This is a genomic window from Pirellulales bacterium (assembly GCA_036499395.1).
Classification (GTDB): Bacteria; Planctomycetota; Planctomycetia; order Pirellulales; family JACPPG01; genus JACPPG01.
Window position 1 is genome coordinate 1 of the sequence record DASYDW010000001.1, and the last position, 57,671, is coordinate 57,671.

Annotated in this window: 46 protein-coding genes; 21 read left to right on the forward strand and 25 right to left on the reverse strand. The window is 60.0% G+C overall.

The annotated features are described in order from the left end of the window. Positions 1–625, forward strand: a 625-nt coding sequence (locus tag VGN12_00005) for a hypothetical protein (GenBank protein HEY4307804.1), incomplete at its 5' end; no start/stop codon positions are given. Positions 626–952: 327 nt separating this feature from the next. Then, positions 953–1,855, forward strand: a complete 903-nt coding sequence (locus VGN12_00010; protein HEY4307805.1) for a DUF4097 family beta strand repeat-containing protein — start codon at positions 953–955, stop codon at positions 1,853–1,855. A 31-nt stretch (positions 1,856–1,886) separates the two neighbouring features. Here the strand turns inward: VGN12_00010 and VGN12_00015 are convergent, their stop codons facing one another. Continuing rightward, positions 1,887–4,280, reverse strand: coding sequence for a redoxin domain-containing protein (locus VGN12_00015; protein ID HEY4307806.1), 2,394 nt, complete (start codon positions 4,278–4,280; stop codon positions 1,887–1,889). 292 nt (positions 4,281–4,572) lie between these two features. On the opposite strand from VGN12_00015, the gene VGN12_00020 reads away from it, so the two are divergent. Both VGN12_00020 and VGN12_00025 read left to right on the forward strand, forming a co-directional pair. Further along, on the forward strand, positions 4,573–5,793 hold the full coding sequence (locus VGN12_00020) for a lactate racemase domain-containing protein (protein ID HEY4307807.1): 1,221 nt from the start codon (positions 4,573–4,575) through the stop codon (positions 5,791–5,793). 28 nt (positions 5,794–5,821) lie between these two features. Continuing rightward, entirely contained in the window at positions 5,822–6,871 is a 1,050-nt protein-coding gene (locus VGN12_00025) for a glycine cleavage T C-terminal barrel domain-containing protein (GenBank protein ID HEY4307808.1), read from the forward strand. Positions 6,872–6,910: 39 nt separating this feature from the next. Here VGN12_00025 and VGN12_00030 read toward each other — a convergent pair whose 3' ends face one another. From VGN12_00030 to VGN12_00045, 4 genes are all read right to left on the reverse strand, one after another. Further along, entirely contained in the window at positions 6,911–8,437 is a 1,527-nt protein-coding gene (locus VGN12_00030) for a M56 family metallopeptidase (protein ID HEY4307809.1), read from the reverse strand. Further along, entirely contained in the window at positions 8,434–8,817 is a 384-nt protein-coding gene (locus tag VGN12_00035; GenBank protein HEY4307810.1) for a BlaI/MecI/CopY family transcriptional regulator, read from the reverse strand. The genes VGN12_00030 and VGN12_00035 overlap by 4 nt, the downstream gene beginning before the upstream one ends. An 82-nt stretch (positions 8,818–8,899) precedes the next feature. After that, entirely contained in the window at positions 8,900–9,385 is a 486-nt protein-coding gene (locus tag VGN12_00040) for a hypothetical protein (GenBank protein HEY4307811.1), read from the reverse strand. Positions 9,386–9,448: 63 nt separating this feature from the next. Further along, positions 9,449–10,474, reverse strand: a complete 1,026-nt coding sequence (locus tag VGN12_00045) for a site-2 protease family protein (protein HEY4307812.1) — start codon at positions 10,472–10,474, stop codon at positions 9,449–9,451. A 162-nt stretch (positions 10,475–10,636) separates the two neighbouring features. On the opposite strand from VGN12_00045, the gene VGN12_00050 reads away from it, so the two are divergent. Then, positions 10,637–11,116: an NUDIX hydrolase gene (locus VGN12_00050; protein ID HEY4307813.1), complete on the forward strand. Its 480-nt coding sequence runs from the start codon at positions 10,637–10,639 to the stop codon at positions 11,114–11,116. A gap of 49 nt (positions 11,117–11,165) precedes the next feature. On the opposite strand, the gene VGN12_00055 is transcribed toward VGN12_00050, so the two are convergent. The 4 genes from VGN12_00055 to VGN12_00070 all read right to left on the reverse strand — a co-directional run bounded on the left by VGN12_00055 (position 11,166) and on the right by VGN12_00070 (position 16,021). Then, complete coding sequence (locus VGN12_00055; protein ID HEY4307814.1) at positions 11,166–11,345, reverse strand: Flp family type IVb pilin; 180 nt, start codon at positions 11,343–11,345, stop codon at positions 11,166–11,168. A 147-nt stretch (positions 11,346–11,492) separates the two neighbouring features. After that, complete coding sequence (locus VGN12_00060) at positions 11,493–13,856, reverse strand: protein kinase (protein HEY4307815.1); 2,364 nt, start codon at positions 13,854–13,856, stop codon at positions 11,493–11,495. A 133-nt stretch (positions 13,857–13,989) separates the two neighbouring features. Then, entirely contained in the window at positions 13,990–14,994 is a 1,005-nt protein-coding gene (locus VGN12_00065) for a sugar nucleotide-binding protein (protein ID HEY4307816.1), read from the reverse strand. Positions 14,995–15,061: 67 nt separating this feature from the next. Beyond that, positions 15,062–16,021, reverse strand: coding sequence for a fumarylacetoacetate hydrolase family protein (locus tag VGN12_00070; protein ID HEY4307817.1), 960 nt, complete (start codon positions 16,019–16,021; stop codon positions 15,062–15,064). Between the two features lie 291 nt (positions 16,022–16,312). Here VGN12_00070 and VGN12_00075 point away from each other — a divergent pair, with 291 nt between their 5' ends. Continuing rightward, a complete protein-coding gene (locus VGN12_00075; protein ID HEY4307818.1) occupies positions 16,313–17,611 on the forward strand; it encodes a sulfatase in 1,299 nt (432 codons plus the stop codon). A gap of 93 nt (positions 17,612–17,704) precedes the next feature. On the opposite strand, the gene ppdK is transcribed toward VGN12_00075, so the two are convergent. Then, the gene (gene ppdK, locus VGN12_00080) at positions 17,705–20,428 is read right to left on the reverse strand and encodes a pyruvate, phosphate dikinase (GenBank protein ID HEY4307819.1); all 2,724 of its coding nucleotides are present in this window, start codon (positions 20,426–20,428) and stop codon (positions 17,705–17,707) included. A 649-nt stretch (positions 20,429–21,077) separates the two neighbouring features. Between ppdK and VGN12_00085 the strand changes: the two genes are divergently transcribed. Then, positions 21,078–21,845 (forward strand): hypothetical protein, encoded by a 768-nt coding sequence (locus VGN12_00085; protein ID HEY4307820.1) that lies wholly within the window; start codon positions 21,078–21,080, stop codon positions 21,843–21,845. Between the two features lie 117 nt (positions 21,846–21,962). Here VGN12_00085 and VGN12_00090 read toward each other — a convergent pair whose 3' ends face one another. Further along, a complete protein-coding gene (locus tag VGN12_00090) occupies positions 21,963–22,853 on the reverse strand; it encodes a DUF1207 domain-containing protein (GenBank protein HEY4307821.1) in 891 nt (296 codons plus the stop codon). Between the two features lie 381 nt (positions 22,854–23,234). On the opposite strand from VGN12_00090, the gene VGN12_00095 reads away from it, so the two are divergent. From VGN12_00095 to VGN12_00105, 3 genes are all read left to right on the forward strand, one after another. Further along, on the forward strand, positions 23,235–24,674 hold the full coding sequence (locus VGN12_00095) for an FAD-linked oxidase C-terminal domain-containing protein (protein ID HEY4307822.1): 1,440 nt from the start codon (positions 23,235–23,237) through the stop codon (positions 24,672–24,674). Between the two features lie 62 nt (positions 24,675–24,736). Further along, positions 24,737–25,987, forward strand: a complete 1,251-nt coding sequence (locus tag VGN12_00100; protein ID HEY4307823.1) for an FAD-binding oxidoreductase — start codon at positions 24,737–24,739, stop codon at positions 25,985–25,987. Then, complete coding sequence (locus tag VGN12_00105; GenBank protein ID HEY4307824.1) at positions 25,981–27,357, forward strand: (Fe-S)-binding protein; 1,377 nt, start codon at positions 25,981–25,983, stop codon at positions 27,355–27,357. The genes VGN12_00100 and VGN12_00105 overlap by 7 nt, the downstream gene beginning before the upstream one ends. 24 nt (positions 27,358–27,381) lie before the next feature. Here the strand turns inward: VGN12_00105 and VGN12_00110 are convergent, their stop codons facing one another. The 8 genes from VGN12_00110 to VGN12_00145 all read right to left on the reverse strand — a co-directional run bounded on the left by VGN12_00110 (position 27,382) and on the right by VGN12_00145 (position 35,448). After that, positions 27,382–28,338 (reverse strand): serine/threonine-protein kinase, encoded by a 957-nt coding sequence (locus tag VGN12_00110; protein ID HEY4307825.1) that lies wholly within the window; start codon positions 28,336–28,338, stop codon positions 27,382–27,384. A gap of 296 nt (positions 28,339–28,634) precedes the next feature. Continuing rightward, on the reverse strand, positions 28,635–29,582 hold the full coding sequence (locus VGN12_00115) for an ABC transporter permease (GenBank protein ID HEY4307826.1): 948 nt from the start codon (positions 29,580–29,582) through the stop codon (positions 28,635–28,637). Continuing rightward, positions 29,579–31,243 (reverse strand): sugar ABC transporter ATP-binding protein, encoded by a 1,665-nt coding sequence (locus VGN12_00120; protein HEY4307827.1) that lies wholly within the window; start codon positions 31,241–31,243, stop codon positions 29,579–29,581. Before VGN12_00120 ends, VGN12_00115 begins: the two co-directional genes overlap by 4 nt. 7 nt (positions 31,244–31,250) lie before the next feature. After that, positions 31,251–32,051, reverse strand: coding sequence for a hypothetical protein (locus tag VGN12_00125; GenBank protein ID HEY4307828.1), 801 nt, complete (start codon positions 32,049–32,051; stop codon positions 31,251–31,253). A gap of 40 nt (positions 32,052–32,091) precedes the next feature. Next, positions 32,092–33,096 (reverse strand): sugar-binding protein, encoded by a 1,005-nt coding sequence (locus VGN12_00130; GenBank protein ID HEY4307829.1) that lies wholly within the window; start codon positions 33,094–33,096, stop codon positions 32,092–32,094. A gap of 50 nt (positions 33,097–33,146) precedes the next feature. Continuing rightward, positions 33,147–34,193: a ThiF family adenylyltransferase gene (locus VGN12_00135; GenBank protein HEY4307830.1), complete on the reverse strand. Its 1,047-nt coding sequence runs from the start codon at positions 34,191–34,193 to the stop codon at positions 33,147–33,149. Between the two features lie 55 nt (positions 34,194–34,248). Beyond that, positions 34,249–34,980, reverse strand: coding sequence for a creatininase family protein (locus VGN12_00140; GenBank protein ID HEY4307831.1), 732 nt, complete (start codon positions 34,978–34,980; stop codon positions 34,249–34,251). Between the two features lie 84 nt (positions 34,981–35,064). Continuing rightward, positions 35,065–35,448, reverse strand: a complete 384-nt coding sequence (locus VGN12_00145) for an STAS domain-containing protein (GenBank protein HEY4307832.1) — start codon at positions 35,446–35,448, stop codon at positions 35,065–35,067. A gap of 332 nt (positions 35,449–35,780) precedes the next feature. On the opposite strand from VGN12_00145, the gene VGN12_00150 reads away from it, so the two are divergent. Continuing rightward, complete coding sequence (locus VGN12_00150) at positions 35,781–35,960, forward strand: hypothetical protein (GenBank protein HEY4307833.1); 180 nt, start codon at positions 35,781–35,783, stop codon at positions 35,958–35,960. 52 nt (positions 35,961–36,012) lie between these two features. Here VGN12_00150 and VGN12_00155 read toward each other — a convergent pair whose 3' ends face one another. After that, entirely contained in the window at positions 36,013–36,954 is a 942-nt protein-coding gene (locus tag VGN12_00155; GenBank protein ID HEY4307834.1) for an SDR family oxidoreductase, read from the reverse strand. A 254-nt stretch (positions 36,955–37,208) separates the two neighbouring features. Between VGN12_00155 and VGN12_00160 the strand changes: the two genes are divergently transcribed. The 8 genes from VGN12_00160 (at position 37,209) to VGN12_00195 (ending at position 49,145) form a co-directional block, all read left to right on the forward strand. Then, positions 37,209–38,027, forward strand: coding sequence for a hypothetical protein (locus VGN12_00160; protein HEY4307835.1), 819 nt, complete (start codon positions 37,209–37,211; stop codon positions 38,025–38,027). A gap of 283 nt (positions 38,028–38,310) precedes the next feature. Then, on the forward strand, positions 38,311–39,276 hold the full coding sequence (locus tag VGN12_00165; GenBank protein HEY4307836.1) for a PmoA family protein: 966 nt from the start codon (positions 38,311–38,313) through the stop codon (positions 39,274–39,276). A gap of 344 nt (positions 39,277–39,620) precedes the next feature. Then, on the forward strand, positions 39,621–39,917 hold the full coding sequence (locus tag VGN12_00170; protein HEY4307837.1) for a hypothetical protein: 297 nt from the start codon (positions 39,621–39,623) through the stop codon (positions 39,915–39,917). A 178-nt stretch (positions 39,918–40,095) separates the two neighbouring features. Continuing rightward, entirely contained in the window at positions 40,096–40,299 is a 204-nt protein-coding gene (locus tag VGN12_00175) for a carbon storage regulator (GenBank protein ID HEY4307838.1), read from the forward strand. 582 nt (positions 40,300–40,881) lie between these two features. Further along, on the forward strand, positions 40,882–42,180 hold the full coding sequence (locus tag VGN12_00180; GenBank protein ID HEY4307839.1) for a DUF1501 domain-containing protein: 1,299 nt from the start codon (positions 40,882–40,884) through the stop codon (positions 42,178–42,180). Positions 42,181–42,288: 108 nt separating this feature from the next. Then, positions 42,289–44,811, forward strand: coding sequence for a PPC domain-containing protein (locus VGN12_00185; protein HEY4307840.1), 2,523 nt, complete (start codon positions 42,289–42,291; stop codon positions 44,809–44,811). Positions 44,812–44,890: 79 nt separating this feature from the next. After that, positions 44,891–47,353 carry a DUF1549 domain-containing protein gene (locus VGN12_00190; GenBank protein ID HEY4307841.1) on the forward strand — a complete coding sequence of 821 codons (2,463 nt, stop codon included), beginning with the start codon at positions 44,891–44,893 and terminating at the stop codon, positions 47,351–47,353. A 19-nt stretch (positions 47,354–47,372) separates the two neighbouring features. After that, on the forward strand, positions 47,373–49,145 hold the full coding sequence (locus VGN12_00195; GenBank protein ID HEY4307842.1) for a c-type cytochrome domain-containing protein: 1,773 nt from the start codon (positions 47,373–47,375) through the stop codon (positions 49,143–49,145). Positions 49,146–49,235: 90 nt separating this feature from the next. On the opposite strand, the gene VGN12_00200 is transcribed toward VGN12_00195, so the two are convergent. Further along, positions 49,236–49,451, reverse strand: a complete 216-nt coding sequence (locus VGN12_00200; protein HEY4307843.1) for a hypothetical protein — start codon at positions 49,449–49,451, stop codon at positions 49,236–49,238. Between the two features lie 576 nt (positions 49,452–50,027). On the opposite strand from VGN12_00200, the gene VGN12_00205 reads away from it, so the two are divergent. After that, positions 50,028–50,456, forward strand: a complete 429-nt coding sequence (locus tag VGN12_00205) for a secondary thiamine-phosphate synthase enzyme YjbQ (GenBank protein ID HEY4307844.1) — start codon at positions 50,028–50,030, stop codon at positions 50,454–50,456. Between the two features lie 58 nt (positions 50,457–50,514). On the opposite strand, the gene VGN12_00210 is transcribed toward VGN12_00205, so the two are convergent. From VGN12_00210 to VGN12_00225, 4 genes are all read right to left on the reverse strand, one after another. Beyond that, positions 50,515–51,582, reverse strand: coding sequence for a DNA polymerase III subunit (locus VGN12_00210; protein HEY4307845.1), 1,068 nt, complete (start codon positions 51,580–51,582; stop codon positions 50,515–50,517). A gap of 97 nt (positions 51,583–51,679) precedes the next feature. Beyond that, positions 51,680–52,699 carry an MBL fold metallo-hydrolase gene (locus VGN12_00215; protein HEY4307846.1) on the reverse strand — a complete coding sequence of 340 codons (1,020 nt, stop codon included), beginning with the start codon at positions 52,697–52,699 and terminating at the stop codon, positions 51,680–51,682. A 206-nt stretch (positions 52,700–52,905) separates the two neighbouring features. Beyond that, on the reverse strand, positions 52,906–54,198 hold the full coding sequence (locus VGN12_00220; protein HEY4307847.1) for a DUF1501 domain-containing protein: 1,293 nt from the start codon (positions 54,196–54,198) through the stop codon (positions 52,906–52,908). 72 nt (positions 54,199–54,270) lie between these two features. Next, positions 54,271–55,959 (reverse strand): DUF1549 and DUF1553 domain-containing protein, encoded by a 1,689-nt coding sequence (locus tag VGN12_00225; protein HEY4307848.1) that lies wholly within the window; start codon positions 55,957–55,959, stop codon positions 54,271–54,273. A 285-nt stretch (positions 55,960–56,244) separates the two neighbouring features. On the opposite strand from VGN12_00225, the gene VGN12_00230 reads away from it, so the two are divergent. Continuing rightward, positions 56,245–57,231 carry a Gfo/Idh/MocA family oxidoreductase gene (locus tag VGN12_00230; protein ID HEY4307849.1) on the forward strand — a complete coding sequence of 329 codons (987 nt, stop codon included), beginning with the start codon at positions 56,245–56,247 and terminating at the stop codon, positions 57,229–57,231. Positions 57,232–57,671 lie beyond the last annotated feature (440 nt).

A 57,671-nucleotide genomic window follows, 5' to 3' on the forward strand; every position in this document is an offset into this window, starting at 1 on the left:
TACGATCGACTGCGTGAAGTACGTCCGCGAAACGCAGACCAAGAAGTGCTCCTACACGGTCTGCCGGATGGTCAGCGAGAAGCGGGTCAAGACTTGCAACTACACGGTCTGCCACATGGTGCCCGAGCAACGCGTGAAGACCTGCACGTACAAGGTCTGCCACATGGTGCCTGAGCAACGCGTGAAGACCTGCTGCTATAAGGTCTGCCACATGGTGCCCGAGCAACGCGTGAAGACCTGCTGCTACAAGGTCTGCCACATGGTGCCCGAAGAACGCGTCAAGACCTGCAACTACACGGTCTGCAAGATGGTCCCCGAACAACGTGTCAAGACCTGCTGCTACAAGGTCTGCCACATTGTGAAGGAATGCCACTCGAAGCAGGTCGCTTACCAGTGCTGCCACATGGTTGCCGAGAAGTGCTGCAAGCAAGTCGCTTACACGGTTTGCAAGCCGGTTCACTTCACGAAGACCATCAACGTCACTCGCTGCGTGCCGAAGCAAGTGGCCTACACGGTCACCCGCTGCGTGCCTCGCGTCGTGTGCAAGCAAGTTCCGGTCACGATCTGCTGCCCGGTCCCCTGCTGCCCGACGGCGTGCGAGCCCAGCTGCGGATGCGGCGGCTAACGGCTAGAGCGTGTTCGAACCTCTCCTCTCGCCGACAGGGCTGAGGAGGGCCTGGTTTTGCAAGCATGGCGGTCCGATCCAAAGTGGGTCGGACCGCCTTTTTGTTTGCGCTCGCGGGCCTGTGCGCTGAGAAGATAGTGCCTCGAGCCCGCGAGGTAACACTTTTGCGCACCAGCTAAAAAGAAGTCGCCCTACTAGGTCAACGGGCAACGTACGGGTGTTAAAATGCCCCTGCCGTGCCGGTGTCCCAAGATTCCGCTAGCGCGAGCGAATCACCAGCCAGAGCTGTCATGTGCCCTAGCAAAATCGCCGACTGAGGGGTCCGCCATGTTCGCCTACGTCCAACACCCGCGCGGAACATACTTTCCCTACGCGAGGCTCGCCTTTTTGGCCATGCTCCTACCTTTGGCCGGGTGCATCGAAGTCGGCCGAAACCGTGCCGAAAGTGAGGAAACGCGCCAGATCCCCACCGTGGGTACGAAGAAGGTCGCCGTGAAAACCGACAATGGCCTCGTTCGGGTTCGCCCAGCCGCCGAAGGAGGCGACGCGATCGAAGTTCACGCCAAGATTCGTGCCGAAGGATCCAGCGAAGCCGACGCTCAAGAATGCCTGCAGGCGATCGAAATCACCACGCCCGTCTCAGGCTCTAACGACTCGACGCAAGAAATCGGCTGGGCATGGCGCGAACCACGCCACTCGGGGTGGCGGGCGTCAGTATCGTTCGAAATCACGATGCCGCACACGCTCGAACTCGACGTACAGACCAAGAATGGCCAGATCGACGTCGTGGGGATCACCGCGGATTGCAAACTACACACCGAAAACGGAGCCGTCCGCGCCGTCGCTGCCACAAACGAGCTGACCGCCGAGAGCAGCAACGGAGCGATCACGGTCGAATCGCCCGCCAGCGAAATACACCTGCAGAGTAACAATGGCGCCATTCGCGCCGCGCTAACCAACGATAGCGACGTCTCAGGCAGTATCAAAACGCACAACGGTGGCGTTAAGGTTAGCCTCGCCAAGTCGGCCGCGACTAACCTGGAGTGTCACACGTCCAGCGGACGCATCCGCAGTGACGTGCAACTAAGCGATGTCGATCGCAAAGGACGCTCGCGTCTCAAAGGCAAACATGCCGGTGGAGGCGAAGTCCTGGAAATCGAAACGCACAACGGCGGGATTACGCTCAAGCCGTATTCGTCGGACAACAAAGACGATGCGGATGATGACTAATCCGCCCCGGGCCAAGTATCACCGGAAATGGCTATTCAGCCAATCGCCACGCGTCGACGCCCTTATCTGTTGCGACGATCAACGCGCCCTGACCATTGATCGGCGCCACGGCCACGCCCGAAATTGCGGCGCCGACATGGAACTGGTCGAGCGGTTTGCCATCGGCTGACAAGATATGGATCGAGCCGTCCGATCCGGCCACGACCCACTGCTTTCCTTCGCTCAGAACCTGACCGCTGGTGATCATTTCCAGCGCGGCGTTTGGGTGCGCTCCGACCGGCAAATCGTAATTCCACAGCACGTCGCCATTCGGTGACAATCCAACAATCGCCTCAACGCCGACCTTGGTCGACGCAATCGCGCAGTACTCGCTTTGGCCATCACCGTTGAGATCAGCGGCAACAACCCAACGCAAAAAGCGTCCGGTCAGCGAGATCGGCGTGCCCTGCTTCCCCTCGTTATCGATCGGCACCAGCATGCCGCGTCCATCCGCCGCCAAGAGTTCGCGTTGACCATTTCCGCCGGGATTCGTGACCGCCAGGCAAAAGACGTTTTCCAGTGTACGGTCAGCCCAGCGGCGCTGCCCATCGAGCGTAACACTTTGCACGCCCACGGTGCCCCAGTAGGCGACACTCAACTCCAGTTGACCGTCGTTGTCCATGTCCGCCAGGCGAACGTCGGAAATGCCGGCGTGTTCTCCCTCGGGGAAGGCGAGCACCTTTTTGAAGTTGCTATCGAAGACAAACAACTGCTGTTGAGCGCTCGCCGAGCCGGTGAAATAACGCTGCCCCTGGCCATCAGTTGCCGTGCGTAGAAAGCTGATCGCGGCTTCCTCGGGTAGGTCCAGTTCATATCGGCCCGCCAACTGCCCCTGCCCGTCGAGCGCCACGACCGTTCGCCAGCCATCATTCACGTACAGGCGCGTCGTGCCGTCGGCCTCTTCCGCCGCCGTGATATTGCCAGGCTTGGTAGCCTCGTCCGAATGCCACAGGGCGTGCAGCTTGACGTGCCGCGGATCGCTTTGCGACGCGATTTGTGCCTTCGGAATATCGGCCGCCTCGGTCACTTCGGCATTACCCGAGGCGAGCGAAGATTCAAAAGCCTGCTGCCGGGCCTGGTGTTCGCGCAGTGCCTGTTGATACAGGCTGTCGCCCGCCAGCAGCCGATCGATCTTGCGCGGTAGTTCGGCGGCTAGTTTCGGTTGATAGCCGACGTCGATCGATTCCACCGTGCCATCCGGGCCCAGCAGAAACATGGTCGGCAAGCCCTGCACTTCGAACATGGAACGTGATTGCTGATCGATGTCGCGCAGAATCGGCATCTTCAGGCCGGCCTTGTCGAAGGCAGCCGAAAGATCATTGTTGCTGACACTGACTTCGTCCGTGCTGACGGTCACGATCGCGACCCGATCATTGTCGCGGTACTGGTCATATACCTGCTGCAGATTGGGTAATCCCTTGAAACACCAGCCGCACCAGGTCGCCCAAAAGTCGATAACCACCACCTTGCCCGACAGCGAATCACGGCCGACCGGCTTGCCGTCGAGATCGAGGAACTCGAACTTGCCGATCTTTTGACCAAGCATTTTCTGCAGCGGTTCAGGCTGCACGGCGAATCGCTTAACGAGCTTAGCTTCCGCGGGGGGCGAGAATTCGAAGGCCACGTCCGCGATTCGCTCGTTGATCCGCGCTCCCTTGAACTCGCACGCCAGCGCGACCTCGCTCACCGGGGCCTGCTCGTGCTGCGTGATCTGCTTTTTCAGGTCATCGGTCGGATAATCGAGACGGCGAAGTACGTTCTTCTGATCGATCCAGAAGACGACGTTGCCGTCCGGACGCTTGACCTCGACGCGTTGGCATTCGTCCCCATCCAGTTCACGGGCCGGCAACAACGTTGGTTCGTCGGCTCCTTCCAGGATCGGCTTGAGCGGATCGTCGAGCATCAAAAGCGCCAGTTGAATTGATTCGCCGGCCAGGCCTTGCGTGAGAACGCCGGCAAGGATTTCGTCGGTGAACAGATCCTCGCGCTTTAGCTCCGCGGGTGCCGCGACGTCGAGCACCTGCCCTGGCAAGTCCGCCACCGTGGCGCGCAATTGCTTGCCGTCGCACACGACGATCGCCTGATAACAGTGCATGCGGAGCTTGTTCGGGCGGACAAAGGTCACCGATTCGTCCGCTGATTGAGTCGTCAGGTCCGCTCCCTGCTTACGGTACGAGAGCCGGAGCTGCCCACTGTCAGCGTAACTATGCGCCTTGCGATACGTCTCGACCATCCGATCCAGCAGCTTGCGCGCCGTTGGCGGCGCCTCGATCGGTTTGCTCGTAGCGTGGTTGCAGCCCGATTGAATCGTTAGCGCCACGGCTACGCCCAACCCGGCGGCAAATGCCAATACAGCCCGAAACATGATGGGACGGCGATGTGCCATGATCGCTTCCTTGCGTGAGAGAACGATTTGTGTGCCGAAGAATGAACTTCCGCGCGGCGGGCACTTCCTGGCCTCGCCCTGCGGGAGCGATAAACGCGGCCGCACCAGAATGGCGCGACTTCGTAAACTTTTGGGAGCGGGATTATTGGGAAGTTTCGCGTTCAGGTAAAGGCAAGTCTTGCCTGCTTGCTACCCCTTTTTGCCGGGGGATGTCCCCGGTCGAGGGAACTCGATACGATTTACAGTCCTCGCCGACTGGCGAAAATCCACCCAGTTGCCACAAACAGCCCAAATGACTGCCAGCCTACGCTACGGAACGGATGACACGCTCGAGCTGAATCTGCCAGAAGGCCGGCTGATTGCCGTCTGTGGCACGCGCATCGAGAACCCTTTGACGGACGTCCGCGCAGCGACGGCGGCTTCGCTGGCCGCTCCGATCGGCTTTCCGCCTCTGGCACGGGCTGTCGTGCCTGGGGATCGAGTTGTGCTGGCGCTCGACCATGATGTTCCGCGCGGGGCCGAGATCGTGGGGGCCCTATTTGATTGCTTGGTGGAGAGCGGCGTTGCCCCGGCTGATATCACGTTACTCACCGTGCAGCCCAGCGATGCGTCGACCGAACTTCGCTCACTACTCCCGTCAGAACATCGGACCGTGGCCACGCTGGCCATTCACGATGCCGCAGCGCGCGATAGCCTAGGCTACTTGGCGGTGGGATCGGATGACGAGCCGATTTATCTGAATCGACTGCTTTGCGAAGCGGATGTCGTCGTGCCCATCGGCTGTTTGCGCTGCGAGCCGGCGATTGATTACCACGGCATGTACGGCGGACTGTTTCCCACATTTTCGGGAAAGCAAGCACAGGACAAGCTATTCGCCGCCTCGTTAACACATGCTCCGAGTGACGAGGCGCGGAACCGCGAGAAAATCCAGGAGGTGGGCTGGCTATTGGGCGTGCAATTTACGGTGCAGGTGGTGCCCGGTCCCGCCGGCGAAGTGTTGCGTGTTTTGGCCGGCATGGCAAACGACGTATTTCGCGAGGGGCAGGAGTCGTGCCAGCGTGCCTGGTCGAGTCCCGTGCCGCACACGGCGCAGCTTGTGATTGCCGCGATCGACGGACCAACATCGGAACAGACCTGGGATAATTTGGCCCGCGCGCTCAGCGGTGCCTCGCGCGTGGTTTCGGCGGGTGGGGCGATTGCGTTGTGTACTTCGCTCGCCGAAGCGCCGGGACCTACTGTGCGTGTCGCGTCGGAAGCCAAAGATTTACGTCATGCCTTGCGCACGCTCGGAAAACATCGTGACGCAGGGTCGCTGGCAGCAGTGGCCCTGGCGCAGGCGCTTGCCGAGTTGCGGGTCTACCTAATGAGCCAGTTGGACGACGCCACGGTCGAAGAGCTGGGTCTTATTCCGCTGGCAAATCCCGCCGAGCTAAAACGCCTTGCCGCGACGAATGCTTCTTGCATTTTGATTTCCCACGCACAATATGCCGTCGCAACCGTTGATGGCCAATAATGCACCGCTGGCTTGCGCGAGGTAGTACATGCACGGATCGTTGAAATCATCACTCGAGGCCGCCGGCGCGACTTACGAGGCCACCGATAACGCAACTCCGAGGAACTTTGGTGACACCGCGGCCGAGTACGCAGTATTGAGCAGTGCCGTAGGCCTGGTTGACCTCAGCGACCGCACTCAGATCGAACTGACGGGTGCCGACCGGCAGAGTTTTCTGCACAACCTGAGTACGAACGAAGTCCGTCGCCTGGCCACGGGGGCTGGCTGCGAAGCGTTCTTGTGCAATGTGCAAGGGCACACGCTGGCGCTCGTGAACATTTTTTGCGGCGCCGAAACTCTGGTTATCGAAACCGTGCCTGGCGAGGAAGCCAAGCTGCTTAAGCACTTGGACAAATACCTAATTCGCGAAAAGGTCGAGCTGCATGGTCGTAGCGAGCCATGGGCTGAATTGCTTCTGGCCGGGCCGAGAGCAGAATCGCTTCTGCAGGGGTCGGCCAACGCACTCCTCCAACGCACCTTCGACAGCGTCACGGGCCAACTCGCGAACGTGCCGGTCTCGATTCGTCGTGTAGATTTTACGCAGCCGACTGGGTTCTTGATTTCCTGCGACCGGACACTCGCGGGCGATCTTTGGAAACATCTGCGCGATGCTGGCGCACGCCCCTGCGGCCGTGAAGCCTTCGAAATAGCGCGGATCGAGGCCGGCACACCGTTCTACGGACGCGATCTGACCGACGGCAACCTGCCGCAGGAACTGGCGCGCGACGCCCGGGCGATCAGCTTCACCAAGGGTTGCTACATCGGCCAGGAAACCGTCGCACGGCTCGACGCACTTGGTCACGTCAATCGCACGCTGTGCGGAGTCCGGTTCGCGGGCCCCGAGGTTCCACCCGTCGGCATCGAGTTCACCGACGACGCCGGCAAGTCGCTTGGACAGGTCACCTCGGCAGCCTTCTCGCCACGGCTCAACGCACCACTCGCCCTGGCCTATGTGCGCCGCGGTTCGAACGCGCCCGGAACAAAGATCGCAACTGCCGCCGGCCCGGCAGAAGTGATATCACTGCCGATCGGGGACTGAAAAATCATAAAAGTCACGCTCTTTTGTGACTCGCACCACTTACTTTCGCCCGGCCGCATCGCCCTTCTCCCACCAACCGCGCGTCAGCAGGCTCTCACCCGTGCCAAAATAAATGGCCGAGAATGATTCACCGCCGCTGGCCGGATAGTAGCTTAAGTGAGGCCAGCCGTCGTCCCACATGTAAAAGATCAACGAGAATTTGCCTTTTCCTTTGTCGATCATGATCGACTGCGTCTTTTGCGTAGGCGTTGAACGAAATGCCGATTTGCTACTAGTCGTTACGTAGGCTGCGAGTTGCGCGCTATCGTGTGACAACAGGCGGTACGTCCCCTTGACCACGTACAGATTTCCCTTTTCGATTTTGTCGGACGTGCCGAACACTTCGTCCACCGTCAGGTTGTCCCCCTCCAGCAGCTGCGTTGCGCCAACCTGGAAATCAACTCTGTGCGAAAGATCATAGCCGGCGCCCGGAGTTGCCGCGGGATCCGCGTCTTTCTCTTCGGCTTGCCCCAACAATGGTTCCGGCTCATTGACCAGCGCTCGCGCGGCCGGTGGAGTCGCGAAGGTGGTTAGCAGACACGCGCCGAGCAAGAACGTGGTCGCAATCATGATCGATTTGCCACATCGCAGTCGAATCATCGTTCTTCTCCCTGGTTTCAAAAGGTTGGTGATTCGTTGCTCGAGCCGATTCTTCGATCGAAGCATCGGCGTGGCCAGTAGCACATCGCGTTGGTCACCGATTGTCTCGGCAATCGTTAATAGCATTCGCGCGAAATCGGCCGGGCTGCCGAGGCGAAGCGCATATGTGTCGCACAACTCTTCACGCGCAGTATCCATGAGCCGATTCGCGACATAAACCAGCGGATGAAACCACAAACAGGCCGCGACCCAACGTTGGTAAAGCCCAATCAAAGGATCACGCCGTATCGCGTGAGCACTTTCATGCACGATCACGAGCAGAAGTTGATCCGCCGGAAGCCGGTTGACGAGGGACCGTGGGATCAAAACTCGCGGTCGTACCAGCCCAACGGCCATCGGCACAGAAACTTCCGCCGACACCAGCACGGGCGGCGCGGGACGGCCGAGGATCTCCGAAGTTCGTGAGAAAATCGTCTCGGCACATTCGCTCGACATCGGTACTGCAGAGACCATCAGGCGCCGCATAGTCCGCCAGCCATGCCCGATTCGCAATGAACCGACGACTGCTCCAATCATCCACATCGCCACGAAAAAGCTGGCGCTCAAATCATTGGGCTGGCTTGGACCATTCACACGTTGCGATACGGTCTCCGATGACGCAGTCGGCTGAACGGCCACGATCTCAGACGGCAACATCGCTGCTCGATTTACAGGCGCGATATCGAAACGCGGCAAAACGATCGCGAACATCGGACAGCACCCGACCGCGACTAGCGTCCAAAATAGAATCGCATGCCGCCATGCTGCCGACCGGCGACCAGTGAATTGGACGCCAATTCCGATGGCCAGTAAGATCGAGATCACCGTCAGCACGGCGCCGATCGAGGTGCGTGCGATCACCCAACTATCGAGTGCGGCGCCAATCATTTCCCTCGCTCAGCTCGGGCAATGAGCTGCTGAATCCTTTCGGCTTCCTCCGATGATATCCGGCGATCTTCAAGCAAAGTTGCGATCAGCCCACTGGTCGAACCGGCAAAGACGGTGTCGACCAATTGTCCGATGATGCCTCGTACCACCGCGTTGCGCGGCCGAGCGGCGCGAAAATAGTCGGTATTTCCGTCGCGATGCACGAGCAACCATCCCTTTTCGGCCAGCCGCGCGAGCGTGGTCTGTACCGTATTGCGCGCCACGCGACGGCGCTTGCCGAGAAGCTGCCAAACCTGCGCGACCCCCAACTCCCCTTCATCCCAGAAGAGGCCCATGATCGCCAGTTGTGCGGCCGTCAGCCCGGTCGTCGCTTTTGCCATTCGATACCTCGCCAGATCACCTACATCTGTAGGCATTTGTACCTACAGATGTAGGCACCGTCAAGAGAATTACGCCGGGCATTTATTGCATGCGCGGCGAAGCGGCAATCGAGATGCCGGCCGCCAGGTCTGCTAGGAATCGGCGTGCGCGGCCGATAATATCGACGTCGCTGGGTACCTGCCCAACGATCTGAAAGTGGCCGTCAGCCAGATTCCGCTCGAGCGCCTTCACTCTTCGCAACAACGCTCCCAGTACGTCGCTCGATTCGGCGGCCGTAAGCGCGCGGCTGCGCAATTGAACTTCCGCCGCGTCCCGCTGCCGGGCCATGGTAATCAACTGTTCGCGCTCGGCCTTAAGCAATTGGCCGTCTAGATAAGCGCGACGCAATTGGCCGGCCGAATTGAAGTGATACGCAGGATCCTCGCCAAAATAGAGGCTCGCCGCGCCCGTCTTTCGAAAGCCGATCACGACGTTCGCGCTTTCCGCCGGCAGCGCCAATTCGACCCGTTCGACCAGCGCCGTGGCCTCGGCCAGCAGGTCTTCGCGCGATTGTTCGTATTTGGCCACAGGCGCAAGAGGCCTATTGACGAGGACTTGGTAAATCGTCGAGGCAAGACGCAACGTCGCTAATCAGCCACGCTGCCGATTGCGATATCGCGCGCTGACCCGATCCAACAACGCCCGATCGTCGTCCGAGAGACCGTCGCGACCCACTTCGTGCAGTCGAGCAAGTACCTCGTCGACACGACGGTCGTCTTCCTCTTCCGTTCGCTGTTGGCGCACACGGCGTGCCTCGCGACGTCCATCGAGCCATTGCCGCAGCAGTCCGGGATTCTTGCGCGGGGTCGCCGTGAAGTTGCGCTCGAGGCTTGTATAGCCTTGCGAGAAATCGTAGCCGAATACGCCATCGTCCGACTCCCGATCCTGCAGTCGGTCGGTTTCCTGCTTGGCGCTGAAAAACAGCAGGAAACCCAACAGCGACAACGGGAGTGTCGCGAATGCGTACTGCGAATGGACCGCCCAGGCCGCGATCCAGGTCGCCACGGCCGTGAACTTGGCGACGCGGGCCACGACAATCACGGCGGTGCGATAGCCTTTGCGCTGCCACACGATACTGCGCAGCACTCGGCCACCGTCGAGCGGATAGGCCGGCAGCAGGTTGACCAGCACCAACAACCAATTGATCCAGGCTGTCAGTTCCAGAACGAACAGTGCATTCATCCCCTCGACGTTTTCCGGCGCGGCCAGCGGGTTTAACAGCGGGCGAACATCGGCGCCGAACAAAGCCAATGCCGGTAGCGCCGTCAGGCAGATGAAGAAGTTTACAAGCGGTCCCGCCGCCGCTGTGACCAGTTCTTCCTGAGGCTGGTGCGACAGATTGATCGAGACCAGCCCCCCTAAGGGCCAGAGCATGATCTGATCGGCGCGACCACCCATGCGGCGTGCCGCAAAGCAATGTCCCAGTTCGTGCGCCAGCACGCTAACGAACAGGATGGCCAGCACGACCGCCACATCGACGATCAATTCCCCTTTGGGGTCATGCTGCCAACTCAACTCCAACGCAACGACGACCAGCAGCAGAAAAAAGACGTGGACCCGCACCTGGATGCCAGCCCACCGCCCCAGCGAAAGATTCCATCCGAGCAAGTCTCGCATGGCGTACTGCGCAAGATTGACGCCGCCGCGGGGCAGCCTTGGAGAACGCGACCACTGCCGTTATCTTATCACTCGTCTCGACGCCGATCAATCAAATCGCAGTCAGGTCCGGTTGTAGTGGACGAGCCTGAAGTACTGCTCGAAACACGGCGTTTCCGCGTCGTGCGACGATCGCACCGACTCCCCGACGGGCGGGTGGCTTCGCGCGAAGTGATCGAGCATCCCGGTGCCGTGGCAATTATCCCGCTCGTGGATGACGACCACGTCTGCCTGATTCGCAACTACAGGCTGGCTGTACAAAAATGGCTGCTGGAAATCCCGGCTGGGACACTTGAGCCGGGCGAACCGCCGGCTGTCACCGCGATGCGCGAACTGGCCGAAGAAACCGGCTACACCGCGCAATCGCTTACCCCGTTGTGCCAGATGGTTTTCTCGCCGGGCATCCTGCACGAACGCATGCACATTTTCGTAGCCACGGGTTTGACGCCGGGCGAAACGCGGCTGGAATTCGGCGAGCAGATCGACAAGGAAATCATGCCACTCAACGAAGCACTTGCCATGATCGAGTGTGGCGAGGTGGAAGACGCCAAAACCGTGGCCGCGCTTCTTTTATACGACCGCCGGCGGAATCTGGCGCGCTAGATCACCGAGAACGCCAGCAACGAGCCGTTGCAGTACGGGGCGGTTTTCGTTACGAGCCGAAACCGGCGGCATTCAAACCACCTCGAATGCCAGCCCACATTCCGCCCGATTGGGCACCAACTGCTCCGACGGCGGCAATGACGCTGGCGATGATCATGGCCAACATCACGGCGTATTCGACGGCCGTCGTCGCTTCGGAATCGCTCAAGAATTGGCGAATTAGGGTCATGGCTGGCCCTCCTGGACGTCCAGCCGCGCTGTGTGGAACCCGCGAATACGATGTGCGGTTGCGGTGTCTCCGAAAGCAACACTAGTGCGCATTCACCAGATGGTCAAATTTCGCATTTACTTTTTTCAAAGCTTGTGTGAGCGCCTTCTAACGCAGCCGCGGCAGAGCCATATCCCCGATGCCAGGCGGCGTGGCGGAACGAAGGGGGACTTGCCAGCGCACCAGTCGCGAGGCGTCCGGCCCGTCACCGATTTCGCCGGCAAAACCCATTTCGGTCCGAACCAGCCCCTCGGCCCGCAGGCGGTCGTTGCCGATTGGTTGCAGCGCGCCGTCCTCGCCCCGCCAACGCACGAGCGGCGTTTTCAGCCCGACGAGCGACCCCGAGCCCCGCCAGGCCACGGTGCGCAAAACGCTCGGGCTAAGTGTCGCCGAGCCACTGCTCGATACCGCGAGAACAGCACCCGTCGCGGCGAGTTCAAAAACGCAATCGACAGCTTCAACGTTTAGTGCGCTCGATGGTTCGGCAGCCACGCGCCACTCAAGGACCTCTGCCGCGCCCCGAACTGTGCAATGCTTGAACAGCACATCGACGCGCCTTGGGGCGTCGTGCGACGAATCGATTTCCGCCAGCGCGTCGGCGCCGAGGAATAACACGTCTGTCATGGCAATCGCGGCAGGCCGCGTCGCTTTGCAGCGAATGCCTGCGCCGACATTAGCCAGCACGCACTCGCATAGCTCCAGCCGAGCCGAACTCGTCGCATCGGCCGTCGCGGCAGGCTGCCAATCAAACGCGGCAGGCAGGGGGCCCGCCTCCGTGATGACCTGCAACGAGCAGCGCGTGAATGTCGCACCGGCGGCCGTGATGACCAGCGTACTCCGCGTCGTGGGGGTAGAAACGACGAAATCGACATCCTCGAAGCGTACGTTCTCCGTGGCGAGTATCGCGCCAGACGCAGGAAGGATGATTTGCGCGCGCTCTCCGGGGCGCGACCGCACGCACTGCCCCTGCGCGGGCCGCACTTGCGACCACGTTACAGGCCGCCGCGCAGAGATGACAAACTCTCGCGATACCGTTTTCTTATCGTCAGGCAGCCGGGGAACTGCGGCTACTGGCTGCATGGCCGAGGTGCGCACCACTTGTGGTTTCTGTTGCGGAGCAGGCGATTCCTGAAGTTTGCCGTGAGTCGCCGATTCCGCACCTGTTGCAGGAGGTGCATCGCCCTTGCCCCTCGTAACGATTGTCGAAGCAACGGGCGTTGACACAGTTTTCGATGGCGCAACATCTACAGTTTGCGGTATGGCGAGTGGCGGAGCAGCGGGTGATTCAGGGGTCCACAAGGGCCAACTGCCGATTCCCAAGGCCAGCAAAACGCCCGCCGACGCCGTGGCCCAGGTCGGCATATTTGGTGACCGCCGGATCGTGCGAACGCGACGCACCAGACGTTCGGGCGGAGAAACACCGCGCGTTACAAATCGTGCCAAGAGCGCCTGTCCACGATCGCTTGGAGGACCGAGAAGCTGCAGGAGTTCCGCAATCGACTTCGGCCGCCGTTCCGGTGCTGGCTCCGTAGCACAGCGAATCGCCGTAATAAGTGGTTCAGGCGTGTCTGAGGCGATCGGCTTGATATCCCGAATTCGCGTCGCGCAAGCAGCACGCAGGCGATCCACATACTTTGCACCGGCAAATGGAGGACGGCCGGCCAGCAGATGCCACCACAGGGCGCCGCAGGCAAAGATATCTGTAGCAATACTAGAAGGCGATGCGGCGGCCGCTCGTTCCGGCGCCAGGTAGTCGGCCGTTTCAACGCTTCGATCTGTCAGCTCAACAGTTAGGAGCGTGTCGCTCAGAATGCGCAGCCCAGGGTCAAGTAACTGCACCTGCCCCAGCGGATTGAGCACCAATTGCTGGGCCGAAATATCGCCGTGCAACACGCCAGCCGCTTCACAGATGGTAAGCGTCGCCACCATCTGTCGGGCGATTTCCAGCACCACTTCATTTGGCATGCGTCCGCCACGTATCAGCCATGCCGCTGCAGTACGACCAGCGACGCTGGCCGAGGCAGTCCAAAGTTGGCCGTTGTCGAGGCCACACTTTTCGATCGGCACGAGGTGCGGCGAACGCACAGCCATCGACTTTTCGATCAGTCGCTCGACCTGCTCCAGCGCTGCACCGGCGGCCGTCGGCACTGGCATGACGGTCAAACGCATGGCACGGCCGCTGGCGATCTCGCGTGCCTCGTAACACGGGCCCGACGCGTTTTTTGCAAGGGGCCGGACAAGCGTAAATGGCCCTACCCGCAAATTCTCGCCGCGTCCCTCGTTGATTTCCGTCGCCTGAAATGGCGTTAAGGCGCGCGCCTGGACCAAGGCATCGACCCACACGGTATCAAACAGCGCCAGGTCTTTTGCCAAGCGCCGCGCGTGACGGTACGCGGCGCGAACTTGTCGCGGCGTCGCCAATCCGAGGCGGCCTAAGAGTGCAACGAGTTCCGCCGGAGGAGTAGCGCGCACGCGAAAACGACCTCATCGAAACGGGAATCATGCCGGAGAAGGGCGAGCGAGTGCTATCACAAACGAGCGGCCCGAACAATATCAGCCGCTGGAGTCCGCCGAATGCAATGCTGTCACTTGATGTGAATTTTCGCTAGCGCCGTCGCGGATTGCGATATAAGACTCGTGAGAGCAACTCGAACGAGCCTGGCTCGCCGTCGCGCTCGTAATGCCACTGGGGGTGCGTGGGCACGAACGCCTCGTCCAGCGGCCAGGGGTCGAACGGATCGTATCCCAGGGCGGCCGCGAGCTTCGAACAATCCATCGAAACGTTCCCCGCACGCGGCGGAATTGGTCCCGCCTCGACACGCATGCAGCCCATCAGGCAGTCCGGCGGATAACCGCCAACGCGGTTGATAACCTGCGCAATGTTGTACAGCGTAAGCGGACGCGGTCCGCCGGCGTGATACAGGCCTGTTAGCTCATTTCCCAACATTGTTTCGCAGACTTCGTTCAAGCAGTCCGTGTAATGCGGTGTGCGAATCTCGTCGTAATAGAGCGTGGCCGGCCGCGACTTCTTGAACCGCGACTGGATCCAGTCGATCGCGCCGGCGTGACCGTTGAAACTCACCCCCATCGGCAGCGAGATGCGCAAAACGCACGCCGCTGGCATGGCGCTCTGAATCAATTGCTCGGACGCGACCATCGTTTGGCCATAGACCGTGACCGGGTCGGTAGGATCATCCTCGACATGCCCACCAGGGCCGTTGCCCGAGAACACCAGGTCGATCGACAGATGCACCAGTCGCACGCGGCGTGTGCTGATGACGTCGAGCAGGTTTCGCACGCCCTCGACATTAATGCGCCAGGCCAAGGCCGGATCGAGTTCGCATGCGCGCAAGGCGCAATTGCCAGCACAGTCCAGCACGCTTTGAAACTGATGCTCGTCGAAGAGCCGGGCTAGCTCGACGGGATCTTCGGCGTTACAGGGAACGATATGATCCCCTTGCAATCGCCAGTTATCTCGCTGGCGGATGCCGATCACCTGCCCGGGATAACGAGACTCGAAGTATTCCAGCGCGTTGTACCCCGCTACGCCCGCCACGCCCGTTATCAGCATCGGCAGCGGTGGCACGGCAGGTGTGGAGCGAAGGAACATCGTACGGTAACGTGCAAGAAATGGCCGGGTAGGCCGGCCGACAGAGTAAAAATCCAAGTGGACGCAACTACTGAGCCACGATCGGCGATACCAGCGTACCAATCCCGGCGATACTGGCCGACAACGTGTCTCCAGCCTTTACATAGGTGCCAGTGGCGTTACCGACGCCCGAAGGAGTGCCGGTCGAAATAATGTCCCCCGGTTCGAGCGTGACAAAGCTGGAAATAAACTCGATCACGGCCGCCACGGGAAATACCATCAGCCCGGTCGAGGCATTTTGCTTGATGTCGGCGTTGAGCTTGAGATTCATAGCGAGCCCTTGCGGGTCGGGTATCGCATCGGCACTCGTGATGCAGGGGCCGCATGGGCAAAAGCTGTCGTGCCATTTGCCATGCAACCAATCGAAGAAGACGTCTTTCTCGCGCTTCTTCCGGCCCGGGTTCGGACGAAACTTGCGATTCGAGATGTCGTTGATCACCGTATAGCCCGCCACCGACGCAAGCGCGTCCGCTTCCTTGACACCCTTCGTCTTGCGACCGATCACCACCGCCAGTTCCAATTCCCAGTCGATCGCGCCGGGCGAGATTGCCGGAATCACGACCGGCTGTCCCGGGTTGGTCAGCGTTGTGCTCGGGGGCTTCATGAACACATAGGGGAACGTCTCGGCCCGTTCGGCCGCGACGCCACCACCTTCGCGAATATGTTCGGCGTAGTTGCCCGCCAACAGAAAGAGTTTATTCGGACGAGGGATCGGTACGAGCAGTTGCGTCTTGGCAGTCGGCAGTTTTGCAGTCTCAGGCAGCGCCGCGCCTGCGCGTTCAAGCCACGACGCAATCTTTTTCGCCGCGGGATTTGCTTCGCCAGACGGCGGCAAAAATGCGAGTAAGTCGTCACCGCCAGGCAGCGACACCGTTTCATGTGTCGCGTCGGCGTACGCCTTTGCGGCGGACGCAACCGGTACGATGATCTCTTCGCTGTAGAAGCCGACTCGCGGTCCGGCCTGATCCTGATAGCGGCACAAACGCATAACACATCCCCCGATCGAAATTCCCAACAACCCTAAGATCGCCAGAGTCGACGACAGGCGGACGATTGTCAAGGCGGCCGCATGCTTAGGGCAGATTACCAGGGGCATCGACGTTGGGGGGCGGGCGTCTCGCCCGCCTTGGCCCTGCGTGAACACGTCTCCGAAGGGAATTTGTGGTAAGCAGCGAGAGAGAAGGCGGGCGGGACGCCCGCCCCCCCGGGACTTACAATCGCGGCATCCCATCAAAATCAGTTGAGCAGGCGAGGGTCGTCAATGATCGGTTTTCATAGGATGCTTCGTGTTGCCCTCTATTGCTTGGTGGCATTGGCCTACCAAGCGCCGAATACCTACGCCGCCCAATCGCCGAACGTCGTGTTGATCGTCGCGGACGATCATGCCTGGACCGATTATTCGTTCATGGGGCACCCGCATGTTGCGACGCCGCATATCGACCGGCTGGCGCGCGAGAGCGCGGCGTTCACGCATGGCTACGTCCCAAGTAGCCTGTGCTGTCCCAGTCTGGCCTCGATGATCACCGGGCTGTATCCGCATCAGCATAAGATTACGAGCAACGACCCGCCCATTCCTGCCGGCATGCCGGCGGGCCAGTTCCATCGCTCGCCGGAGTTCACCGCTGGGCGCGAAGTGATGAACCGCTTCCTCGAGACTGTCCCCACGTTACCGAGATTGCTCGGCGAGCGGGGTTACACGAGTCTGCAAACGGGCAAGTGGTGGCAGGGCGATTTTCGCCGCGGTGGATTCACTCATGGCATGACACGCGGCGAACGTCACGGCGACCAGGGATTGGACATCGGCCGTAAAACGATGCAGCCAATTTACGACTTCATCACCGAGTCGCGCCGAGCCGACAAGCCGTTCTTCGTCTGGTACGCACCGATGATGCCGCACACGCCTCATACGCCCCCCGAGCGATTGCTGAAAAAGTACGAACCGCTTACCGATTCTCCTCACGTGGCCCGATACTGGGCGATGATCGAATGGTTCGATGAAACCGTCGGCGAGTTGCTGACTCACCTGGAAAACGAAAAGCTCGCCGAGGATACGATCGTGGTCTATCTGGCCGACAACGGCTGGATTCAAAGCCAGGATAGCCCGCTCTACGCCGAAAAATCGAAGCAATCACAATACGACGGTGGGCTACGCACGCCAATTCTTGTTCGTTGGCCCAAGAAAATCCCAGCACGCACCTGCGAGACGCCCATATTGTCGATCGATATCGTGCCGACAATTCTTGCTGCCATCGGTCAGCAACCGACCAAGGAAATGCAGGGACTGAATCTGCTAGACGATAAAGCGGTCGTTAACCGAAAAACGATTTTCGGCGAGTGCTTCACTCACAACGCCATCGATCTCGAACGCCCGGCCGCGAACCTGCGCTGGCGCTGGGCCATCTCGGCCGGTAAGAAGCTGATCGTGCCTGATCCTAAAAACGAGTCCGACGCGGTCGTTGAACTTTACGACCTAGCGGTCGATCCGCAGGAAACCAAGAACCTGGCCAGCGCGCATCCCAATATCGTCAGCAAAATGCGCGACGAACTAGATGCCTGGTGGAACCCTGCGAAGGATTAGTGAACGCGCACGCAAACGCGGTGCGTGTGATGCGCAAACTGAGAGGCGGACGAGACGTCCGCCCCCCGAGGTTGTGCATATTGCCGTGACTTTCTACTTCTTCGCCACAGCCGCTTGGGCTGCTGCCAATCGCGCGATAGGTACGCGGAACGGCGAGCAACTGACGTAATCCAAACCGATGGCATGGCAGAAGTGAACGCTGGCAGGGTCGCCGCCATGCTCGCCGCAGATGCCGATTTTCAGATTTGGCCGCGCCTTGCGGCCGCCAGCGACGGCGATCTTCATTAGTTCGCCCACTCCCGCCTGATCGATGGTCTGGAACGGGTCGTTGGGGATGATGTCGTGCTCGCGGTAGTAGTTGATGTAGCCCGCATAGTCGTCGCGGCTCATGCCGAGCGTCGTTTGCGTTAGGTCGTTGGTGCCAAAACTGAAGAACTCGGCCTTACCGGCGATTTGCTCGGCGACAACCGTGGCCCGGGGCACCTCGATCATTGTTCCGACCAGGTATTCGACTTCGACCTTCTTCTCGGCAAAGACCTTAGCTGCGGTGTCGCGGACGATGGCTTCCTGATCCTTAAGCTCGGCTTCGAAGCCGACCAGCGGAATCATCACCTCGGGCAGGACGGCGATACCGGCCTTCTTCACGTCGCAAGCTGCTTCGAAGATCGCTCGGGCCTGCATCCGCGTGATCTCGGGATAAACGATTCCCAACCGGCAGCCACGGTGACCGAGCATCGGGTTGAACTCGTGCAGTTCCGCAACGCGACGGGCGATCGTTTCGGCGGGCACGTTAATCTTCTTACCCAACGCGGCCTGCTCGGGGCCCGAGTGCGGCAAGAACTCGTGCAACGGCGGATCAAGCAAACGGATCGTGACCGGGCGGCCGTTCATCGCACGGAACAGACCGTCGAAATCCTTGCGTTGAAACGGCAACAGCTTGGTCAGCGCCTTCTCGCGATCCTCAAGCGTGTCGGCCAGGATCATCTCGCGGAAGTCGTCGATGTGGTCGAAGAACATGTGCTCGGTGCGGCACAGGCCAATCCCTTCGGCGCCGAAGGCGATAGCCTCGAGAGCCTGCTTCGGCTCGTCGGCGTTTGTGCGCACTTTCAATTTGCGATTTTCGTCGACCCAAGTCATGAGCTGCTCGAAACGCTTGTACGTCTCGGACTCGGCCGGCTTGAGGGTCTTGGTGATGAGCACTTGCAGAATTTCGCTGGGACGGTCTTCGACCTTACCTTTGAAAACTTCGCCGGTGAAACCGTCGATCGAGATCACGTCCCCTTCACGCAGCACCTGATCACCGACGGTGACCGTGGCCTTGTGGTAGTCGACGTTCAGTTCACCGCAACCGACGATACAGGCTTTGCCCATTTGCCGGCTCACCAGCGCGGCGTGCGAACTGGCACCGCCGAAGGCAGTGAGAATGCCCTTGGCGATCTTCATACCGCGAAGATCTTCGGGGCTCGTTTCGCGGCGGACCAGGATCAGTTCGACCTTATTGTCCTTTAGCCATTGCGCTTCGGCATCCGAGGCGTGGAAAACAATCTTGCCCGACGCGGCCCCTGGCCCAGCGTTGATACCCTTGGCCAGCATACGTCCTTCGGCCAGCGCGGCCCGCTTGCTCGCCGGATCGTAGATCGGCTGTAGCAGCTGATTCAAATCGTCGGCCGGAATGCGCTTGGCTTGCAAGGCATCTTGCTTGGTGATCAGCCCTTCGTTCACCAGGTCGACCGCGATACGCACGGCGGCAAAGCCGGTGCGCTTGGCGTTGCGGGTTTGCAACATCCAGACACGATTGCGCTGCACAGTAAACTCGATGTCTTGCACTTCTTTGTAGTGCTTTTCGAGCTTCTGGCCGATCTCGGTCAATTCCTTGAACGCGTTGGGCATATCCTTGACCAGCGTCTCTTCGATACGCTTCGGCGTACGAATGCCGGCCACGACGTCTTCGCCCTGGGCGTTGATCAGGTAGTCGCCGTTGAGCCCGGGCAGACCGAGCGCCACGTCACGCGTCATGGCCACGCCCGTCGCGCAGTCGTCGCCGAGGTTGCCGAACACCATTGCTTGAACGTTGACGGCCGTTCCCCATTCGTGAGGAATGCCGTAGGTGCGGCGGTAGACCACGGCTCGGTCATTCATCCAACTGCCGAACACGGCGCCGATCGCACCCCACACCTGCTCCATCGGCTCGTCTGGGAAATCCTTGCCGGTTCCCTTCTTGATGGCTTGCTTGAATTCGGCGACAAGTTCCTTGAGTTGCGGCGCGGTCAACTCGCTATCGAGCTTCACGCCCGCCGCCTTCTTTTTCGCCTCGAGGATTTCCTCGAAGGGATCATGATCGTTCTTTGACTTGGGCTTCATGTCCAGCACGACGTCGCCGTACATCTGCACAAAGCGGCGGTAGCTGTCCCAGGCGAAACGTTCGTTGCCGGATTGCTTGGCCAGGGCTTCGACCGTCTTGTCGTTCAAGCCGATGTTCAGCACCGTATCCATCATGCCGGGCATCGACTCGCGCGCCCCCGAGCGGCACGACACCAACAGCGGGTTCGTGGTCGAACCGAACTTGGCCCCCATTTCTTCTTCGATCTTGGCCATCGCCGCGGCAACGGCGTCGCGAAGTTCGGGCGGATACTTGCGATCGTGCGCGTAGTAATACGTGCAGACGTTGGTGCCGATCGTGAAGCCGGCCGGTACGGGCAGGCCGATCTTGGTCATTTCGGCCAGGTTGGCCCCTTTGCCGCCAAGCAAGTCGCGCAGCTTAGCGTCGCCATCGGTACCGTTGCGTCCGAACGAATACACGTACTTTTCATTGGCCATATTTGGCATCCTTCGCGCTGGGGCGAAAACGTACAGACAGCGTTCGCCGTCCTGGTTGATGACTAGCTAGCAATGGGCCTTTTACGCCACGAAAATCCCTTTTCGAGGGGATTCCGTTCGTTGCCCTCGTCCTTAGGCTGCCGAGGGCTCCCGCTAGAGAAAACTCCAGCGAGAGGGGCTGCCGGGCGTGCCAGTCAGGGGCGAATCGGTCGAGGCGGGGCCGTTTCAAACGATCGCCGGAGTCTATCAGTGCCCCTGCGGACCGTCAAGAAACCGCCACCGCCATACCTTGCGGTTAGCCCCCATAATTCGGGGGCGTTCGCGTTGCGATCACGTTAAGCACTAGTGTCGCAAAGCAGGTTCGCCGGCGAGATCCGCTTGAGCAGGTGGCACTGCGCAGAACCCGCTAGCATCGCGTGGCGTTTTCACCGACTTGAGTCAATGGTCCTCGTTCGGTGCGACTCAACAGGCGCCGCTTCTACAACCGATAAAGTTTCACAAAGAGGGCTGACGTCTATTTTATTTTAGATAAAAATTTCGCTTTTCGCTTTCAAGTTCCTCTGGCATGTAATGGCCAAATCGTCGACGATGCTCGCCCATTGGTCGTTGGGCAAGATCGTGTTACGTGCCACTGGCGGAGGAGAATTGAATGCTCGGCGTTGCTGCTCATGCGGATACAAGCCGCGCTGTACTGACTCGCCTGTTGCGGGTCGTAGAGTCCACCCCCGCCGTTCACGAACCGTTTTCGCATATCTATTTCGAGAACTTGTTTCCCGAAGAGATCTATGCCGAAATGATGGCCAGCCTGCCAGCCGCCGATCGCTACAAGGCGATCAACGTCTACAAGCATTCTCGCGAGGACGGCGTCAGCACGCGTGACGTGATGCCACTCGAGGCCGAAGCCTTGGCCTTGCTGCCCACGTCGCAACGCGAAGTCTGGCGCTCGGTGGCGGTCGCTCTGGCGGCGCCGGAATTGAAGGCCGCGATCTTTCGCAAGCTTTCGCCCGACTTGGCGCTGCGATTTGATATCCCCGAGGCACAGGTCGACAAAATCGTCACCTTTTGCAAGCCGTCGCTGATGCGCGACCTGGAAGGGTACGAGATTCCGCCCCATCCCGATGGCCGAGCCAAGGTTGTCACGATGCAGCTTTACCTGCCGCGCGACAATTCGCAGCTCGGCCTAGGAACCGCACTCTACAAGCGACGTCTGACGTCGCTAAGAGGCCTTTTCTCCTGGCACGGTCGCTTTCAAAAGGTGAAGCAATTCCCGTTTGCACCCAATAGTGGCTATGCCTTCGTCGTTTCGAATTCGCTGCGCCGCAAAAGTTGGCACGGGCGCGAGAAACTGCCGGCCGGCGCAGGTGTGAGAAATTCGATCCTCAACCTGTACTTCGCCAACGACGAGCGCGAATACTAAACCGCAAGCGCGCTTCGACTCGTGGTTACTCTGTAGCCAAGGTCTGCGACCTCGGTGAACCGTAGTCGCGTTTGGGCTGACGATCGTCAGCGATTGCCGCACGACGATCGGTACGCGTCAGTAGTCGTACCAGATGCCGATCCCCAGTTCTTGTACGAAGTCGTTGTAGAACTGGTACATCTCGTTCTTGCCGTTGAAGTACTGCAATCCGACGCGCGTACGAGCGCCGTTTGCTCCGCTGAGCCATTGCCAGCCGACCTGCACGTTGACGTTGCCGCCGAAGGCAATTTCCTGACGCAGGTGACCGTTGATCGCAAAAAACGGCGAGCCGCGAAAGCCCGTGTTGAATATGGGGCTATACTCCGCGCCGAATTGGAACTGCCAGGGCTGTGTGACGCCAAAGGTGTAGAAGGCCCAATCCATCTCGGCGTACAGCCGGATGTTCTCAGTCGGAAAGTAGCTGGCGCCGAACACGAGCGCATTGCGGCTGTACTCGAGCCGCACGAAGTCGGGATTCTTCAGCAAGAACTCGTCGCCGATATGAGAGCTGAGGTGGTAGACCTCGAATTTGAATTGCCACTTCCCCATGCCATACGTTAACGGTATGCCCACGCGGAAGTCGGTTGCCCGCATATCGAAATCGTTGTTCAGACGCAGCTCGGGAAAAGCAGCCCCTTCGACGTCTAATTGCCAGCCTTCTGGCTTAAAGCTGTTCATTGTGCCGTAACGCAGAAGGCCGATGCGTGCGCCGATCGTGGGATCCCAGTTCCAACCGAGCCCCTTTTGGTAGTTGAAAACGCTCGCCACGCGTGGCTCTTTGACCCCCGCCAGGTAGGAATGCCAAATCAACCCCTGCGGCATCAACTGCCAGCTCCAGGGAGCGTCATAGGCCAGCGCTTCGGCCAGCGGGTAACTAACCGGCGCGGACGGCAAAGGGGGCGCGGCGATGATGGTCCCTTCCGGGATCGGTTCGGCGTTCAAGACCGCGATCGGCTCATTCGAGGCCATCGCGCTAGCACCCTGTGCGGGCGCGGCGCGGCTGGCCACTGCGCATATCACGAGCGCAAACCACCAATGCCAAACAGCGCGTCGTGACCGACCGGAATTCATCGTGCCCAAGTCAGGTACGGAACTGGCGTAGTCCCAGCGCAGAGATCCGCGGGTCGTGTGACCTGCGAAACATGACCTACGTGGGATGTCGCAGACGGGAGCGGTAGTGTAGCGGCACCGCGAGATTCGCCCCAGACGACTTTGGACCGCAATTAAAGTCTGGAAAAATCAGAGTTTACGATAGCGCTGCCACTCTCCTGGCGGCCCGCTAACCGGCCACTATAATTCAAGCACCGCTCGCTGCCTGTGCTTCGCCCCATCGCCCAAGTTACCAATTCGATGATCGATACTCCGCTCCCTTTACTGGTCGACGAATTGCGCGCCGTGGTCGGTAATGACGGCGTGCTATCAGCACACAGCGACCTGGTCGTCTACGAGTGCGATGGTTTCGTCATTGAGAAAAACTGCCCGGACGTGGCGGTCTTTCCCCGCACGACGGCCCACGTGCAAGCCATCGTCCGATTGTGCAATAAGTACGGCGTCTCGTTTTTACCGCGTGGTGCAGGCACCAGCCTGGCCGGCGGCTGCCTGCCGGTCGGCGGCGGCGTGATGATCGTGCTCACGCGCATGAAGGAGATCGTCGAGATCAATCTTCGCGACCGGTTTGCCGTGGTGCAGCCGGGCGTGGTGAACGTCTGGCTGACTCAAGCACTCAAAGGGACTGGCTACCACTACGCCCCGGACCCTTCGAGCCAAGGCGCATGCACCATCGGCGGCAACGTGGCCACCAATTCGGGCGGCCCGCACACGCTGAAATATGGCGTGACGGTGAATCACGTTTTGGGAGTCGAGGCCGTTTTGGCTGACGGCTCGCTCGTGCAATTCGGTGGGCCGACCGAGGACGGCCCCGGATTGGACCTGACCGGCTTGATCGTCGGCAGCGAAGGGACGCTGGCCATCGTGACCAAAGCCTGGGTCCGTTTGACGCGCGATCCGCAGGGGTGGCGTACCATGCTCGGCGTCTTCGAATCGGTACACGATGCCACCAACGCCATTAGTGCGATCATTGGCGCCGGCATCGTACCGGCGGCGCTGGAAATGATGGACCAGGGCATTCTGGTGGCCGTCGAAGAGGCATTTCATTTCGGCTTTCCGCTCGACGCCCAGGCGATCCTGCTGATCGAGGTCGACGGACTCGAGGCGGGGCTCGACCATCAGCGCGAACAGATCATCCAGTTGTGCCAGCAAAACAAAGCTCGCGAAGTGCGCCTGGCGGCGTCCGCCGCCGAACGGCAATTGCTGTGGAAGTGCCGCAAGCAAGCTTTCGGCGCCGTTGGCCGGCTGAGCCCCAGCTACTGCACACAGGACGGCGTCGTGCCGCGCACGAAGCTGCCGTATATCCTCGAACGCATCACCGACATCGGCCGGCGCTACGATGTGCGCATTGTGAATGTATTCCACGCAGGGGACGGCAACATTCATCCGATTCTTCTGTTCGACGAACGCAACGCCGACCAGGTCCGCCGGGTGTTGGCCGCCAGTGGCGAGATTCTTGACGAGTGCATCGCCTGCGGCGGCAGTGTGACGGGTGAGCACGGCATCGGCGTCGAAAAGATTGAGTTCATGCACAAACTGTTCACGGCGGATGACCTGGATGTCATGGCACGAGTGCGCACGGCGTTCAACCCGACGTTACGACTTAGCCCAGCCAAGATGCTTCCCACGGCCGGGGCCTGCGGTTTAGAGCAACATCATCCGGGACGGCGTGCAGCAATGTAGTTGCCGCGCATGCGCAAACTGGCCTCATCTGCCGGTGGAAGAATTGTGATTCGGAGTTGAAATTGAGCGTAGTCGCCGGAAATCTGCCGCTTGTCGAAACCTTTCTCCCTGCCAGCCAGCAGGAAATGGTTGAGGTTATTTCGCGCGCCACGGCTGACTCCACACCCATCTACCCCATTGGCGCTGGTACGGGTCTGTCGATTGGACTGCCATCGCGCAAACAAGGCTGGGGGCTGGCGACGACCAATCTCACGCAGGTGATCGATTTCCCGGCTCGGGACATGACGATCACGGTCGAGTCAGGCATCACGATGCAGGCCCTGGACACAGAGCTAGCCGCGCAAGGGCAGCGCCTACCCATCGACGTACCGCAACGGGCCACGGCCACGCTGGGCGGAGTCGTGGCCACGGCCACAAGCGGACCCCGCCGTTTCGGTCAGGGTACCATCCGCGACTACGTCATCGGCATTACCGCCGTCGACGGACGCGGCGTCTCGTTCAAAGCCGGCGGCCGTGTGGTAAAGAACGTTGCCGGCTATGACTTCTGTAAACTGCTGACCGGCTCGCGCGGTTCATTGGCCGTGATTACACAACTCACGCTGAAATTGCGCCCCGTCGCTGAGGCGACCGCCTTTGTCGTTTGCGACATCGGCGAGTTCGAAGCGGCCGAACCATTGATGGCCGCCCTTGGCACTTCGCGCACCGCGCCGGTAGCTATCGAGCTATTGGCGGGCCCCGAATGGGAGCATGACGCAGCGCTCGGTTCCATTACCTCGAGCATCCGTGCCCGGCTGGTGGTTGGGTTCGAAGGAACACCACCCGAGGTCGACTGGCAGAAAGCACAATTGTTGCGTGAATGGCGCGACCTGGGTGCGCGCGAAACCCGCGTCGTCGAAGGCTCGGCCGGCGACGCGCTTTGGTCCCGCCTGGCGGAATTCCCAACGGGCGATGAACCGGCGCTAGTCGTCAAGGCATCAATACAATCCAGTGCTGTCGCCAGATTTTTGCAAACTGCTGCTACGCTAGACGGCAAATGCTCGCTGCAGGCGCACGCCGGTAACGGCATTGTGTATGTGAAATTCCAGGAATTTTCGGCCGCGGACGCCTTGAACGTGCTCGTGCGCGGGCTGCAACCCGCCGCTGTGAAAGCGGGCGGACATGCCACGGTTTATTCTTGTGCCTCGGGAATCGAGCTGACGCATCAGGCCGTCTGGGGGCCTCGGACAAGTGACACTGCGCTGATGGCGGCCGTGAAAAAACAATTAGACCCACATGGCCTGTTCAACCCAGGCTTGGCGATATTCTCATGTTGACCGAACCGACCGAATCCACAGATGCCGCCAGCGCGTCGCCGACAACGACCGACGCTGTTGCCGCGCCGGCAAATACTTCTACGGCAGCGCGACCGGGTGAAGGAATCGATTACGGACTGTTCCTCGATTGCGTCCATTGCGGACTATGTACTTCAGCATGCCCGACGTACTTGGAACTTGGCAACGAAAACGACAGCCCACGCGGTCGCATCTACCTGATGCGGTCGGTCACCGACGGTCGCCTGCCCCTGACAACCGAAGTTCGCCGGCACCTGGAATTGTGCCTCGACTGTCGGGCTTGCGAAACGGCGTGCCCCTCCGGCGTGCAGTATGGCAAGTTGATCGAGCCCTTCCGCGTCGCGATGGAGGAGCAAGCAGACGGGCCGCGCAGGAGCGAGGACTGGTTCCATCGCTACATTCTGTTCGGCTTGTTCACACACCCGGATCGCATGCGCCGCATGCTGATTCCCGCGCGGATTGCCCAGCGGCTGGGACTTACGGCGCTGGCAGAAAAAACAGGGCTAACACGGCTATTGCCACCACGCCTGCGGCGCTTGGTCGAAATGCTGCCGCCGCCGCAACGCCCTGGTCCGGCATTGCCGACACTGCTACCGGCGATCGGCAAACGGCGTGCGCGCGTGGCGCTGTTCACCGGCTGTGTCGCGGACGTGATGTTTCGCCCCACACATTGGGCCACGGCCCGCGTGCTACAACAAAATGGCTGCGACGTCCTGGTACCGCAAAACCAGGTCTGCTGCGGGGCAATTCATTTCCATGCCGGTTCGAGCGAGCCGGCCCGCGAGCTTGCCGATGCCAATCTAACGGCGTTCGACCATCGCAACGTGGACGCGATCCTGGTGAACGTGGCTGGTTGCGGAGCGATGTTGAAGGATTACGGCCATCACTGGCATGACGCACGCCAGGGCGAACGGGCCGAATTCGCCGCCAAGATCAAGGATGTCAGCGAGTTTCTCGACACACTGGGACTCATTCCGCCGGAAGGCGAAATCCCACTGGTGGCGACTTATCACGATGCTTGCCACCTGGGTCATGCCCAGAAAGTGCGCGAGGCGCCGCGACGGATCCTGTCGCAAATCCCCGGATTGAAGCTGGTTGACCTGCCCGAGACTGAAGTCTGTTGCGGCGCCGCGGGCACTTACAACCTGACCGAACCCGAGATGTCGGCGCGTCTCAGCCGGCGGAAGCTCGACAACATTCTCAAGACGGGCAGTCGCGTCGTGCTTACCGGCAATGCCGGCTGCTTGCTGCAAATCATGCGTGAGGCACGTAGTCGCGACGAACGGCTATTGGTAGCGCACCCGATGGATCTGCTCGACTTGAGCTATCAGGGAAAACAGCCACAGCTATAAGCAGTCGGCAAATTCAGTAGCCCCTTATGCGTCGCGCGCAACAAATTCGCCGAAGTGTTGAATTTCGAGCGAGATCAGCTCAGGCAGTATCTCTTCGGGTGACTGCGGCCGGCGGAACGGATCTTTCGCCAATAAGCCGTGTACCAGTTGTGCGACGCCCGATGAAATCTGCGGTGCGATTTCGCGCAGCGGTATAACTTTCTCCGCGCGGTGGGCCGCGATCAATTCGGCAGTATCGGTAAAATCAAACGGAAGCCGGCCGCTCAGCATTTCGTAGAGCATGACTCCCAAGCTATAGAGATCGCTGCGAATATCCGGCCGCCCGGTCGATAGCAGCACCTCGGGCGCCATGTACCACGGCGTACCGACGATTTCCCGCAAAAGCGTTTGATCTTCGTCCATGGGCCGACGTGCCAGCCCCAGGTCGACCAGCGTCGCATGCCCGGCCTGCGAGACCATGACATTCGCGGGCTTCACATCGGCATGCATCCAACCGGCGCGATCGAGCGCGGCAAGCGCTTCGGCGAGCTGCCGGGCAATCCAGAGAGCGAGTGGCGTCGCAATCGGCGCGGCGCCGGTCTCGGCGAGCACCGTGGAGAGCGCGCGTCCTTCCAGCCATGGCATTACTAGGTAGTACGGCGCTCGCGTGGTCTGCGCATCAAGCACGACGACCACATGCGGACTAGCAATCGCACGGCCAACGCGACCTTCACGGCGCAACAGGCCAATTGCCCGTGCATCCCCCTCGTATTCGGGCTTGAGAACCTTGACCGCATAATTGGCCAGCGCATCAAAACTGCAATCGGCTGGCTTGGCACGAAAGACCCGGCAGAACTCACCGCTGCCAGCTTCGTCAACCAACACCCACGGACCAAGCCGGTCAGGACGCGGTGAGTCTGCGGCGCGCGGCGTCGCGACCGCGCCCGGAATTCGCGGCGCGCGCAAAGCGCGGGGCTCAGCGGCTCGCAGGCCTCTTGCCATTTCGATCTATCGCAGTGAAGACTTTGATCGACGGTCCGAGCGGATCGTCGCGGCGGGGAATTCGCGGAAAGGTGCGGCGCAGGCTCAATCAGGTGGGATTGGAATGCCTAACCTAACAATCGGCGATCGGCGCAGATAAGTTTCGCACTCGCGGAGAAGATGCCCGTGACAGCGACTTTGACGACGCTATCGTCGTCGGATGATTGTTCGACTGCCATGAAATCATGCACTGCGCGAACTTCGGGCAGCAGCTACGGCACGGCATCGGGCACCCACGCAATGCAGAAAGGTCGCGCCTATTTCTTGCGCACACCGCCGCGGCGAAGGCCTTCATCGACCAGTGCGCCAATCAACAGTGCCACGCCGATCACCGTGTATTCAAGTTCCGACGGAACTCCCCACATTTTTGTAAAGTTTGGCAAGATCCAGAGAATGGCCGTGCCAATTATGATACCCAGCACGTTCCCCTCACCCCCGCGCAAGCTGCATCCCCCGAGCACAGCCCCGGCGATGGCGTACAGCTCGAAGAAGCTGCCGGTTTCCGTCGGCTGAACGGAGTTCTGCTCCATCAAGAACAGAATGCTGAACAGCGCCGCCAGCACCGAGCAAAGCACGTAGGCCAGGATCCGATATCGATCGACGGCAATGCCCGAATAGCGGGCCGCCTGCTCGTTGCTCCCCACAGCGAACAGATATCGGCCGGCAACGCTCATGTGCAGGAACACCGTGGCGACGGCAGCGAGTCCCAAAAAAATCACGAGCGACATGGGCAAGCCCAAGACGTCGCGGCTGTCCGAGAGCCAATACTTAAGTGACTCATAGTCAGTGCCGAGCCCTTTGACCTGGTCGCGCGATAGCCAACGCGCAGCGCCGCGGTAGACGAAGAGTCCGCACAGCGTAACGACAAACGCTTGAATCCGCAGTTTCGTGACTAATAGACCGTTCGTCAGTCCGATCACGGCACCCAGCGCCAGGACCACCAGAACCGCCAACAGCGGATTCCAGTGATAGTCAACCAGCAGCATGGCCATCACCGTGGCGCACAGACCAATGGTGGAACCGATCGACAGATCGATGCCGTCGGAAATAATCAGCATGCCAGCCCCCAGGCTGATGATGCCGTATAGCCCTATGCGCCGGCCGAGATTGATGTGGTTGTACAGGCTGCGCGCGCCGGGATCGGCCATCAGCAACAGCAGGTAGATCCCCAATAAGAACAGGGCCAGGCCCAAGCACTTCTTCATACGCCTTGCTCTCCGCCCGTCGCCAAAGTCATAACGGCTTGCTCCGACAACTGATGCCTCGCAAGCGCGCCGGCAAGTTCGCCATCGTGCATGACCAGCACCCGGTCGCTCATGCCCAGGATTTCTTCCAGATCGCTCGAAATCATCAAAATGCCCACCCCCGTTCCGGTCAGCTCGTCCATCAGCGCGTAAATTTCTCGCTTTGCCCCGACGTCGACGCCGCGAGTCGGTTCGTCCAGAATCAGTAACTTCGGCTGCCGAGCGAGCCATTTGGCCAGCACAACCTTCTGCTGGTTGCCGCCGCTGAGCATGCCAACTGGCTTATCGATCGATGAGGTACGCACCGAAAGCCGCTCGCACATTCGATTGGCGAGCGAGCGTTCCTCACCGCGGCGAATGATCCCTAGCCTGCTGAGAAACTCCAGCGACGCCAGGCTGATGTTGCGCCGCACGGAATAGTCGAGCAGCAGACCTTGCGTGCGGCGATCTTCAGGCACAAGAAACAGCCCGGCCTTGATAGCATCATTCGGATCGCGCACGTCGACCTTTTGGCCCGCGATCACGATGCTGCCCGCGATTGGACGGCGAATGCCAAAAAGTGCCTCAGCCAGCTCGGTTCGCCCCGCCCCGACCAGGCCCGCCAGACCGACGATTTCGCCGGGTGCGATCTGAAATTCGATCGGCCGCCGTTGCGATGCCGTGACTTGGAAACCATTCACCGCGAGCGCGGAAGCAATCGCACGTTCAGCCTTCTCCGTCTTATTCCTCTCCCTCTGGGAGAGGCCAGGTGAGGGCTTCGCCGTATCAGCCTCGACATTATCCGACGCGTCAACCGGTGCGTGAGCTCCCACAACTGGTCGATGGCTGCGAACGAAAAACTGCTTGAGTTCGCGGCCAATCATCAACCGCACAAGCGATGCGTGATTGATGTCGCCGCGCGCCAATTCACCCGCGTTTCGCCCGTCGCGCAGCACCGTTACCCGATCAGCAATCTCTTGCACCTCGGGCAATCGATGCGAAATATACAGAATCCCGACTCCCGAGCGGCGCAAGTCGTCAATCACGGCGAACAGCCGCTCGGTATCTTGAGCCGATAGACTCGACGTCGGCTCGTCCATGATTAGCACACGAGACGACATGCTCAGCGAGCGCGCGATCTCGACCAATTGCTGCTGCCCGATGGACAAGCGGCTCACAAGTTCATGCGGGTTAGCAGCCAACCCTACGCGACGGGTGATCTTCTCCGCGTCGGCATATATCCGGCGATCGAGCAATCGCAACGGCCCGGCATAGCGCGGCTCGCGTCCCAGAAAAATATTGCCGGCCACGTCCAAGCTTTCCGCCAGGTTCAGCTCTTGATGAATGAGCATGACACCGGCGGCTTGTGCTTCCTGAACTGAACCCAATCGCACGGTGTGCCCATCAATCTGAATCTCGCCAGCGTCAGGCGTGTAAATCCCGCCCAGGATCTTCATCAGCGTCGACTTGCCGGCGCCGTTCTCACCGACAATGCACAGGACTTCGCCCGCGCGCAATTCAAGCTGCACGTCATCCAGTGCTTTGATGCCAGGGAAGGTTTTGCTGATGTGCCGCGCCGTTAATAACGGCGCGGCCGAAAAGCCGGTTGGCAAGGCTTCAGTGTCAGGCGAATGCGTGGGCATAAGCCCATCATAATAGCAGTGCCTCGCCCGTTATAGGATTTTGGAGCACTGTCCGGTCAGCCACTTTCGGACTTCCAGTTACGGCTATCCGATATCCGCAAAAGCGTATGACAAGAAGTGTTCCGACCATGAAGAGCGCCGTCATTCCCATTACGGCGACGACAATCCAGCCCTCGAATACGTACAAAGGTAACGCGACGATAGCCATCAGGGGAGCCGCGACAAATAGACGCCGTCCGACCTCACGCCCCAGGCACAGCCACAGCGACAAAAACACTTCGGCGACGCACACGACACAAAACGCCGCCAATTCATCGCCATTTAGATCTTTTGGGAGGCTCCGCAGCGCCGCCAAGATGATCGCGATAAGCAAGATCAACAAGAACAAACCCTTGATGGAAATCTTCCATAGAAGCCAACCACCCGCGCCCTCGACCGGCCGAACGAGAATCTGCAATCCGGCTCGACGTAGCATCAGGGCACCGGACGCACATGCGATGGCTGGCATCGCAAACAGCATTCCAGAAGCTATCACCGCACGCACGAAATGGTATTCGTGTGTCGTGGTCCAACCAAAGACGGTCCATCCTATCGCCAGCGCGCTAGCGCCGGCGCGAATCGGGATAGGCGAGTTTCCCAGCACCACCCAGATGCCCAATAAAGACGCTTGCGACAGTCCCCATGCCGAGTAAACCACAACCCCAACCTTTGCGGGGTCGTGAAAAGAAACTATCAAAGGCGCGCCGCCAAGCGCAACAGAAAACAGAACGAGTAAGCATTGAACGGTCCGGCGTGTGCGCGGCAGCATGACTCGACCTGTCGGTCGGATTGAATTCGCGTCCGTCGACTCAGCCCGCCTTCAGATGCTTCAGCTCGTCCCAAAACGCACGGACATTTTTGCTAGTGATTTCGCGATGCGGAATGAAGAGTATCCCGTCCTCGGGGACAACGCTCTTGTCGCCGCGTGCCACCCCGGCCAGGATCTTGATCGCCTGATAACCGAATTCGTACGGCTGCTGCACGATCGTCCCGAAGATCTCGCCGTCCTGTACCCCCTGCAGGGTTTCCTCATTTTCGTCGAAGCCGACGATCTTCACTTTGCCTGCCAAATTCGCCCCCTTCACGGCCGAAAGCATCGCGGGCGGGTTGTAGGCCCACAATCCGACCAGGCAGAGCTTGTCGGGCTCGTTGCCGTGCTTTACTAGCGTGTCCTCGACATTAGCCTTGCACTTATCCTGCTTGGCATCGTCGGTCATCGTGTCGATGAGCGTGTAGGCGCCAAGTTCCGGCCCTTTGGCATCTTTCGTGCCGGCCAACTCATCGAGAACTCCTTGTCGGCGCTCGATCGCGTTTTGCGCATCCATCTTACCGACATAGATCACGATCTTGCCGCCGTCAGGCATGCATTCGCGCACCAACTTGCCGGCGGCCTTGCCTGCGATGTAATTCTCGGTGCCGATGTAGCACAGCCGGCCGCTGCCTGGTGGCAGGTCGCTATCCTGGGTCACCAAGGGGACGCTGGCCGCCACGCCATTCAAATACCGTGCTTGGTTGGCGGAATCATTCGGACTAATCGCGATTCCCTGCACACCCTTGGCCAGCAGGTCTTCGATAATCGAACGCTGCTCAGCGGCCGTGCCCCGGGGGGGCATCTGGAAGTCGACCGTGACATCGAAATCCTTGGCCGCCTTCTCCGTGCCGCGTCGCGCAATGGTCCAGAACTCGAACGGGTTGTTCGTCACGAACGCAACGACCGGTTTTCCATCCTTTGGCTTGTCAACTTTTGCGCCACCGCAACCAGCAACTACGAACATCGAAAGGACACATACAACCTGGCAAAAAATGCGCTGCATGGACGTAGGCTCTTCGTGGTTTGGTGGGCAATGCGCCGCGACTCTCTTTGTCACGCGCCGATGTACTTCGCATGGACGGTGCGGGCCGTAGAAATGTCGTCAGTTCCGCCGACAATTGTGCGTCCGTCGGGGAAGATCGTCAAAACATAGTCGTCGACGGTCAGCCGCAGCAAGAAGGCATTTTGCGTCACACGCCCCACACTTGCCAGCTTTTCCGCGAGCGTAGCCAACGAGAGCTGCTGCCGTACCGGGGGCGTCAGTTGCACGGCATTCCGGCCGCAAAGGACCGCACTAAGGCTGCCGCGCTCGCCCGAAAGCCAAGGGTATTGGCCATGGTGACAGGTCGGGCAGTCGGCCGTTTCGCGCATTTTGTCGAGGCGCACCTGACGGATCTGGTTTTCCCAAAGATCGATCACCAGCAAGTTCCGCTGCACCGCCGCGCGATTACCCGACAGGATCTTGAGCGCTTCGTTGGCCTCGATCGAGGCAATTACACCGATGATCGGCGCCAGGATCCCGGCCGTATCGCAGGTCGGCGCCGTGCCGGCGTCCGGCGGCTCGGACATCACGCAGCGAAAGCAGGGCGTCTCGCCAGGCAGAATCGTCATCGTCTGCCCCTCGGCTCCCAAGCATCCGCCATAAACCCATGGAATGCCGAGCTTCACCGCCGCGTCGTTGATGAGAAATCGGGTCTCGAAATTGTCAGTGCCGTCGACGATGCAATCGATGCCGGCACATAAGGACTCGATATTTTGGTAGTCAACGTCGACGACCAACGGCTCGATCTCGACTTGCGAATTGATTCGCCGCAACTTGTTGGCCGCCGCGATCGCCTTCGGCAACTCGGCCCGCAGATCGTCTTCGTCGAACAAGACCTGCCGCTGCAGGTTGTTCAGTTCGAGGAAATCGCGGTCAACCAGGCGAACGTTTCCCACGCCGGCTCGCACGAGCGTATTGGCAATTACGGATCCAAGCGCCCCGCAGCCGCATACCAGCGCACGCGACGACAGCAATCGGCGCTGCCCCTCGTCCCCTAGGGGAGCGAACCGACTCTGGCGCACATATCGAGCAAGATCAGGTTCGTCCGGATTCGGCATGCTCGTCCGTCACACGCGTGTAAGCAGCGGAGATTGAATTTGGCGGTGATCAGCTCTAGGGATGATAGGGGGGCGTCGGGTTTACGCGTCGCCCTTCGATCATGTCCTGCAAGTAATCCGCGACACGCGGGATTATGCGGTCCCAAAACCCTTGACCGGTTGACGCTTTCGACAACGAAGGCGTCGGATCTTCCTGGTCAGCCCACATGTCTTGTCGCACGTTCTCGGGAAACGCAGCCAGCCCCAGACTGGTTTCGAACTCTTGCGCGTGCCCTGGCATGTCGTCCGGTATGCGATGTCCGCCGGTCAGCAGATCGCTTGCATCCGTCGCGGTCAGCACATCCCAGTACGACAAAAAGTGTAAATTGGCTGGCACGATACGCTGAAACTGCTCCCAAATCCCACGACACGGCGCGACGTTGCCGCCATGGCCATTCAGGACCAGTATGTGATGGAAACCGGCCCGCGACATACTCTCGATCATGTCGTTCACCACGGCCAGAAACGTGCCGGGGCGCAGGCTGAGCGTGCCCGGATGTTTCATGTGATGTTCGCTGACTCCGGACATCAGGCCCTGAGCGACGAGCACCTTAGGACGTAACCGTTCGGCCACGTTCACTGCGACGTGGACGGCGCTGCGCCAGTCGTGCTCCATGGCCAGGTGCTCGAGATGTTGCTCGGTGGCAGCCACGGGAATGATGCAGGCCTGTAACTCGCCCGATCGCATGCGCTCGCGAAATTCGCGGCGCGTCAATTTGCCAAGTAGCACGTCGCTGGGTTTGCTCATCCGCTCTCACTTCGTCGTACCAAAAGTCCAACCGCTATTTCTCCGCAACCGTTGATTCCGCTGATGCGCTAAGTCGCCTCGGCGTTAACCACCGGCCGGCTCTTTCCCCTTCTCGAAGAACGACGCCACGGCCTCTGACTCGGACTCGAAGATTTCGAACAACGTGCCGTCGAGACGAGTTACGCGGAATAGTTCTCGCAGTTCCTTATTCATGCACAGCTTAACCCGGCCTCCTTGGGCGCGCACGCGCCGCTCAAGGCGGATCAGGCCACCGATTGCTTCGGACGAATACCGGCTCACCTGTTTCAGCGAAACGACCACGTTCGTGGGCTTTTCTTTCTGGGCGTATTCAACCAAATCGTCGGCCAGGTCGTTGATCAAGTTCCGGCCGACAATTTCTTGCTCGCGCGGCTGAATCAGTGCGACCGGGCCGAGCTGTTTGACGCTAAAACTCTTGAAATCCGCCATAGGATGCTCGTCGAGACGTTGTCAGGCGCGATGCCAGACAATAGATGTGGGTTAGCCCGTGGCACATTATACCTGGCACGTCGGCGGTCCGTTACCGGGGGCAAGCGGTACAAATCACGCGATACCAATAACGGAAGTTTGACTCGTCAAGGTCCGCGCGACCGAAAGTCTTTCGCCGCGTGCGGCGGTTTCTTGCCTGTCGGAAGATCGCCACTCGCGGCGACGCCGCAAAGATGTCAGGGCAGAGGGGATTTCGCCCCGCCGATCATCGGCTAAGATAAGCACGATTCGAGGCGGGCACGGTACAGTCTTTAACCTGAGCGAGGTCGACGATGGGAGCGAATCGGGGAGGAATTGCAGCTCGTGAGCGGCGGCGCCGGCGGCGCCGGAATGAAATCGGCATCGAGCGTGCCGCAGAGCGCAAAGCCGCGGGAGTCGCACCCAAGAAGCCAGCCGCGAAGAAGGCCGTCGTCAAGAAGGCTCCCAAGAAGGCAACGAAGGCAGTTGAATAGGACAAACTCCTCCCCGCCGTGGAGTCGCGGGCGGGCGGTCGTTCCCACTTAGCTATTTCAGTACGGCAGCGTCGCGATAATAGGCGATCGTGCGCCGCAGACCTTCCTCGAACTCGACCTGCGGCTCGTAGCCGAGTGCTCGACGGGCCTCGCTGATATCGGCCAGGCTTTCACGCACGTCGCCCGTGCGCGGCGGCTTGAAAACGGGCTCCACGTCCGTGCCCAGGTACTCGTTCAAAAGCTCGATCAACTTCAGCAGGTTCGTCGAGCGGCCGTTGGCCACGTTAAACACTCGCCCGCTGACCCCCTTTGCGTCGGCGGCCAGTAGGTTGCCGTGTACAACGTTGCCAACAAAGGTGAAATCGCGAGATTGCCCGCCGTCGCCGTAAACCACGGGGCTGCGGCCTGCCAGCATCGATGTAACAAAGAGTGGGATCACCGCCGAGTAAGGGCTATTGGGATCCTGCCGCGGACCAAAGACATTGAAATACCGCAGGGTCACGGTTTCGATTCCGAAACTGTGCGCGAACGCCTGGCAATAGAATTCGGCGGATAGCTTGGCGGCTGCGTAGGGGGACAATGGCCCGGGCAGGTCGCTTTCGCGTTTCGAACTGGCCAGCTTGTCCCCGTAGGCGCTACTGCTGCCGGCATAAACCACGCGGCGAACCCCCGCCTTGCGCGCGGCGTCCAACAGGACTACGGTTCCCGTCACGCACGCGGCATTGGTATCGAGTGGGGTTTCGAGACTGCGCGGGACGCTGGCCAGCGCAGCCTCGTGAAAGATGCACTCTACTCCGGCGACCGCCCGAGCCACGGCCGCCGGATCGGTCAGGTCTCCTTCGTGCAACTCGACGCGCGAGTCGCTTGGGATATTCTTCCGGTGCCCTGTACAGAAATTATCGAGAATGCGCACCCGATCGCCGCGTGCCAGCAATGCCGCGACAATGTGCGAACCGACAAAGCCCGCGCCGCCTGTTACTAAGAATGTTCGCATATTCCCATCGTTGCTTAGGGACGGTGTTTTTCGGAATTACCGCTAGCATACCGGAGCGACGCCTGACCCACGGACCGAAGACAGGACGTACCATCCGCTGCCTAGAGCTTGTTGGAACACTAGCTTAACCGGCAACTGCCGACGCTGAACCGCCCATGCTGTCTCGGAAACTGGAATTTACAGCCGTCCGAGGGTCGATTATTCTCCCCACCCGGGAAAAATGGGCAAGCGTACACTAGCGGCGAGGCCTGACCATGCGACGCCTGATTGGATTTACGACGTGGGCCATGCTGGCCGTTGTTCTGACCGCCGGAATCGCACAGGCCGAAGACTTCCATGTCGACAGCCGGGTCTACAAAGTCGGCGAAACCAAGCCGCTGATCGAAACGACCACGCTATTCTACAAGGGAGTGACGTACGACTTCCTCAAGGATCCGCAGGAAAATCGCGATCCCGAGGTGACGATCTTCGACGCTCCACGCGAGCGGTTCGTAGTCCTCGACCCAGAACGTAAGATCACCACCGAAGTGAAGCTCAACGACGTGCAGGATTTCATCCGCAAAGTCCGGATCGAAGCGGCGGCCAGCCCGAATCCGTTGTTGAACTTCCTCTCGAATCCCACGTTCACCGAAAAGGAAACCGACGAGGGGGAGCTGGAGTTCACCAGCTCGTGGATGATCTATCGATTGAAGACCATCGCCGCAAAGTCGGACGAAGTCGCACGACAGTACGGCGATTTCTCGCACTGGCACAGCCAATTAAACGTCATGATCAACCCGCAGACGCTGCCACCGTTTGGCCGGATGGCCGTCAGTGAGCAGTTGGAGCAGCGAAAGCTGCTGCCGACGGACATCTACATGACGATTTCCCCCAAGGGACCGCAGCCCAAGCTGATTATTCGGGCCGAGCATCGCTTCCAGTACACCATGATCGAACGCGACCGGCAGATGGTCGATGAAGCGCAGCGGCAAATGAAGCTTTTCCGTCAGGTAACGCTGGCCGAATACAACGAACGCCTGAAAGAGGCCCCGGCCGACTCGAAGCAGGCCAAGGGAAAATCGACGAGGAAGTAGCGTGCCTGTCGGTGCGCATCAGCCGGAGCACCGTCGCCCGGCACAGGCCTGGCCCTGGCTGGCCGGGAACTAAAGCATTTCGGCCCGGCCGCCTGAGGGTGTATTCTCGCAATTCGGGGTTCCCGCCCCGCCCGCCCGTCACTCCACGGCGGGGGCATCCTGGGCTCTGGCATCGCCGTGTGGCGCAAGTTACGATGCGCGGGCGCCCTCTGGCTGACGCCCGGCGTGCGCTGGCCTGCCGTATCATGCCCCGCCCTGCCCTGATTTTCCGAGGAGTCTCGCGATGCCTCTTTGCCGTCCGCTTTTCGTAATAGCCACCCTGCTGATCGCAACGACATCGCTAGTTGCGTCAGCATTTGCCGGTGACATCGCGGTCGAGAAGTTCGACGGGGGCGTACATGTCACGCTCGACGGCAAGCCATTCACCGATTACCTGATCCATAACGGTCCAAAGCCAATTCTGTGGCCGATCATCGGTCCCGGTGGACACGAAATGACTCGCAACTACCCTATGAAAATGGTGCAAACCGAGAAGCGTGACCATCCGCATCATCGCTCGCTGTGGTTCACGCATGGCAGCGTTAATGGTATCGACTTCTGGAGCGAAACGCCCGCCACCGGTAAGCAGATCCATCGAGATTTCTTGAAGTGCGAGGCCGCGGATGGCAAGGCCACGATAAGTACCTCGAACGACTGGGTCAGCTATGACGGCAAGAAACAACTCGAGGACATCCGCACGGTTACCCTCAGCGGTGACGCCGATCGTCGCGTGATCGATTTCGACATTACGCTCAAGGCCAGCGAGGGCCCTGTTCGCTTTGGCGATACCAAAGAAGGGACGATGGGGTTGCGGGTTCCGACGGCACTCGACGCCCGGCAACTCGGTACGCGCGGCGAAATCGTCAATAGTGAAGGCATCAAGGACGCCAAGACCTGGGGTAAACAAGCGCCGTGGGTCGACTATCACGGTGTCATCGACGGCGATCCGGTCGGCATCGCGATCTTGAATCATCCCAGCAGCTTCCGTTTCCCCACGTACTGGCACGTACGCGACTACGGCCTGTTCGCGGCAAACCCCTTCGGCCTGCACGATTTTCACGGCTCGAAGGATGAGAAAGAGGGAGAATTCACGCTGCCGCAAGGGGAATCGATCACCCTGCGTTATCGCTTCCTGTTCCATCGCGGCAACGAGAGCGATGGTGGTGTCGCCAAGGCCTTTGAAGCCTATTCGCAAGAGGCGCGGCCGTAACCAATAACGGCGAACGTCAACCGTCACGCATTTCCGTGCCACCGCATGCTCGTATGCACGCGCCGTGTTACGAAATGCGTGCCCATGCACCGCATTTCGCTGTGCCCGCAATCCTTATGTGTTCTTGATGAGGGGAAGCTGGCACGTGCTCTTTTGCGCCGCGGCACCTATAGGATTCGATAAAGTGGTCACATTCTGTCCAAATCGCGCATAACTCCCAAAGAATGAACACCCTATTTTGCCGATAGCAATATCTGTCACCAAGTCTGCCAACCTACCAGACCGCGTCGTCCATCCCGTTTTGTCCAGATGGCCAACGCCGAGCTAGGAGCACATAACCAATCATGGCGTGTACCGCACCGCGGATCGACACGTTAGACGACTTACGAAGATTTGTCAGCCAAACCATTTGCGATCACGAACAACTTGAAGCAGACGCCTATGTGATGACAGAGCTGGTACTGACGAAGTCGGGTTTGCCATGCGGCCGTTACTACTGCCTGCATGGTCCCCGGGCGACGAAGTACTCCGCAATTTGGGTTAGCGACCGCAATACCGTGCTGTTCTACGACTCCACGGGCGAGCGATTTTTGAAGGCCGAACTTGAAGAGGCTCACCGCCTCGAACTTTCGGCCGCTTAGGCAGTTGCGTGCGTCTGTTTGCCGAAAGCCCTGAGGCGAGGAGGCCCCTGGCTGTAAGCGACATCCGCGCCATTCGATTCCTTGAAAATCGACGGCGCGTCACGATCGGCGGCATTGACATGCCACGCCGGTTATTATACATACGTACACCATCATCACCGACACGGAGGTTGTCGCCATGCTCGTCCTGTCGCGCCGCGAAAATGAACGCATAAAACTTGGAGACTCGATCGTCGTCACGGTCGTGCGAGTCAGCCGAGATAAAGTCCGCCTTGGCATCGAGGCCCCCGCCGATATGTTGGTTCTCCGCGAGGAACTAGAGACGGCGGCGAATGCTGCGTTAAAAGCAAGCGACGAGAAAATCGAAGGCGCGAGTTGTTAAAGCTCACTTTAGGTCCGCACGATTTGCCGCATTCTGCCGAAATGCCGGCGAATTCCGCTTAAACCTGATGTGATCCTTCACCTGTGTGAATACAGGCAGCGCCTTTTAAACTAAAGCCGGGCCGCAGTTTTCTGCGGCCCGGCTTTTTTTATTTTACGCGCACTCCCCTGCGTACAGAGCTGTCCGGTCGCTCACCGCTCGACTATCTAGCTCAGGCGGATTCTGGCTCTCGCGCTTTCTCTCCATGCGAGTTTTTGTTTGGGGGCGTTACTCGCGTTTCCAAATAATCACCTCATGAACGCATCATCAAATCTACATATTTTCATATTTTGGCCCAAATCGTTGACAACTGGACGATCGCTCTGCTACGCTTTTTGCGGGGAAATGCCCATTGCTGGCACGCCCCCGCAGCCCACCGCCTGGATGCCCGGCTCGCCTTTTGCACACCTGCGACCGGTCTCAGGCTTGTCACACCTGATTGAGTCAAAAAACGAGCGAATCGCCCTGCGGTTCAGAGAGAGGTCGATCGGATGCGACCTTGCTGGCCGTCCTGGGACCACGGATTTTCTAGGAGATCACTCGATGTTTAGACTTCGCACTGGTCGTCGTGGATTCCTTGCCGTCGGCGCTGCCGGAATGGGCTTGTCCTTGCCCGGACTGCTCCGCGTCCGACAAGCTCAAGCCGAGCAGAAGAACTACGAGCACATCTCGGCGAAAGCCCAGAGCGTGATTCACATCTTCTTGCCCGGCGGAATGGCGCATCAGGAATCGTTCGATCCGAAGCCCTATGCACCGATCGAATACCGCGGCGAACTAAGCTCAGTCGCGACGAAAATCCCCGGGCATCATTTTTCGGAATCGCTGCCGAAGACGGCCGAGATCGCCGACAAGATCACCGTCATCCGCTCGATGACCCACGGCGAAGCCGCCCACGAGCGTGGCACGCACAACATGTTCACCGGCTACAAGCCCTCGCCGGCGCTGGTCTTCCCCAGCATGGGCAGCGTGGTCAGCCACGAATACGGTCCTCGCAATAACCTACCTCCTTACGTCTGCATTCCCAATCAGCTCAACGAATTCGCGGGGACCGGCTATCTGAGTTCGTCGTATGCTCCCTTCGGATTAGGATCCGATCCCGCCGTGAAGGGCTTTCAGGTTCGCGATCTGAACATGGCCGGCGGCGTTGACGAGATTCGCTTCGATCGTCGCAAGTCGGCGTTGGCCGCCGTGAACGACTACTTCCATGCGAAGGAGAAGTCCGACGCCATCACGGCCATGGACACGTTCTACGATCGGGCCTACAGCTTGATTAGTTCCAAAGAAGCCCGCGAGGCGTTCAACATCGATGCCGAACCGGATGCCATCCGCGACGAATATGGCCGCCACGAGGCGGGCCAACGGATGTTGATGGCCCGCCGTCTGGTCACGGCCGGCGTGCGGTTCGTCGCGTTGACCTATTCCGGCTGGGACATGCACAACGGCATTGCCGCCGGCATGCGAGGTGCCTTGCCAGGCTTCGATCAGGGCTTCTCGACGCTTGTCCGCGACCTCGACCGGATGGGGAAGCTGGACGACACCTTGATCATGGTTTCGACCGAATTCGGCCGCACGCCGAAAATCAATGCCAACGCCGGACGCGACCACTGGCCCAAGGTGTTCAGCGTTGTGCTCGCAGGCGGTGGCGTTAAACGGGGAACGATCTACGGTTCTTCGAATGCCGTGGCCAGCGAGCCCGAGGACGACCCGATCGAGCCGCCAGATTTGGCGACCACGATCTATCATCAGTTGGGAATCGTGGCCGACAAAGAGCTCATGGCCCCCGGAAATCGTCCGATCGAAATCGTCGACGGCGGCCAGGTGCGCAAGGAACTGCTGGCTTAGTTCACAGGCGATTCACGCAGGCGGTTCTGCAGTGCTGAAGGCAGGCGCTGCGGAAGTCCATGCCTGATCGGGACCGGTCTCGCTCATACTCGTCAGAAGGTGCAAAACATGCGCAGTAGCATGACTCTGGTGCGATCACTCGCGAAATGCGGCGCGATGATCTTAATCGGCACAACAATCCTGGGCTCAATGGCGAAGGGCGCCAGCCCCAGCGTCGGATCAATCACGCCCGTCGGCGCCCAGCGCGGTGTTGAAACAGAAGTCAGTTTCAACGGTGCCCGCCTGGCTGACGCTCAAGAGATTCTCTTCTACTCGCCCGGTATCGAGGTAAAGAGCCTGGAGGCCGTGGACAACGCCGTGAAGGTGAAGCTCGCGATAGCTCCAGATTGCCGGATAGGGCAGCATGCTATGCGCGTTCGCACGGCCAGTGGCACAAGCGAATTACGAACTTTTTACGTCGGCGCCCTGCCCGAGGCGAAGGAAGCCGAGCCGAACAGTGACTTCGCCCAGCCGCAGAAGATTGAACTTGGCACCACAGTTAATGGAGTCGTTGAAAACGAGGACGTCGACTATTTCGTAGTCGAAGCGAAAAAGGGCGAACGTATTACGGCCGAAATCGAGGGCATCCGCCTCGGTTACACGTTCTTCGATCCCTATGTCGCGATCATCGACAAGCAGCGCTTCGAGTTGGCAAATTCCGACGACGCTGCCCTGGTCTGGCAAGATGGCGTCGCGGCCGTAGTCGCACCCGAAGATGGTGCATACATCATTCAGGTTCGCGAAACGGCCTACGGCGGCAACGGCTCGTGCATGTATCGGTTGCACGTGGGTCGGTTCCCGCGCCCTCGAGCGACGATTCCCGCCGGGGGCAAATACGGTGAAACCGTCGACGTCCGCTATCTGGGTGACGTGGCGGGCGAACGGACGCAACAACTGATTTTGCCCGCGGGACCCACTCAAAAGTTCGGCTTCTTTGCCCAGGATGAACAAGGCATCTCCCCGTCGCCGAATGTGTTCCGTCTCGGCGATCTGACAAACAAGCTCGAAGCCGAGCCGAACAACGACCCTGCGACGGCCACCGTCTGCGAAGCTCCCATGGCCTTGGCGGGCGTGATCTCGCAGCCCGGCGACGTTGATTGCTTTAAGTTCACGGCCAAAAAGGGACAGCAGTTCGACGTGCGCGTCTTGGCACGTGGCATTCGCTCGCCACTTGATCCGGTGCTGAACATCAATCGCATTGGCGGGGCGGGCGTGGCCGGCAACGACGACAGTGGCGGACCCGACAGTTACCTTCGCCTGGCCGTCCCCGAGGACGACGAGTACGTGCTTTACGTCCAGGATCACCTGAAGAAGGGGGGCGTCGACTATGCCTATCGTGTCGAGATCACTCCGGTCAAGCCACGGCTGGTGATGGGCCTGCCCGAGCGCTCGCAGTTTGTCGACATCACGATCGACGTGCCGCAGGGCAACCGGACGGCCGCGTTGGTAAGTGCCTCGCGTGCTGACTTCGGAGGCAACCTGGTCGTCGACGTAAAGGATCTACCGCCGGGCGTGACCATTCAAACCGACACGATGCCGGCCAATCAAACGATCGTGCCCGTTCTATTCACCGCTGCGGCGGACGCGCCTTTGGCCGGTCGCCTGGCTGATGTCGTTGGCAAGCATGAAGACCCGAACCAGAACATCGAGGGGCATCTCGAGCAAACGACCTCGATGGTCCGTGGCCAGAACAACATTAACGTCTGGACACATTCCGCAGAAAGAATGGCCGTCTCACTGACGCAGGCCGTCCCTTACTCGATCGAGATCATCCAGCCCAAGGTGCCGATCGTCCGCGACGGCTCGATGGATCTGAAGATCAAAGCGACGCGCAAGGAAGGTTTCACCACGCCGATCACGATCGCGATGCTCTATAACCCGCCCGGCATCGGCTCGCCCAGCTCGGTCGCGATTCCCGAAGGAAAAGACGAGGTCATTCTGCCTCTGACGGCGAACAGTGGCGCCGAAGTGCGTAACTGGAAGATTGCCGTCCTCGCGTCGTCCCAGGTCGGCAACGGGACCGTGCAGGTTTCCTCGCAATTGGCCGATCTGGAAATCGCCGAACCGTTCGTCGCTCTCGCCTACACGGCCGCGGCCGTTGAAAAAGGGAAAGAAACCGACGTCGTGATCGCAGTCACGAAGAACAAGGACTTCGACGGCAGCGCAAAGGTCGAATTGCTGGGCTTGCCGAACGAAGTTACCTCGGTGCCGGGCGAGATCAACAAGGACGCAAAAGAACTGTTGTTCCACGTCAAGACAACGGGCAATTCGCCGGCCGGCAAACACAAGACGTTGCTCTCGCGTGTAACGATCGTCGCTCAAGGCGAACCGATCACGCACATGATCGGCGGCGGCGAGCTCCGCGTTGACGAACCGTTGCCCCCCAAAGCGAACGAGCCAGCAGTTGCTGCAGCGGCCCCGATGCCGATGCCGGCAGCTGATAAGCCCTCCGAAAAGCGATTGACCCGCTTAGAGCAATTGCGTCTGGATCGTCAAAAGGCCAAAGAAGCCGCAAAGCAACAAGCCACTGGCGCAGCCGAGGCGGCTAAGCCGGCCGAAGCCACCGCAACGGACGCCAAGCCTGCCGGATAACTGATCTGGCACGCCGGCACAGTCCTAATTGTGATTCGAAATCGAAAGCGTTTGCAGGATGCCCCGCAGGAGACCGATCGTGACTGACATCGCCTATCGCACCGTGAACCGATGCTTTCTACACACCTTGATCGTGGGCACGGCATTGTGCATCGCACTTAGTGCAAACTCTGCATCGGCCGATGCGACCGTCGCTAAGATCGAGGTCTTCCCGCCCGACGTCGAGCTTTCCACAGCCCGCGATAGCCAGCGGATGATCGTCGTGGCGACGCGCACCGACGGCGTCACGCTCGACGTAACGGCGCAATCGCAATTCAAGCCGGCAAATCCAGCACTGGTTCGCTTCGATGGCGCGGTGGTGTACCCCGCGGCCGACGGCGAAACAACGCTCGAAGTGGTTTGTGCTGACAAGTCGTTGCAGGTTCCCGTCACGGTCAAGCAGGCCACGGTCGATCGCGCGATCAGCTTTAAGCTCGACGTGATGCCGGTCTTCATGCGATCCGGCTGTAATACGGGGAGTTGTCACGGAGCGGCCCGCGGCAAGGACGGCTTTCGCCTGTCGCTTTTCGGCTTCGATCCCGATGGGGACCATTTTCGGCTGACTCGCGAATTCAGCTATCGGCGTATCAACTTGGCTCTTCCCCAGGAAAGCCTGCTGATCGAAAAGGCTGTCGGCACGGTTCCGCACACGGGCGGCAAGCGATTCGACCTCGACAGCGCCTATGGGCAGACGCTCGTTCGCTGGCTTGATGCCGGCGCGCCGCTTGATGCTGGTGAAGTACCGAAGGTGTTGGCCGTGGAAGTTTACCCCCGACAAGTCGTACTCGAAGGCGAAGGGGCCACGCAGCAGTTCATCGCCCGGGCCAAGTATTCCGACGGTACCGATCGCGACGTCACGAATCTGGCCGTGTTCCTTACGAATAACGACAATTCCGCCCCGATCAATGCCGACGGCCTGGTCACGGCCGCCAAACGTGGCGAAGCGTTCGTCATGGCCCGCTTCGAGACGCACACTGTCGGCAGCCAGGTGCTGGTCCTACCGAAGGATTTGCAATACACCCCGCCGGCCACTCAACCGGCAAATTACATCGACGAGTTGGTCAACGCGAAGCTGCAAAAGCTGCGGATGCTCCCCAGCGAATTGTGCAGTGACGAAGTATTTTTGCGTCGGGCCACGGTCGATATCGCCGGCATACTGCCGACCGAGGCGGAGTACATCGAGTTTCTCGGTGACGGCGATCCGCAAAAGCGAGCCAAACTCGTTGATCGATTACTGCAGCGCAAAGAATTCTCTGAAATCTGGGGCATGAAATGGGCCGAGCTGCTGATGGTCAAAAGCACGATCGACGTCAGCTATAAGTCGATGTTCCTGTATTCGAACTGGCTCACCGAGCGCATCTCGAGCAACATGCCCTTGAACCTGATGGTGCAAGAGTTGCTCGGTGCCAACGGCGGCACATTCACGAACGCCGCTACGAACTATTACCAAATCGAACGCGATACGCTGAAGACGGCCGAGAACGTGGCCCAGGTCTTCATGGGCATTCGCACGCAATGTGCCCAATGCCACAACCATCCGTTCGATCGCTGGACGATGAACGACTACTACAGCTTCGCCGCGTTTTTCTCGCAAATTGGACGAAAGACCGGCGAGGACTACCGCGAGACGATCATCTTCAACACCGGCGGCGGCGAAGTGACGCATCCGGTGGGCGGGCGCGTCATGCCGCCGAAATTCCTGGGCGGCGCCGCGCCAGACACGGCCGGCCAGGATCGCCGCGTTGTTTTGGCCAAGTGGCTGGCCTCGCCCGAAAATCCGTACTTCGCCACCAGCGTCGCCAATCGCGTGTGGGCGCACTTCTTCGGCGTGGGCATTGTCGAGCCGATCGATGATGTTCGCGTCAGCAACCCAGCCAGCAATCCGGAATTGTTCCAGGCGCTCGGGGATCGCTTCACGCAGTACAACTACGACTTCAAGCAACTGGTACGCGATATCTGCAACTCGCAAACCTACCAGCGTTCCAGCCAAAAGAATGCCAGCAACGAGGCGGACGAATTGAATTTCGCCCATGCTCGCATCCGTCGCATTCGCGCAGAAAACTTGCTGGATTGTGTCAGCGAGGTCACCGAAACCAAGGATAAGTTCGGCGGACTTCCGTTGGGAGCGAAAGCCGTACAGATCGCCGACGGCAACGGCTCGACATACTTCCTGACGACCTTTGGCCGCTCGAATCGGGCCACAGTCGGCATCTGCGAAGTAAAAACCGATCCCACGCTGTCACAGTCACTGCATTTGCTTAACGGCGATACGGTCGAAACCAAGGTCCGCGACGGCGGCGCGATCAAGCGCATGCTCGAAGCCGGCCGGACCCCCGAGCAGATCATCGAGACGATTTACGTCCGCGCCCTTTCGCGCAAACCAACCCCTGACGAAACGCAAAAGCTGTTGGCCATCACGGCAGCTGAGCCTGCCCCGCAAAAGGGGCTGGAAGACGTCTTCTGGGCGGTGCTCAACTCGCGGGAATTCTTGTTCAACCATTAAACATCGAGCGTTCTCGATCATGTCGCTGATTTCCAGGCATTCTGCACATTGGTTCATCCTCGCTATCGCGATGGCCGTTGTCCTTTCGCTGACGCCGCACTCCGCTTTCGCCGAAGAGGCCAAGCCGGACGACAAGGCACAGGCCAAGGTCACCTACGAAGAGCATGTGCAAGCGATTTTTCGTCAGCACTGCTTTACGTGCCACGGTCCCGATACGGCCAAGAGCGACCTTCGGCTGGACAATTACGCCGCCATGATGCGCGGCGGGGCCAGCGGCGCCGTGATTGAGCCGGGGGACGCCGATAGCTCTCGATTGTGGAAGCTCGTCGCGCACGAAGAAACGCCCGAGATGCCACCAAAGCAGGACAAACTGCCCGAGGCAACGCTCGCCACGTTGAAGCAATGGATCACGCTGGGCGCACTCGAAAAGGCCGGCTCGACCGCCAAGGTGAAAGCGAAGCCCAAGATCGAAATGAAGGCAACCGCCGGCGCCGGCAAGCCCGAGGGGCCGCCGCCGATGCCCGAGGGCTTGTCCAAGCAGCCGTCGATTTATACCGCCCGCCCGTCAGCCGTGACGGCGCTGGCCTCAAGTCCCTGGGCTCCGCTGATTGCCGTCGCGGGGCAAAAGCAAATCGTGCTGTACAACACGGACACGGCCCAACTACTGGGCGTGCTCCCCTTCCCGGAGGGGATGCCGCAGGTGCTCCGCTTCAGCCGCTCGGGCACGGTGCTCTTGGCCGGAGGCGGCCGCGACGGGCAGTCAGGCCGGGTCGTGCTGTTCGACGTGAAATCGGGCCAACGTATCACCGAGATCGGTGACGAGTTGGACACTGTATTGGCCGCCGACATCAATGACGACCACACGCAAGTCGCCCTCGGCGGTCCGCGCCGGGTGGTAAAGATTTTCAACGTGGCCGACGGCGCCCAGCTGCACGAAATTCGCAAGCATACCGAATGGATCACGGCCATCGAGTACAGCCCAGACGGCGTGCTGCTGACCACGGCCGACCGCAACGGCGGCATGTTCGTGTGGGAGGCCGACACGGCGCGCGAGTATCAAAACCTGAAGGGGCACACGGCCGCGATCAGCGGAGTCAGTTGGCGGATCGACGGCAATATTTTGGCCAGCACCAGCGAGGATGGCACGCTGAAGTTGTGGGAGATGGAGCAAGGACAGCAGGTCAAGAACTGGAACGCGCACCCGGGCGGTAGCCTATCCGTGAACTTTGCCATGGATGGCCGACTGGTCTCGTGCGGCCGCGACAAGACGACCAAGATCTGGGATCAAAACGGCGCTCAGCAGCGCGCGCTAGAGGCCTTTGGCGACATCGCCCTGCGTGCGGTCTTCACTCACGACGGCGGCCGCATTGCGGCCGGAGACTGGACAGGTGAAATTCGCCTGTGGAACGCGGCCGATGGGGCACTGGTGAATCGGCTCGCCAGCAATCCGCCTACACTGGCGATGGCGGCAGACGCCGAGGCGGCTCGGGCCGCGGCCACAAAGGCTGCCGCCGAAAGCGCAAACGCCGAGTTGGCTAACGCACAAAAGGCAGCCGACGAGAAGGTTGCCGCGGCCACGGCGGTGGCAGATCGACTGAAAGCTGTGCAAGCCGAGCTGGAAAAGGTGACGGCCGACAAGGCTGCCGCCGATAAGTCGTTGGCCGAAAAAATGGCCGCCGCCAAAGTGGCAGCTGACGCTGCCGCGGCAGCCGCGAGTGCCGCCGCCAAGGCCGCGGAAGAGAAAGCCGCCTTCGACAAAACGCAGACGGCCCAGGCAAGCGCTTCGAAGTAGCGCAGGCTGGGCCGTTTCTTAAGTCGTCGTCATGAATGGCTTGGGTGCGCACCAGTGGCGTTGGCGTTCCTCAAGCAATTCGCGAGGAAATTACTCGCGTGGACGTACCGCACCGGTCAGACCGGAATAGTCCGGACGATCTTCGGGGTGCCACAACGGCAAGCCCATCGCAATCCGACGTGCGAGTATGTCTAGCTTCTCGGTCGAACCGGCCGGCGCCTCGGTCGGCACGAACTCATTCGTCTCAACCGGGGCGAAGTCCTCGTCGTGGCCGAACTCCATGATCGCTTCGAATACATTCCGCATCGCTCTCAAACCTACCTTCCGACAATCAACGTCAAAGAAAAAGAATATCGCAAACCACAATCGCTGTGAAAAACACTCGGGCGGGATGCCGGACTGGCGTTCGTTAAGTTTCGCGTGGCTTAGCACGCATCAATGAACGAGACCGGCAAATCAAGGCTGGGGGCACCCATGGTAGTCGTCAGTCGCTAGGCCGGCTCTTTTTCGCCGGGGCAACTTCGGAAGTCGTACAACAAACTCCCACGTACCGGGTGCAGGCGTGCAAACAGTACTAAAGCACGTCATTATTCGTGGCCCGTGCGCGCGAGTCAAGCGCGCGAAAAAAAATAATACCAGGCGCATGCGGATAACAGGAAAAGATTAACTGGTTAGGATGCAAACGTATCGAGCGATGTCGATTGATAATCGCAGTTTTTAATCGCAAATTACCGCGAAAACGAGTTCTCCGCGGCTGCGATTCGCGCTGTGGATAGGTTTATTCAATATTGAAGATTGCTTTGAACAGGCTGCTGTCGCCAACTTCTCGATGTGGATGTGGTAAGGCGCAGCACAACGCATTCGCACCGAAAGGATGCAACGATGAACTGGGTACAACGAATGATAAGCTTGCCGCCACAGGGCCGCGGCTTTCATCTCATCACGCGTGCCATTCTCGCCGCGCTGCCTGAGTTGTCCGAGATCGACGTCGGACTGTTACACGTCTTCATCCAGCACACTTCGGCCTCGCTGACAATCAACGAGAATGCCGATCCCGATGTGCCGTCGGACATGGAGCGCGTTTTCGATACGCTCGCCCCGGAGCACTTCCCCTACGAGCATACCGCCGAGGGTCCCGACGATATGCCGGCCCACATCAAGGCGGCTCTCCTGGGCAGTTCGGTCAGCATCCCGGTGGGCACAGGAAAACTTTGCCTGGGGACATGGCAAGGAATTTATTTGTGCGAGCACCGCGATCACGCGACGGCCCGCAACTTAGTGCTGACCCTGCAGGGATCGAGAAGAGAATAATAGTCCCGAGAGCACTCGTTCCTGCAGCCGAAGCGGCTCAGCGAATTCGAATCGAGCGTTAGGCAACCGAGATGGCGCGTGTCTGCGCCAGTTGCACCAGGTCATCCAGCCAGCATTCCAACAGTGCCGACTGGTTGGCGTTGCGGTCGACATGCCCTAGCGTCTCGATCGAACGATCGACGAGCGCCCCCACGTCGACCTGTGCGAACCGGCCGCTGGCCGCAGCACGAGTCACCTCATCGCGGACCTGGTCGTCCGCCAGACGCGCCCCGGACATTGTCCGCAACAACTCGCGATAGAACTCGACGGCAAAACCAATCACCAGCCGCATCCGCGCACGGCGCGCGGATGCTTCCTTGCCGGCTGCGTCAACGAACGTCACCAAGGTCTTGGCGAATGCCACGCTGTCGAACGCTCCCTCACACAGTTGGGCAAACAAAATATCGCGAAATTGCCAAAGTTCAGGGTCCGCCAGCTCAGCCGCCTGTGTCACGCTGCCGCCGCTGTAGCGGGCGAGCTGCTCGGCGGTCGCCTCGTCGTTTGCAATACCGCGCGCTATGAGCTGTTGGGCCACGACCTCGACAGGCAGCGGGCGAAATCTCATCGTTTGAGCGCGCGAACGAATCGTAGGCAACTGCCGATCCAGACTCGTCCCGATCAAAATCAGTACCGAGCGGGCCGGCGGCTCTTCCAATGTCTTTAACAGGCTGTTGGCCCCCTCTTCGTTCAAATGGTCGGCGTCATCGATGATCGCCACGCGACGGCCGCCCATGTACGGCTTCAGCGATATGTCGTGACACAACCCCTGCTGCATTCGCTTCTCTTTGGGGCCAATGAACAGCTCGAGCGGAATGAAGCTCTTGTCCGCGGGCTTGCGCACTTCGAGCAAATCAGGATGCGTGCCAGCCGCGACTTGCAAGCAACTGCCGCACTGCCCGCAAGGATCGAGCATCTCGACCGGGCGGTTTGGACATAACAGTGTGGCCGCCAATCGAAGGGCGAAGCTGCGTTTGCCGACGCCGGCCGGTCCGACAAATAAAAATGTATGTGCAAGGCGCCCGCGCGCGAGCATCGCGCGAAACTTGCCGACCACATCGTCGTGACCGTCGAGGCCTTGCCAGGTCATCGTCTGCCTTAATGCTCGGGAGGATTAACCACGGAGTGACCGAGGCACGTAGAAAATTGGCCGAGGACGACCGCCTCGAAATATACGCACCGCATCTTCACGCAACGCGGTAACGCAATGCCGGGCTGACGTGGGTTTGCACTTCGTCCAGGTTCGTCACGTGTAACTGCCCGTGCTGATACAAGTATTCGACGTGCGCACCCACTTCCTCGAGCGCCAAGAGTGTGTTGAAGCCGATCACCCGCGGGTACATCGATTGCGTGATGTCGCTGATCGTCACAGGCTGCGGCGCCTCGGAGATCGTGGTGATGACACGATCCAGCTTGCGCTCGTGGCTGGTGCGGATTTCTTCGATTCGCGTGTAGACGTCGTTGATCGGTATCTCGTGCCCCCCCAGGGCGAGTTCGAAGCCGGGTATCCGACGGACTTTCTCCAGGGCTTCCAGATAATGCCCCAAGCCCGTATAGGCGGTGATGCTCTCCGGGGCCTGATGCGGGGTGATGTGGCTAAGGATGTGGTCGGCGCTGATCAGCACGTCGCCAATCGCGATGCATACCTGGCCTGGGCAGTGCCCCGGCGTGTGGATGAACCGCATCCCGTCGAATTCCTGGTTATCCGCCAGCGTGATATCGACGGGCACACTGCGAACGTGCTTCTTCGAGAATCCGTACATCTCCATCAGCATGGTTTCGAGCGCGGCGTCCACACCAGCCCGCTGCAGATACGTCTTCAGCGCCCGAGTGGCGACGATTACGCGCTCTTCGTACGCCGTCAGCACCCAACGATCCAGGACGTGAATTCCCAACTCGGCGCCGGTCAGCTCCAGCAGGTGCGACACACCGCCGAAATGGTCGATATGCCCGTGAGTCAGTAGGATGCGGCGAATGTCGCTGACTTGTACGGGCTCGCCGAAGTCGGTGCGCACCGCCTCGAGCCCCTTCAGCACCTGGGCGTTGCAATTGCCGTAGCCGCTTCCGGTATCGATCAGCGTTAGCGGACCGGAATCGAACAACAAATAAACGTAGGCGATAAAATTGGGAAAGGCTTCGCAAGGAATGCGGTAAATGCGCTGGCCTGTGCTGGCCACAAACCGCTCGATAGCCGGAAGTTCGCTCATGCAAGTGAAGGGGAAAACGGATCGACGGCCGAAAACATGCGGACACGGCTCGACGCCGGCCGCGCACACCGCCTACGCGATCGCGTGCCCTTTTTACCACTGGGGGCACATACCGGCAACCGCCTCGAAATTCGCCGTTCGCGCGGAAATACGACCTGGGGCCGGCATTTGACTCGGCCCTTTCCGCGATTCAGCAAGAAATCCCGTTAGCTGAATAGCTGGCTGACCGGCTGGCCGCCGTCGACGATTTTTATCGGCCGACCGATGGCGCTCATATTCTCGATCGCCGGATTGATTCGCAAACTCTTGCAGAAAGTTTGGAATAGATCGGGCACGCTGACGGGGTGATCGGTCACAGCGTCACCACCGGCATCGGTGTGACCGACCACTTGCCCGCCGCGGATACCACCCCCGGCCATGGCTACGTTGAATGCTCTTGGAAAATGATCACGACCACCGCGGGGATTCACCTTAGGGGTACGGCCGAATTCGCCCATCCAGATGACGAGCGTCTTGTCCAACATGCCGCGCTCTTTCAGATCGGCGATCAGCGCCGCCATTGGCTGGTCGATCTGGCCGCACAAGTTCGTGGTCCGCTCGAAGATGTTATCGTGCGTATCCCAGTTGCCGTGATTCACTTCGACAAAGGTCACACCGGATTCGACCAGCCGGCGGGCGAGCAGGCAGGACGAGCCGAAATCGGTCCGGCCGTACCGTTCGCGCGTCGCGTCCGACTCTTGATCGAGATAGAACGCCTCCATCTTACGGCTCGTGACCATGCGGGCTGCTTTGTCATACAGTTTTTGGTGATCGGCCACCTCACGATCAGCACCACCAGATGCGTAGCTGCTCTCCAATTGCGCGAGCAAACCCAAGCGGCGCGTAAAGCGCGGCGCCGCGGTTGGCAACTTGGTGTTCGCCGGAGCTTCGGCATTGGCCATCACGAACGCGTCATATTCGACTCCCAGCAGCCCGCCCCCCCCGTCACTACCGCGGTCCCCGACGCGGACGAACGACGGAAGCTCGAAATTCCGATCGGCCAATTGATGGGCCACGATCGATCCCAGCGAGGGGTACTTCACTGTCGGAGTCGGCGCGTAGCCGGAATGCATCAGGAACTGCGCCCGAGCATGATTACCCTCCTTCGTGGTCATCGAGCGGATGACGGCCACATCTTGCATAACCTTTGCCATGCGCGGCATGCCTTGGGCGATCTGAATGCCCGGCACGTCTGTGTCGATGGCCTTGGTCTCGCCGCCGTTTTCATGTTCCGGTTTGGGCGAAAATGTCTCGAATTGGCTGGGGCCGCCGCGCATGAAGAGCAAGATGCAGGCCATCCCTTGCGAGCGCAGTTCGTCAGCCCGGGCTGCCACCAAATCCTTCCAACTGAGCACCCCAGCCGCGGCACTTGCCAACGAAACACCACGCAGAAAATCACGGCGTCCAATCACACCGTGGCGATTGACACGCACGCCCATGTGATGCTGCCAAAGGTTCATGCGTCAGCCCTTGTTGCACGTGAAGTCGAGGAGAGAAAGGCCGGGGAAAGTAAGCCCGTCTCGCCCGGAAGGTTATTTGCGATGGGTGAACTCGGTCGAATTCAGTAACGCCCACAAGATGTCTTCAAACCCTTCGGTCTGATTGTTGGTCGAGCTGATGTAAGACAGGCACGTGGCTAATTCCACCGGATTCGGCTCGCGTGCTAGGCAGCGCAGGTATAGCTCGGTAGCGATCGTCTCGTCGTCGGCTTTGTCGGCCAGCAACTTACCCAGCATCGTGCTCGCGCTGCCACCCGCGATCGCCCGATTCAGCATTGGCGAATTCATCATCAACAGCGCCTGCGGGATCGAGGCTCCGACTTCGTCGCGCGGAGCACTGGGATCAAAGCCGAACGTACGGCTGAACTCGACGCGTGGCCCGCGCAATCCCCGCTGCGCAGAATCTAAGCCCGGCGGGCCGAACCTCCCTTCATCGATGTCGAGCGCCGCGGCGACGGCATCAAATACCTGATCTGCCCGTAACGGCTGTGGGCAACTGGCCGCAAACGGCGTTGCGTCATCATCGTGGCGCGAACGGGTTTCGCGCTGATAGGTCTCGGTCGCCATGATCGTGCTGATCAACCATTTCACGTCATACCCATGACCGGCGAACTCCTTGGCCAAACGTTCCAGCGTTTGCGGCGCCGAAGGCTTGCGATCGGGCCCCAGATCATCAACCGGCTCGTAAAAGCCCTGGCCTACTAGTTCGGCCCATATGCGATTCACAAACGCCCTAGCGAACCAAGGATTCGAATCTGACGTGATCCAGTTGGCCAATTCCTGGCGGCGGTCGGCGTCCTTCGTGCCAACGGGTAACTCTTGTCCGCTGACGAAGAAGACCGGCGCCATTAAGGTTCCCTTGGCGCTCGGATCTTTCAGGTCCGGCATATAGTGTTCGGGATCGTTCTTCGCCTTCGCGTTTTTGGGCACCTTGCGCGGAGCGGCATCGCGCGACGCGATGGCAAAGCTGACCCGCTTGTCACCCTCGCGAACTGGTCGTATGGCAACACGCGGGAAGAACGCGGCCAACTCATGAAACTGTTCGCGTTTCCAACGATCGGTCGGATGATCGTGGCATTGCGCACATTGGATCTGGATGCCCAGGAAGATGCGAGCCGTCTCGGCGGCGATCTCGGCCGCCTGCCCCATCTGCGCCATGATCAGACCGGTATTGCCGTTATCGCGAATGTCTCCCTCGGCGGTGATGAAGCCGCGCGCGATCTGGTCCCAGCCGGTTCCCTTATTGAACTGCTCGGCCAGGTACCTATCGACGGCCGGCCCCATCCGCAACGCGCGATCGTCCGTACGGCGATAGAGAATCACATCGCGGAAGTAATGGCCCCAGTTTTCTCCGTAACGAGGGTCGGCAAGCAGCCGCTCGACGGCCTTGGGACGTTTATCGCCAGAATGGTCCAGAACGAAGGCCGTGATCTCTTCCGGGCTTGGGAGTTCGCCAATCAGGTCCTGCGACACTCGCCGCAAATAAGCCTCGTCATCGATGATCGGGGTAGGGACTGCGCCAGGTTGGCCGGGGATCTCGACCGTCAGTCGATCGTCGATTGCTCGGGCAAATTCCGAGACAGCTAGCTTTGCCGGGACAATCTGATTCGCCCCCTCATCCCCCTGGGCAACAGTCCAACCACCAACGCTGCACATCAGCGCGACGGCAGCCCCCGTTACGAGGGGAATTCCGCACTTCCGAGCTATGCCATTCCGTCGCATTCCCGATCCTTTTGCCAGGGGGGGGTACTGCGGACGCATAGGTCCGCATGGATTGAACACCGCTGACCGCTAGATAGTTCCGTCGGACCTGGCAGTTCCGGTGGGTACCGAGTCGCAATACGTTGAACCCTATGGCCCACAGCGGCTATCCCGGCCGGGAACCGAGATCGTCGAGGGCCAACGCACCGCTTGTCGGCCATCGCCGGATTCGGATACTGAGGACCGTCCAGGGGACCAGGATTTCATGGAGAACGGTCAAGGTGGGCCGATCTCGGCAGGAGTGTGATGTCTCAAATTCGCCTCGGATTGATTGGTTGCGGGTTCGTCGGTCGCTTACACGCTCAGCGTCTCCAGGCCGATCCGCGCGGGCAAATCGTGGTTTATTGCGATCCCAATCCGCAAGCGGCCGAGGCCTTGGCGTCGGAATTCACACAGCAAGCTGCGATCGAGACCGACCCGATCGCAGCGATCGGGCGCCACCGGCTAGATGCCGCCGTGATCTGCTCACCGACGCCATTGCACTATCAACAAGTCTGCACGGCATTCGACCATGGACTGGACGTGCTGTGCGAAAAGCCGCTCTGTTCGGGACGTGAGCAAATCATCGACCTGATCGAACGACATCGCCAGCAGGGGCGGATCCTGTCTATCTCTTATCAGCGGCGCTACAAATCGATCTACCTGACCGCGAGGCGAGAGTTGACCGAAAATGCCGCTTACTACGGCCCCCTCAGGCAGGCCCACATTTTTGTGTGCGAGCGCTGGCAACAAGGAATTACTGGCACATGGCGCGACGATCCGAATGTCGGCGCCGGATATTTCGGCGATGCTGGAAGTCACCAGGTCGACGTTGTGCATTACGTAACGGGGCAACAGGTTGAATCGCTCTTCGCAATAAGCGACAAGCGCGGCAACCGAGTGGAAATCGTCACGCAGGTGATAGCCGCTCTATCCGGCGGCGCCGGGCTCAATGCCCATTTTGTCGGCGATGCCAATCATTGGCGCGAGGATATTCACTTCCACTGCCAGAACGCCGACCTGATGGTACGCGGCGAACAATTATGGCGAGCCAAAGAGAACCGCGTCGAACTCGTGCCTGATCCGCTGCCTGAGGGCTCGCCCGATAGTGCATTCATCGACGCGATTCATAGCCGGCAACCGACAATCTCACCTGCCGAGGCGGCGCTACCGCTATACGATTGGACCGCGGCCGTACTGGAATCGGCTCGTGAAGGCCGCCGCGTAACGCTACCCAAGCCGACCGTCGACTGACGGGCAGTGGATTGCGGTTTGCCGCGCCCTCAAATTGCGTCCGCACCTTCGGCCAGTGGCCGACTAGCGCCCGAGGATTTGCCATCACGGCAACGCCCACACCGACAAGGTGTACCGGTGGCATCGGTCCTCGCAACGAGCGATGTGTTTCGCGTTGCGAATGTGAAGCGGTTCGAAAGATAGAATCGGTGGATCGCCCTGCATCGAGCGAACCGCCTACCTCGAACGCCGCCACGCCACGTCACACCTCTTGCCGGCCAGTTTTCGCAGTTCTCTTCGGCTCTCCGCGCGGCGTACTCGCGCGAGCACACCTGCCGCCGCCAGATCACAGGCAGCCAGGAGTTAGAAGCCTTTCCCTTATGTTTCGCCCCCATCGTCCAGACGGAATTTCCGTTACAACCATACCTGGGACATTGCATATTGCTTCGCGGAGATTCAGG

Coding starts and splice junctions, on each gene's coding strand:
- VGN12_00010 (HEY4307805.1), top strand. CDS start 953: ATGTTCGCCTACGTCCAACACCCGCGCGGAACATACTTTCCCTACGCG.
- VGN12_00015 (HEY4307806.1), bottom strand. CDS start 4,280: ATGGCACATCGCCGTCCCATCATGTTTCGGGCTGTATTGGCATTTGCC.
- VGN12_00020 (HEY4307807.1), top strand. CDS start 4,573: ATGACTGCCAGCCTACGCTACGGAACGGATGACACGCTCGAGCTGAAT.
- VGN12_00025 (HEY4307808.1), top strand. CDS start 5,822: ATGCACGGATCGTTGAAATCATCACTCGAGGCCGCCGGCGCGACTTAC.
- VGN12_00030 (HEY4307809.1), bottom strand. CDS start 8,437: ATGATTGGCGCCGCACTCGATAGTTGGGTGATCGCACGCACCTCGATC.
- VGN12_00035 (HEY4307810.1), bottom strand. CDS start 8,817: ATGGCAAAAGCGACGACCGGGCTGACGGCCGCACAACTGGCGATCATG.
- VGN12_00045 (HEY4307812.1), bottom strand. CDS start 10,474: ATGCGAGACTTGCTCGGATGGAATCTTTCGCTGGGGCGGTGGGCTGGC.
- VGN12_00055 (HEY4307814.1), bottom strand. CDS start 11,345: ATGACCCTAATTCGCCAATTCTTGAGCGATTCCGAAGCGACGACGGCC.
- VGN12_00065 (HEY4307816.1), bottom strand. CDS start 14,994: ATGTTCCTTCGCTCCACACCTGCCGTGCCACCGCTGCCGATGCTGATA.
- VGN12_00070 (HEY4307817.1), bottom strand. CDS start 16,021: ATGCGTTTGTGCCGCTATCAGGATCAGGCCGGACCGCGAGTCGGCTTC.
- VGN12_00075 (HEY4307818.1), top strand. CDS start 16,313: ATGCTTCGTGTTGCCCTCTATTGCTTGGTGGCATTGGCCTACCAAGCG.
- ppdK (HEY4307819.1), bottom strand. CDS start 20,428: ATGGCCAATGAAAAGTACGTGTATTCGTTCGGACGCAACGGTACCGAT.
- VGN12_00085 (HEY4307820.1), top strand. CDS start 21,078: ATGCTCGGCGTTGCTGCTCATGCGGATACAAGCCGCGCTGTACTGACT.
- VGN12_00090 (HEY4307821.1), bottom strand. CDS start 22,853: ATGGCCTCGAATGAGCCGATCGCGGTCTTGAACGCCGAACCGATCCCG.
- VGN12_00095 (HEY4307822.1), top strand. CDS start 23,235: ATGATCGATACTCCGCTCCCTTTACTGGTCGACGAATTGCGCGCCGTG.
- VGN12_00105 (HEY4307824.1), top strand. CDS start 25,981: ATGTTGACCGAACCGACCGAATCCACAGATGCCGCCAGCGCGTCGCCG.
- VGN12_00110 (HEY4307825.1), bottom strand. CDS start 28,338: ATGGCAAGAGGCCTGCGAGCCGCTGAGCCCCGCGCTTTGCGCGCGCCG.
- VGN12_00115 (HEY4307826.1), bottom strand. CDS start 29,582: ATGAAGAAGTGCTTGGGCCTGGCCCTGTTCTTATTGGGGATCTACCTG.
- VGN12_00120 (HEY4307827.1), bottom strand. CDS start 31,243: ATGCCCACGCATTCGCCTGACACTGAAGCCTTGCCAACCGGCTTTTCG.
- VGN12_00125 (HEY4307828.1), bottom strand. CDS start 32,051: ATGCTGCCGCGCACACGCCGGACCGTTCAATGCTTACTCGTTCTGTTT.
- VGN12_00130 (HEY4307829.1), bottom strand. CDS start 33,096: ATGCAGCGCATTTTTTGCCAGGTTGTATGTGTCCTTTCGATGTTCGTA.
- VGN12_00135 (HEY4307830.1), bottom strand. CDS start 34,193: ATGCCGAATCCGGACGAACCTGATCTTGCTCGATATGTGCGCCAGAGT.
- VGN12_00140 (HEY4307831.1), bottom strand. CDS start 34,980: ATGAGCAAACCCAGCGACGTGCTACTTGGCAAATTGACGCGCCGCGAA.
- VGN12_00145 (HEY4307832.1), bottom strand. CDS start 35,448: ATGGCGGATTTCAAGAGTTTTAGCGTCAAACAGCTCGGCCCGGTCGCA.
- VGN12_00150 (HEY4307833.1), top strand. CDS start 35,781: ATGGGAGCGAATCGGGGAGGAATTGCAGCTCGTGAGCGGCGGCGCCGG.
- VGN12_00155 (HEY4307834.1), bottom strand. CDS start 36,954: ATGCGAACATTCTTAGTAACAGGCGGCGCGGGCTTTGTCGGTTCGCAC.
- VGN12_00160 (HEY4307835.1), top strand. CDS start 37,209: ATGCGACGCCTGATTGGATTTACGACGTGGGCCATGCTGGCCGTTGTT.
- VGN12_00165 (HEY4307836.1), top strand. CDS start 38,311: ATGCCTCTTTGCCGTCCGCTTTTCGTAATAGCCACCCTGCTGATCGCA.
- VGN12_00170 (HEY4307837.1), top strand. CDS start 39,621: ATGGCGTGTACCGCACCGCGGATCGACACGTTAGACGACTTACGAAGA.
- VGN12_00175 (HEY4307838.1), top strand. CDS start 40,096: ATGCTCGTCCTGTCGCGCCGCGAAAATGAACGCATAAAACTTGGAGAC.
- VGN12_00180 (HEY4307839.1), top strand. CDS start 40,882: ATGTTTAGACTTCGCACTGGTCGTCGTGGATTCCTTGCCGTCGGCGCT.
- VGN12_00185 (HEY4307840.1), top strand. CDS start 42,289: ATGCGCAGTAGCATGACTCTGGTGCGATCACTCGCGAAATGCGGCGCG.
- VGN12_00195 (HEY4307842.1), top strand. CDS start 47,373: ATGTCGCTGATTTCCAGGCATTCTGCACATTGGTTCATCCTCGCTATC.
- VGN12_00200 (HEY4307843.1), bottom strand. CDS start 49,451: ATGCGGAATGTATTCGAAGCGATCATGGAGTTCGGCCACGACGAGGAC.
- VGN12_00205 (HEY4307844.1), top strand. CDS start 50,028: ATGAACTGGGTACAACGAATGATAAGCTTGCCGCCACAGGGCCGCGGC.
- VGN12_00210 (HEY4307845.1), bottom strand. CDS start 51,582: ATGACCTGGCAAGGCCTCGACGGTCACGACGATGTGGTCGGCAAGTTT.
- VGN12_00215 (HEY4307846.1), bottom strand. CDS start 52,699: ATGAGCGAACTTCCGGCTATCGAGCGGTTTGTGGCCAGCACAGGCCAG.
- VGN12_00220 (HEY4307847.1), bottom strand. CDS start 54,198: ATGAACCTTTGGCAGCATCACATGGGCGTGCGTGTCAATCGCCACGGT.
- VGN12_00225 (HEY4307848.1), bottom strand. CDS start 55,959: ATGCGACGGAATGGCATAGCTCGGAAGTGCGGAATTCCCCTCGTAACG.
- VGN12_00230 (HEY4307849.1), top strand. CDS start 56,245: ATGTCTCAAATTCGCCTCGGATTGATTGGTTGCGGGTTCGTCGGTCGC.